Origin of the sequence: Prosthecobacter debontii (genome assembly GCF_900167535.1) — a bacterium.
Lineage (GTDB): Bacteria > Verrucomicrobiota > Verrucomicrobiia > Verrucomicrobiales > Verrucomicrobiaceae > Prosthecobacter > Prosthecobacter debontii.
This window is the reverse complement of the sequence record NZ_FUYE01000018.1, coordinates 56,498-114,168: the sequence shown is the minus strand read 5'-3', so window position 1 is coordinate 114,168 and position 57,671 is coordinate 56,498. Positions and strand designations below refer to the sequence as shown.

Annotated in this window: 46 protein-coding genes, 1 tRNA gene and 1 pseudogene (2 of these 48 running past the window's edge); 18 read left to right on the top strand and 30 right to left on the bottom strand. The window is 57.4% G+C overall.

Annotated elements, in window-relative coordinates; genetic code table 11:
• Window positions 1-961 carry the 3' portion of a threonine synthase gene (gene thrC / locus B5D61_RS21125; protein WP_078815430.1) on the top strand. It extends 401 nt beyond the left edge of the window, so only the last 961 of its 1,362 coding nucleotides appear in the window; its start codon lies off the left edge, out of view; the stop codon is at window positions 959-961.
• 305 nt (window positions 962-1,266) lie between these two features.
• On the opposite strand, the gene B5D61_RS21120 is transcribed toward thrC, so the two are convergent.
• From B5D61_RS21120 to B5D61_RS21110, 3 genes are all read right to left on the bottom strand, one after another.
• On the bottom strand, window positions 1,267-3,345 hold the full coding sequence (locus B5D61_RS21120; RefSeq protein ID WP_078815429.1) for a sulfatase family protein: 2,079 nt from the start codon (window positions 3,343-3,345) through the stop codon (window positions 1,267-1,269).
• A gap of 482 nt (window positions 3,346-3,827) precedes the next feature.
• Window positions 3,828-5,210: a Gfo/Idh/MocA family protein gene (locus B5D61_RS21115; RefSeq protein ID WP_078815428.1), complete on the bottom strand. Its 1,383-nt coding sequence runs from the start codon at window positions 5,208-5,210 to the stop codon at window positions 3,828-3,830.
• A 54-nt stretch (window positions 5,211-5,264) separates the two neighbouring features.
• A complete protein-coding gene (locus B5D61_RS21110; RefSeq protein ID WP_078815427.1) occupies window positions 5,265-6,119 on the bottom strand; it encodes a sugar phosphate isomerase/epimerase family protein in 855 nt (284 codons plus the stop codon).
• A gap of 180 nt (window positions 6,120-6,299) precedes the next feature.
• On the opposite strand from B5D61_RS21110, the gene B5D61_RS21105 reads away from it, so the two are divergent.
• The 5 genes from B5D61_RS21105 (at window position 6,300) to B5D61_RS21085 (ending at window position 12,035) form a co-directional block, all read left to right on the top strand.
• The gene (locus tag B5D61_RS21105) at window positions 6,300-6,797 is read left to right on the top strand and encodes a LysM peptidoglycan-binding domain-containing protein (RefSeq protein ID WP_078815426.1); all 498 of its coding nucleotides are present in this window, start codon (window positions 6,300-6,302) and stop codon (window positions 6,795-6,797) included.
• 87 nt (window positions 6,798-6,884) lie between these two features.
• Complete coding sequence (locus B5D61_RS21100) at window positions 6,885-7,559, top strand: hypothetical protein (RefSeq protein ID WP_078815425.1); 675 nt, start codon at window positions 6,885-6,887, stop codon at window positions 7,557-7,559.
• Window positions 7,560-7,728: 169 nt separating this feature from the next.
• The gene (locus tag B5D61_RS21095; RefSeq protein ID WP_078815424.1) at window positions 7,729-8,601 is read left to right on the top strand and encodes a hypothetical protein; all 873 of its coding nucleotides are present in this window, start codon (window positions 7,729-7,731) and stop codon (window positions 8,599-8,601) included.
• A gap of 173 nt (window positions 8,602-8,774) precedes the next feature.
• Complete coding sequence (gene ilvD, locus B5D61_RS21090; RefSeq protein ID WP_078815445.1) at window positions 8,775-10,451, top strand: dihydroxy-acid dehydratase; 1,677 nt, start codon at window positions 8,775-8,777, stop codon at window positions 10,449-10,451.
• A gap of 567 nt (window positions 10,452-11,018) precedes the next feature.
• A complete protein-coding gene (locus B5D61_RS21085) occupies window positions 11,019-12,035 on the top strand; it encodes a PIN/TRAM domain-containing protein (RefSeq protein WP_176159585.1) in 1,017 nt (338 codons plus the stop codon).
• Window positions 12,036-12,057: 22 nt separating this feature from the next.
• Here B5D61_RS21085 and B5D61_RS21080 read toward each other — a convergent pair whose 3' ends face one another.
• The 7 genes from B5D61_RS21080 to B5D61_RS21050 all read right to left on the bottom strand — a co-directional run bounded on the left by B5D61_RS21080 (window position 12,058) and on the right by B5D61_RS21050 (window position 21,878).
• Window positions 12,058-13,023, bottom strand: coding sequence for a hypothetical protein (locus B5D61_RS21080; RefSeq protein ID WP_078815422.1), 966 nt, complete (start codon window positions 13,021-13,023; stop codon window positions 12,058-12,060).
• Window positions 13,024-13,108: 85 nt separating this feature from the next.
• Window positions 13,109-15,541, bottom strand: coding sequence for an exopolysaccharide transport family protein (locus tag B5D61_RS21075; RefSeq protein WP_176159584.1), 2,433 nt, complete (start codon window positions 15,539-15,541; stop codon window positions 13,109-13,111).
• Between the two features lie 26 nt (window positions 15,542-15,567).
• Window positions 15,568-16,773 (bottom strand): glycosyltransferase family 4 protein, encoded by a 1,206-nt coding sequence (locus B5D61_RS21070; RefSeq protein ID WP_176159583.1) that lies wholly within the window; start codon window positions 16,771-16,773, stop codon window positions 15,568-15,570.
• Window positions 16,770-17,885: a GNAT family N-acetyltransferase gene (locus B5D61_RS21065; RefSeq protein ID WP_078815419.1), complete on the bottom strand. Its 1,116-nt coding sequence runs from the start codon at window positions 17,883-17,885 to the stop codon at window positions 16,770-16,772. The genes B5D61_RS21070 and B5D61_RS21065 overlap by 4 nt, the downstream gene beginning before the upstream one ends.
• Complete coding sequence (locus B5D61_RS21060; RefSeq protein WP_078815418.1) at window positions 17,882-19,603, bottom strand: glycoside hydrolase domain-containing protein; 1,722 nt, start codon at window positions 19,601-19,603, stop codon at window positions 17,882-17,884. Before B5D61_RS21060 ends, B5D61_RS21065 begins: the two co-directional genes overlap by 4 nt.
• Complete coding sequence (locus B5D61_RS21055; protein ID WP_078815417.1) at window positions 19,600-20,889, bottom strand: glycosyltransferase; 1,290 nt, start codon at window positions 20,887-20,889, stop codon at window positions 19,600-19,602. Before B5D61_RS21055 ends, B5D61_RS21060 begins: the two co-directional genes overlap by 4 nt.
• Complete coding sequence (locus B5D61_RS21050; protein ID WP_078815416.1) at window positions 20,886-21,878, bottom strand: polysaccharide deacetylase family protein; 993 nt, start codon at window positions 21,876-21,878, stop codon at window positions 20,886-20,888. The genes B5D61_RS21055 and B5D61_RS21050 overlap by 4 nt, the downstream gene beginning before the upstream one ends.
• A gap of 234 nt (window positions 21,879-22,112) precedes the next feature.
• Here B5D61_RS21050 and B5D61_RS21045 point away from each other — a divergent pair, with 234 nt between their 5' ends.
• The gene (locus B5D61_RS21045; RefSeq protein WP_176159581.1) at window positions 22,113-24,230 is read left to right on the top strand and encodes a DUF1549 domain-containing protein; all 2,118 of its coding nucleotides are present in this window, start codon (window positions 22,113-22,115) and stop codon (window positions 24,228-24,230) included.
• Between the two features lie 21 nt (window positions 24,231-24,251).
• Window positions 24,252-25,532: a DUF1501 domain-containing protein gene (locus B5D61_RS21040; protein ID WP_078815414.1), complete on the top strand. Its 1,281-nt coding sequence runs from the start codon at window positions 24,252-24,254 to the stop codon at window positions 25,530-25,532.
• Here B5D61_RS21040 and B5D61_RS26860 read toward each other — a convergent pair.
• The 5 genes and pseudogenes from B5D61_RS26860 to B5D61_RS21015 form a co-directional block, all read right to left on the bottom strand.
• Window positions 25,513-26,009 (bottom strand): annotated as a pseudogene (locus B5D61_RS26860) (Rrf2 family transcriptional regulator). The gene B5D61_RS21040 and the pseudogene B5D61_RS26860 sit on opposite strands and share 20 nt — an antisense overlap.
• Window positions 26,010-26,388: 379 nt before the next feature.
• On the bottom strand, window positions 26,389-27,591 hold the full coding sequence (gene tatC, locus B5D61_RS21030) for a twin-arginine translocase subunit TatC (RefSeq protein ID WP_078815413.1): 1,203 nt from the start codon (window positions 27,589-27,591) through the stop codon (window positions 26,389-26,391).
• Window positions 27,592-27,628: 37 nt separating this feature from the next.
• On the bottom strand, window positions 27,629-28,246 hold the full coding sequence (locus B5D61_RS21025; protein WP_078815412.1) for an NUDIX hydrolase: 618 nt from the start codon (window positions 28,244-28,246) through the stop codon (window positions 27,629-27,631).
• A complete protein-coding gene (argH, locus tag B5D61_RS21020; protein WP_078815411.1) occupies window positions 28,246-29,619 on the bottom strand; it encodes an argininosuccinate lyase in 1,374 nt (457 codons plus the stop codon). The genes B5D61_RS21025 and argH overlap by 1 nt, the downstream gene beginning before the upstream one ends.
• A gap of 130 nt (window positions 29,620-29,749) precedes the next feature.
• Window positions 29,750-30,232 carry a Fur family transcriptional regulator gene (locus B5D61_RS21015; RefSeq protein WP_078815410.1) on the bottom strand — a complete coding sequence of 161 codons (483 nt, stop codon included), beginning with the start codon at window positions 30,230-30,232 and terminating at the stop codon, window positions 29,750-29,752.
• Between the two features lie 97 nt (window positions 30,233-30,329).
• On the opposite strand from B5D61_RS21015, the gene B5D61_RS21010 reads away from it, so the two are divergent.
• Window positions 30,330-31,052: a M23 family metallopeptidase gene (locus tag B5D61_RS21010; protein ID WP_078815409.1), complete on the top strand. Its 723-nt coding sequence runs from the start codon at window positions 30,330-30,332 to the stop codon at window positions 31,050-31,052.
• Here B5D61_RS21010 and B5D61_RS21005 read toward each other — a convergent pair.
• Window positions 31,033-32,937, bottom strand: a complete 1,905-nt coding sequence (locus tag B5D61_RS21005; RefSeq protein WP_078815408.1) for a DUF1592 domain-containing protein — start codon at window positions 32,935-32,937, stop codon at window positions 31,033-31,035. The genes B5D61_RS21010 and B5D61_RS21005 overlap by 20 nt on opposite strands.
• Before the next feature lie 173 nt (window positions 32,938-33,110).
• On the opposite strand from B5D61_RS21005, the gene tkt reads away from it, so the two are divergent.
• A complete protein-coding gene (gene tkt / locus B5D61_RS21000; protein WP_078815407.1) occupies window positions 33,111-35,087 on the top strand; it encodes a transketolase in 1,977 nt (658 codons plus the stop codon).
• A 159-nt stretch (window positions 35,088-35,246) separates the two neighbouring features.
• On the opposite strand, the gene B5D61_RS20995 is transcribed toward tkt, so the two are convergent.
• A complete protein-coding gene (locus B5D61_RS20995; RefSeq protein ID WP_217699034.1) occupies window positions 35,247-37,850 on the bottom strand; it encodes a DUF4132 domain-containing protein in 2,604 nt (867 codons plus the stop codon).
• Between the two features lie 25 nt (window positions 37,851-37,875).
• A complete protein-coding gene (locus tag B5D61_RS20990; RefSeq protein ID WP_078815405.1) occupies window positions 37,876-38,262 on the bottom strand; it encodes a hypothetical protein in 387 nt (128 codons plus the stop codon).
• Window positions 38,263-38,426: 164 nt separating this feature from the next.
• On the opposite strand from B5D61_RS20990, the gene kefF reads away from it, so the two are divergent.
• On the top strand, window positions 38,427-38,963 hold the full coding sequence (gene kefF / locus B5D61_RS20985; RefSeq protein WP_078815404.1) for a glutathione-regulated potassium-efflux system oxidoreductase KefF: 537 nt from the start codon (window positions 38,427-38,429) through the stop codon (window positions 38,961-38,963).
• Between the two features lie 67 nt (window positions 38,964-39,030).
• On the opposite strand, the gene B5D61_RS20980 is transcribed toward kefF, so the two are convergent.
• The 3 genes from B5D61_RS20980 to B5D61_RS20970 all read right to left on the bottom strand — a co-directional run bounded on the left by B5D61_RS20980 (window position 39,031) and on the right by B5D61_RS20970 (window position 43,302).
• On the bottom strand, window positions 39,031-41,439 hold the full coding sequence (locus B5D61_RS20980; RefSeq protein ID WP_078815403.1) for a M56 family metallopeptidase: 2,409 nt from the start codon (window positions 41,437-41,439) through the stop codon (window positions 39,031-39,033).
• Window positions 41,439-41,840, bottom strand: a complete 402-nt coding sequence (locus B5D61_RS20975) for a BlaI/MecI/CopY family transcriptional regulator (protein ID WP_176159580.1) — start codon at window positions 41,838-41,840, stop codon at window positions 41,439-41,441. Before B5D61_RS20975 ends, B5D61_RS20980 begins: the two co-directional genes overlap by 1 nt.
• Before the next feature lie 229 nt (window positions 41,841-42,069).
• Entirely contained in the window at window positions 42,070-43,302 is a 1,233-nt protein-coding gene (locus B5D61_RS20970; protein WP_078815401.1) for a PQQ-binding-like beta-propeller repeat protein, read from the bottom strand.
• A 138-nt stretch (window positions 43,303-43,440) separates the two neighbouring features.
• Here B5D61_RS20970 and B5D61_RS20965 point away from each other — a divergent pair, with 138 nt between their 5' ends.
• Both B5D61_RS20965 and B5D61_RS20960 read left to right on the top strand, forming a co-directional pair.
• On the top strand, window positions 43,441-43,905 hold the full coding sequence (locus tag B5D61_RS20965; RefSeq protein ID WP_176159579.1) for a flavodoxin domain-containing protein: 465 nt from the start codon (window positions 43,441-43,443) through the stop codon (window positions 43,903-43,905).
• A gap of 41 nt (window positions 43,906-43,946) precedes the next feature.
• The gene (locus B5D61_RS20960; RefSeq protein ID WP_078815399.1) at window positions 43,947-44,954 is read left to right on the top strand and encodes a ChuX/HutX family heme-like substrate-binding protein; all 1,008 of its coding nucleotides are present in this window, start codon (window positions 43,947-43,949) and stop codon (window positions 44,952-44,954) included.
• A gap of 40 nt (window positions 44,955-44,994) precedes the next feature.
• Here B5D61_RS20960 and rlmN read toward each other — a convergent pair whose 3' ends face one another.
• Window positions 44,995-46,116 (bottom strand): dual-specificity RNA methyltransferase RlmN, encoded by a 1,122-nt coding sequence (gene rlmN, locus B5D61_RS20955; protein ID WP_078815398.1) that lies wholly within the window; start codon window positions 46,114-46,116, stop codon window positions 44,995-44,997.
• Window positions 46,117-46,242: 126 nt separating this feature from the next.
• Between rlmN and B5D61_RS20950 the strand changes: the two genes are divergently transcribed.
• Window positions 46,243-46,314: transfer RNA gene (locus tag B5D61_RS20950), tRNA-Arg, on the top strand.
• Between the two features lie 64 nt (window positions 46,315-46,378).
• On the opposite strand, the gene B5D61_RS25880 is transcribed toward B5D61_RS20950, so the two are convergent.
• The 4 genes from B5D61_RS25880 to B5D61_RS20925 form a co-directional block, all read right to left on the bottom strand.
• Window positions 46,379-47,065 (bottom strand): hypothetical protein, encoded by a 687-nt coding sequence (locus B5D61_RS25880; RefSeq protein ID WP_139373403.1) that lies wholly within the window; start codon window positions 47,063-47,065, stop codon window positions 46,379-46,381.
• 77 nt (window positions 47,066-47,142) lie between these two features.
• A complete protein-coding gene (locus tag B5D61_RS20935) occupies window positions 47,143-47,688 on the bottom strand; it encodes a hypothetical protein (protein ID WP_078815395.1) in 546 nt (181 codons plus the stop codon).
• 47 nt (window positions 47,689-47,735) lie between these two features.
• Window positions 47,736-48,140, bottom strand: coding sequence for a hypothetical protein (locus B5D61_RS20930; RefSeq protein ID WP_078815394.1), 405 nt, complete (start codon window positions 48,138-48,140; stop codon window positions 47,736-47,738).
• A gap of 85 nt (window positions 48,141-48,225) precedes the next feature.
• A complete protein-coding gene (locus tag B5D61_RS20925) occupies window positions 48,226-48,630 on the bottom strand; it encodes an ester cyclase (RefSeq protein ID WP_078815393.1) in 405 nt (134 codons plus the stop codon).
• Window positions 48,631-48,935: 305 nt separating this feature from the next.
• Between B5D61_RS20925 and B5D61_RS20920 the strand changes: the two genes are divergently transcribed.
• From B5D61_RS20920 to B5D61_RS20905, 4 genes are all read left to right on the top strand, one after another.
• Window positions 48,936-49,865, top strand: a complete 930-nt coding sequence (locus B5D61_RS20920; protein WP_078815392.1) for a UDP-glucuronic acid decarboxylase family protein — start codon at window positions 48,936-48,938, stop codon at window positions 49,863-49,865.
• A 65-nt stretch (window positions 49,866-49,930) separates the two neighbouring features.
• Window positions 49,931-51,304, top strand: a complete 1,374-nt coding sequence (locus B5D61_RS20915) for a UDP-glucose 6-dehydrogenase (protein ID WP_078815444.1) — start codon at window positions 49,931-49,933, stop codon at window positions 51,302-51,304.
• 84 nt (window positions 51,305-51,388) lie between these two features.
• Window positions 51,389-52,435 carry a GDP-mannose 4,6-dehydratase gene (gene gmd / locus B5D61_RS20910; protein WP_078815391.1) on the top strand — a complete coding sequence of 349 codons (1,047 nt, stop codon included), beginning with the start codon at window positions 51,389-51,391 and terminating at the stop codon, window positions 52,433-52,435.
• A 68-nt stretch (window positions 52,436-52,503) separates the two neighbouring features.
• On the top strand, window positions 52,504-53,424 hold the full coding sequence (locus tag B5D61_RS20905) for a GDP-L-fucose synthase family protein (RefSeq protein ID WP_078815390.1): 921 nt from the start codon (window positions 52,504-52,506) through the stop codon (window positions 53,422-53,424).
• A gap of 10 nt (window positions 53,425-53,434) precedes the next feature.
• Here B5D61_RS20905 and B5D61_RS20900 read toward each other — a convergent pair whose 3' ends face one another.
• The 4 genes from B5D61_RS20900 to B5D61_RS20885 form a co-directional block, all read right to left on the bottom strand.
• Complete coding sequence (locus B5D61_RS20900; protein ID WP_139373402.1) at window positions 53,435-54,511, bottom strand: coiled-coil domain-containing protein; 1,077 nt, start codon at window positions 54,509-54,511, stop codon at window positions 53,435-53,437.
• 209 nt (window positions 54,512-54,720) lie between these two features.
• Complete coding sequence (locus B5D61_RS20895) at window positions 54,721-55,152, bottom strand: DUF6799 domain-containing protein (protein WP_078815388.1); 432 nt, start codon at window positions 55,150-55,152, stop codon at window positions 54,721-54,723.
• 295 nt (window positions 55,153-55,447) lie between these two features.
• Window positions 55,448-56,500, bottom strand: a complete 1,053-nt coding sequence (locus tag B5D61_RS20890) for an NHL domain-containing protein (protein WP_078815387.1) — start codon at window positions 56,498-56,500, stop codon at window positions 55,448-55,450.
• Window positions 56,501-56,822: 322 nt separating this feature from the next.
• A protein-coding gene (locus tag B5D61_RS20885; RefSeq protein ID WP_078815443.1) for an NHL repeat-containing protein crosses the window boundary here: on the bottom strand, window positions 56,823-57,671 show its 3' portion. The gene runs 231 nt beyond the window's last position; only the last 849 of its 1,080 coding nucleotides appear in the window; its start codon lies off the right edge, out of view; the stop codon is at window positions 56,823-56,825.

Below are 57,671 nucleotides of genomic sequence, written 5' to 3'. Positions count from 1 at the left end.
GCTGGGTGCCACCTCCGGCGATACCGGCAGTGCCGCCATCCACGGCTGCATGGGGCAGGACGGCATCGATATCTTCATCCTGTATCCGAATGGCCGCGTGGCCCCGCTGCAGGAGCGCCAGATGGCCTGCACGGGCGCCAGCAATGTCTATGCGATCCCGATGCCCGGCACCTTTGACGATGCCCAAGGCGTGGTGAAGGAGTGCTTTGGCGATCCTGCGTTTGTTTCCGCCGTGAATCTCTCGGCGGTGAACAGCATCAACATCGCCCGGGTGCTGGCCCAGTGCGTGTATTACATCTGGGCTTGGCTGAAGCTGCCTGCTGAAGCCCGCGCGACGGTGGAGTTCGTGGTGCCGACGGGGAACTTTGGCAACGTGCTGGCCGGTTGGCTGGCTCAGCAGATGGGCCTGCCCTGCGGCGGCTTCCGGGTGGCGACGAACCAAAACGACATCCTGTATCGCTTCTTCGAATCGGGTGAATACAAGCAAGGCGAAGTGCGCCCGAGCTATGCGCCGAGCATGGACATCCAGGCGGCCTCAAATTTCGAGCGTTATCTCTACTTCCTGTTAGGCAAGGATCAGGAGCAGGTGCGGCAGGTAATGCTGCGCATGAAACAAGGCGAACGTGTGACGCTGCCGAAACCGAAGTCCAGCTTCCGTGCCACCCGCATGGATGACGCGATGATCGCCGACACCATCGCCCAAGTCTGGCGTGACTACAGTTACGTGGTGGACCCCCACACCGCCTGCGCCTTCACCGGTCTGGCGGAAGATCGTGTGAGTGTCGTGCTCAGCACTGCGAGTCCCGCGAAGTTTCCCGAAGTGGTGCAGGAAGCCACCGGCACGGAGCCCCTCCACCCGACGCTGGAAGCCCTGAAAGACAAGGCCCTGCAAACCTACCCTCTGGAGTCCTCTCCTGAGCCGTTGAAGGCTTTTATCCGGGAGAAAGTGAGTGGCAAGTAAGCGTGACCTTACCTTTGAGTTGGCCGCAAGAAAACGCAAAAAGCGCCAAGGAGGAGACGAGAGATGGCTGACTAACGTAGGCGGGATGTGTTTGGAGCAGAACGCTTGTGGTTCGATAAGAGCCTCATCGCCAAACTATCCGGCGCTTGGGGGAGATGGTGAACACCCTGGAGAGTATGCACATCTTCGGGGAGAGCCGGATAGATCGGCGGTTGGCTTAAAGATGAGGGCGAAGTTCACCCCGCCGAACACATCCGGCCTACGGTTGCTTGCAATAAGGCGCACGAAAAGAGGCTGGGGCCCATTCACTTCACCAGCTTCACATTCTTGAAGCCAAGACCGTCGCCAAAGACGAGGAAGTTGAGGGCCTTTTTCTCTTCACCTAACAAGGCGTGTGTTCCGCTGATGACGGTGTCATTCACCTGCACGGTGACGGTGTCTCCCTTGAAGGTAATGCGCACCGGATACCAGAGATCGGGCTGGAGCTCGATGGCTTTGCGGGCGAGTGGTTCAGTCTGCGTTTTATCCTGACCGGGCTCGGGGTTCTTCGTCAGGCCGACATGGGTGGGGCTGATCTCGACACGGAAAGAGCGTTTGTCGGCCCCGGCTTCGATGCGCATGGAATGGCGGTCGGCACCCTGGAATTGGATCTGATAGTCGAGCGTGCCTTCCTTCACAGAAATCGGCACACGCAGGGTAGCTCCGGCATCCTTGGCACCTTTTTGAGTGCCCCATACGGCCCCGTCTTTCGACTTCCAGACTCCACGTCCGGTCGTCCAGGGTTTCCCGGGCACTTCAGCCAGGGATTCCGTCAGCACAGCCTCGCCGGAGACGGCAGGGAGTTCCGCGATTTTGGGCTGAGGTTTCTCCAGAATGGGAGGCATCTCGCGGCTGTAACCGCCATCGCGATAGCGCACGAGCAGGGCACTGAGTTCCTTCACCACTTCAGGATGCTCGGCACTGACCTCTTTGGTTTCGGAGGGGTCTTCTTGCACATTGTAAAGTTGGGGTTTGAACTCCTCGGACTGCTTGCGTCGGATCCCCTGTGCAGGCACGCCTTCGATCCATTTCCACGGGCCTTTGCGGATGGCATAAATGCCGTCTGAACTGTGAACGATCATGTCGCTGCGCGCAGGTTTGGCTTCTTGCCCCAAGAGAGCAGGCAGGATGTTGTAGCTATCCTCAGCGGCCGTTCCTGCGGCAGGCAGTTTTTCACCCACGAGGGCGGCCGTAGTGGCCAGGATATCGGCAAGACTGACCATCTCTTTGCACACGGTGCCTGCGGGTACATGACCGGGCCAGCGGGCGATGAAGGGCACGGTGAAACCACCCTGCCAGACGGTGTGCTTACCCCCACGCAGGATGCCATTGACCTTCAGTCCTGCCTTGTAGGCGTCCGTCTGTGGCATGTCGCGTTCAGGCCGGAAGACCCCGCCGTTGTCAGCGGTGAAAATCACGAGAGTATTGTCGGTGAGGCCCTTCTCATCCAGAGCCGCAAGGATGCCGCCGACACTGCGATCGAGTTCATGAATCCAGTCGCCATAGGGGCCGGCCTTGCTGGTGCCCGCAATGTCCTTGTCCGGTGTCACGGGGTTGTGGACGGCCACGGGAGTGTAGTAGAGAAAGAACGGGGTGTCCTTCGACTGCTGGCGGATCCAGTCGGCGGATTTTTCCGTGAGGTAGGGCATGACCTTCTCATTGATGCGGCGAGGGGCATCCAGATCCAGCGTCTGCACGCGACCACTCTCGGTGTCTTCAGCGGTGTAAGTGGCTTTGAAGTTGGGGTTGTCACGGTCAGGGCCGCTGATCTTCATGCCAGCGGGGATTTTGCCGTCACGCAGGCCATAGACGAAGCGGTTCTCCACATAGATACCGGTGAGGTCGCCATGATTGGCGGGCACGCCAAAGTGGTAGTCGAAGCCGATATCGAGCGGGCCTGGGGAAAGCTCGGCGGCGTAGTCGGTCTTCCAGACGGGTGAATCATCCGCCTTGCCATAACCCAGGTGCCATTTACCGATCGCAGCGGTGTTGTAGCCATGCTTCTTCAGCAGGGAGGCCATGTTCAGCCGAGTGGTCTCGATGTGCAGTGGCGAGAAAGTGCCGAGCACGCCATGCTTCTCCGAGGTGCGCCAGCAGTAGCGCCCGGTGATGAGGGAATAACGCGTGGGCGAACAGACGGAGGAGGTGGTATTCGCATCGGTGAAGCGGCGACCTTCCTTGGCCAGGCGATCCAGGTTCGGGGTCTGGATCAGTTTTCCATCCGCCCCATAGCAGCCCACGCTGCCGTAGCCGTAGTCATCCGAGAGAATGACGACGATGTTGGGACGATCTGCGGCAAACGCCGTTAGGCAGAAAAGGCTGAGGAGCGTGAGCAGGGATTTCATGCGGCCCCTGAAAACGAAGCGAGTGAGCGTTCCTAGCCGCAAAAACACGCAATAGGCGCAAAGAGTTAGGGTAGGTGGATATGCGGAGGGTGGGTTTGTTCTGCTGGCGACGCGACTCAAATCTCAGATCGGGTTGCTGAATAACCCGCCCTTCAAAAGATGCGGCCGCGCGCCAATACCCACTCTCGGATAGACGTTTGTATTCGCAGTTTTCTGGTCATGCGACCTGCCCTAAACAGACGGGTAATCCGGCCACAAGGTCGCGAGAGCCCAGCAAATGGAATGCCAGACAAACCCGGCCTTGTATGTTGAGGGCAGAATGAATTTGGCCACGAGAACTCGCCAAGAAGCATCAAAATTCAGGCTCCCATTTTTTGCGCCTTCTGCGTTTTTTTTTGCGGCCCTTCAGAGCAAAATAAAACCCCGACCTGCTTTCACAGATCGGGGTTCTGAGAGAGTTCTAAAAACTCGTTGTGAGGAGATTACAGGATCTCCACGCCGGGCACCTGGACGCCGGGGATGGCAACGGGGTAGCCGCCTTCCGCGTCAGGCTTGACTGGAGGTTCGGTCTCAGCGGTGACGATGTTTGGCATGTGCTGCACCTTGGAGTTGAAGGCATCTTCCCACTTGATCTCCTTACCCGAGTAAGTGGCCATACGGCCCAGGATGGAGGTCATCGTGGAGTGAGCACCGTAGGAGGCGTTGTTGATCGGCGTGTTGTCACGCACAGCGGCCTGGAGGATGTCGTGCTCAGTCTGATACGGATCAGGGTCACCGGTGCGGCGGCCTTTTTTGCCTTTGGCTTCACCGTCTTCAGCAGCGGCAGCGCCAGAGCCGGGGCGGTATTTCCAGATGACGTTGCCCTTATGGTCCACAGCGTAGCAGTTGGGCTTGTTGTCCAGATAGATCTTGCCCTTCGTGCCGGTGAATTCTTCACGCACGGCATTGTAAACGCCTGCTTGGTGACGGCACTGGCTGTTGATGCGCACGCCGTTCTCATAGGTGAACTCGACGTAGTGGTGGTCAAAGATCTGCCCGTATTTCTTATCCACACGCTGCTCGCGACCACCCATGCCCTGAGCGCTGATGGGGTGCCCACCGATGAACCAGTTAGCCACGTCGATGTTGTGGATGTGCTGCTCGTTGATGTGGTCACCGCACAGCCAGGTGAAGAAATACCAGTTGTTGATCTGATACATCAGCTCGGACTGATTCGGCTGCTTGTCACGGAACCAGATGCCGCCGCCATTCCAGTAAACCTGGCCGGAGACGATATCACCGATGATGTTCTGCTCCTTGACCTGCTTGAGAGCTTCCAGGTAGCAGTTCTGGTAACGACGCTGAAGGCCGACGACGACCTTGAGGTTTTTCTCTTCAGCGACCTTGGCCATTTCCAGCACCTTGCGCACGCCGGGGGCGTCCACTGCCACGGGCTTTTCCATGAAGATGTTTTTACCCGCGTTCACAGCCGCTTCGAAGTGATACGGACGGAAGCCAGGAGGTGTGGTGAGGATGACGAGATCGCACTCATCAATGACTTTCTTGTAGCCATCCAGACCGGCAAAGATGCGGGAGTCATCCACCTGGACTTTCTCCGCATGCTTGGTGCGCAGGTTGGAGAGGGAGGCTTCAGCCTTCTCTTTGAAAGCATCTGCCACGGCGTGAAGGACGACGCCTTCCTGCTTGGTGCTCAGAGCCTGGTTGGCTGCGCCTGAGCCACGGCCGCCACAGCCGATGAGGCCGACTTTGATCTGATCGCTACCTGCAGCCCAGGCGGACTGTGCAACGGTGAGGGCACCCGCGGTGACGGCGGTTTTGCCGATGAAGTCACGGCGCGTGGTGGTAGGGGTTGGTGTGGTATTCATGGGATAAATCGCGGTTGGATAAAGACGATGGGGTTTGAGAACGCTGGCAGAGGCTCAGGAATTCCAAGCCTTTTTGATCACCTCAATGCCTTCCAGGTAAACCTGATCAGGAGATGGGAAGAAATCACGCCAGACACGAGTCGCGGCTGCGAGGTCGGGGAGAGAACCGCCGAAGGCCTCGATGGTCATCCAGCCATCATAACCCAGGGACTTCAGCTTCTGGATCTGCTCGGGGATGTTGATGTGGCCGCGGCCTGGAGTGCCACGATCATTTTCGGAAATGTGGACGTGGTAGAGCTTGCCCGAGTTATAGACGGTCTCGATGGCGGTCATCGGGCACTTCTCCTCGATGTTCGCATGGAAGGTGTCATACATAGTGCCGAAGTTGGCGTGGCCCACGCGCTTGGCGTAGCTGGCGGCCTGCTCCATGGTGTTGAGCAGGTGAGATTCGAAACGGTTCAGGGCCTCGATGGCGCACTTCACGCCAGCAGCTTCGGCCACCGGAGAGATGGCGCGGTGCACTTCAGCGGCATTGTTGAGCTCTTCTTCGGTCGGGTATTTACCGGTGAACTGACCGAGCACCTGATAATAAGGGCCGCAGAGGACCTGCACGCCCGCATTGTGAGCGCATTCAAACACGCGCTTGAGGTGATCGATGGCACCCTGACGGTTCGCCGCCACAGGGCTGATGGCGTTGTGAGCTTCATCGGGCAAAACAGTCACGGCAGTGGCTTCGAGGCCGTTGTCTTTCAGCACACGACCAATCGTGGAGAAATGAGCGGGGTTGCTCACGTCAAAGATCGGGATCTCGACGCCATCGTAACCGGCGGCCTTGAGTTTCTCGACGATAGGGAAGTTCTCTTCGGTCACGTGACCGGTCCAAAGGAGGAGGTTGAAGCCAATTTTCATGTATGGGGAAGGCAGACTAGAAAAGCGCTGGAGAAACCGCAAGACTTGCTTTTTGGCGATTTCTAAGCGCGGACAGTGGTGAACGCAGGCAGAGCGGTGAAGGTTTCAAGTTGAACATACCAAAGCGAAAACCATACTCAGCACGTAGCCCCAAGGAATTCCCACACACTCAACTGCCCCATGATGCCCACCGCTGCACGTCTTCTGTCTCTTGCCGCCGTTTGTTCCCTGCTGGCCTCGTGCCAAAATGGTCAAAGCTCCCTCGGTGGGAATGACCCCTATGTCTCCAACTACGGTAACGACGGCGGCTACAACCCCTACCCTGGCCAGACTGGTTATGCTCAGAGCGGGGTTGGTGGAGGCTACAGCGCCCCGTCTTACACCCCGCCTCCGGCCCCTGTCGAAGCGGACCCCTATGCTTTCCATGCGCCCAGCTCGGCGCCTAAAACGACCAGCAGCAGCTCAAGCGCCAAGAAGACCACCACCTCTTCTTCCTCCAAACCTAAATCCACCCCCAAGAGCACCGCTAAAAAATCCAGCGGCAGCTACAAAGTGGCCAAGGGCGACACCCTCTACGGCATCGCCCGCAAGCGCGGCACCACGGTCGCCAAGATCAAATCCGCCAATGGCCTGAGCTCCGACCTAATCCGCCCCGGTCAGACCCTGAAAATCCCCTGAGATCACGTTCCATAGAAAGTGGCAACGTGGAATGGCGGGGGGGATCGAATGAACGAACCCTCCGCTCCGTCAACTGCACTTACGTCTATGGAAACACCTCCCACTCCTCCTCTCAGTAGCCCCGTGGTACGCCAGGGCCCCACCTGGAAAAGCATCATTCTCTTCACCCTTGCGGTTTTCGTCGTCGGTTGCGGTGTTACCGCCGCAGCTACGGCTTGGTGGGTGAAACGAAACATTTACGCCAGCCCCATCACGCCCGTCAGCCTCACAGCGAGCGAGCAGCAGACGCTGGAGGCTAAGCTCCAGGTGCTCAATACCAGCACCGCCCCAGCAGCCCAGCCAGAAGTCTCCCCCGGCGAGCAAGAGCGCACGCTCATCATCACCGCCCGCGAGATCAATGCCTACCTCGCCAATCAAAACCTGGGCGATACGGTCAAAGTGGATCTCGGCCAGGACAACATCTCCGCCACCGTCCTGGTTCCTATTCCTCCCGATGCGGGCGTCCCCTTGCTCTCAGGCACCACGCTCAGACTGGGTTTGGCGATCAACGCCATGATGGACGAAAATAAAAAAGTCGCCTTGGTGGTGCGAGATGTCCGCGTCGGCGGCATGCCCCTTCCCAATGCCTGGCTCGGCGACATCAAAGGGGTGAACCTCGCTGGTAACGAACTGGAGAAAGACCCTGCTTTGCAACGCTTTTTAGCAGGGATTCAGAGCCTGGAAATCACCCCCACAGGACTGCGTATTGTATTGGCAGAATAGGGGTTACAGCAGGCTTGGCCAGTGCCTTTGACAACGGCAGAATGTGAACAACTCAATAATTTTCAGAAAAAGATGCTTGGCAACTGTTTAGGGGTGCTTTAATTATCGGCCACGGTGGAAGGTCTCCCGGACCAACCTCCATCTCATCAACAAACCAAAATCGACCATCATGAAATTGAAGAGCATGACCTCCGTCATCACGAAGTCGGCACTCGTTCTGGCAGCAGCTGCTAGCCTGAACGCTTTCGCTGGCACCCCCGCCCCAGCTAAGGGCGTCACCCCAGTCGTCGAAGAAGACGCTGGTGCCCTGTTCGACACACTTGGCGCTACCGTCGAAGTGGGTTATGACACCCGCCTCTACTACCGCGGCCTGTGGTTCGCAGACAACGTCACCTGGGCTGGCCTCAGCCTGAGCGTGCCTCTGACCGAGCAGCTTTCCCTGGGCTTCGGCGCTCTCTATGTGAGCACCGTTGACACCCTGGTGAATGACGAAGGTGCTGACACCCTCGACTATTCCGAGCTGGACCTCTCCACCTCCCTGACCTACGACGCTGGCTTCGCCAAGTTCGGTCTGGTTTACACTCACTATGAGTTCTTCGACGGTTTCGGTGGCACTACCGCCAACGGTCCTTTCGGTGCCGGTGAAGGTAACGTCTCCAGCGCTGACGAAGTGGGTATCACTGTGTCCACCACAGCTGGCCCTCTGAACATCTACACTGGCTTCTACTATGACTTCCGTATCGGTGGTTCCTATGCAGAAGTTGGCTTTGATCTTCCTATCGAAATCACTTCCTGGCTGAGCATCGTCCCAGCTGTTAAGGGTGGTTACGGCTTCGACTACTACACCAGCGGTGTGGTCCCAGGCGTCCAGAGCAGCGGTTTCACCCACGTGATCCCTTCCATCTCGGCTCCTATCAAGCTGACCAAGATCGCTACCCTTACCCCTTACATCGCCTACAACCTGTCCCTGGACGCTCGTCATGAGCTGAACACCACCGACAGCGAAATCTTCGGCGGCGTCAAGCTGAGCGTGAGCTTCTAATTTTGTCGGAGTCTTAAAGATTCCTTCAAGCCAACTCCCAACCAGTGCTCCTGGTTGGGAGTTTTTGTTTTTGGGTAATTGATCACCCCGAGTTCAACTAGGCTCAGTCACGGAAGTTTTTTTGTTTGTTGGGAAAAACCGCCCCCGCTATGAATGGAGCACCACCCTCCTTTATGGCCCCCAAATCCCTCAACTGGAATTCCTCCTCCCTCACCCACGGCTGGCAGCGCGGCGTTAAATCGTTCTACTGGGGCCTCGGATTCCAGCCGGAGGATTTTAACAAACCGCAGATCGGCATCGCCACGCCCCTGCTGGATGGTAACATCTGCAACATGAAGGCCTATGAGGTGGCCAGCCTCATCCGGGAAGGCTGTGCAGAATCAGGCCTCATCGCCTTTCCCTTCGGAGTTTCGGGCGTCAGCGACAACATCACTCAGGGCCATGAAGGCGGGGCCTCATCCCTCGTTTCACGCAATCTCATGGCCAATGGCGCCGAGATGGTCACCAGCGCCCACTGCTATGATGGCCTCATCGGCGTGCATCATTGCGACAAAAACGGCCCCGCCTTTGCCATGGCCTTGGCCCGCCTTAATTTCCCAGGGCTGATCGTCAACGGAGGCAGCATCCTGCCGGGTTGTCATTCGGGTAAACCCATTACCATTCTGGATTCCTACGATTCCCAAGCCCAAGCCAACAACGGCAGCATGAGCTTCGACGAATCCGAGGCCATCATCCGGGCCGCCTGTCCAGGAGCCGGCGGTTGTGGCATCGCCGCTTCCTTCAATACCTGGGGCATCGCGCTGGAAGCGATGGGACTTAGCCTCCCAGACACCTCCTCCATCCCAGCGGTGGATGCTGGTAAGAAGGGTGATTGCCTGCGTGCAGGACAGGCCATGCGTCGGCTTTTAGAATTGGATCTGCGCCCGCGCACGATTCTGACCCAGGCGGCGCTCACCAATGCCATGACCGCCATCGCCGCGATGGGCGGCTCTACCAATGGCGTGCTACACATCCTGGCCGTCGCGCATGAGGCCGGGGTGGATTTCACACTCAAAGACGTGCAAGCCATCTGCCGCCGCACCCCCGTTTACTGCAACTTCGCCCCACGCGGTCGCGGCACCATGGCAGATCTGCACCGCATCGGCGGCACTGCCATGCTGCTGAAGCACTTCCTGCGCGCCGGACTGCTGGATGGCTCTTGCATCACCGTCACTGGGCAGACTTTGGCGGAAAACGTCGCACATTGCCCCGATGTCCCTGCCGATCAGGACCTCATCGCGCCGCTGGGCCAGCCCTTCAAAGACTACGCCGACCTGCAAATCTGCTTCGGCAATCTGGCCCCTCACGGCATGGTCTTTAAAGTCTCCTCACGTCAGAGTCCGCAGTTCAAAGGCCGTGCGATCTGTTTTGAAAGCGTCAAGGCCGTCTCGGATGCAGCCGCCGAGAAAAGGATTCAGCCAGGGCATTTCGTGGTCCTCCGTGGTGTTGGCCCTATCGCCGCAGGCATGCCGGAGCTGCTCGTCGCCAGTGCCGCCCTGGCCGTGCCGGAGCTGGATGGCAAGGTGGCCTTCCTTTCCGATGGCCGTGTCTCAGGCGTTTCCCATGGCGTCATGGGCATCCACTGCTCCCCCGAAGCCGCTGTCGGAGGTCCAATTTCGGCCGTTCAGGACGGTGATGAAATCGAGTTCGATCTCCTCGCCGGAACCATCCATCTGCATGCGGATCTGTCTGAACGACATGCCGAATGGCCGCAGCCGAAGCATCAGCGCGGCTACCTGGCTGACTTTGCAGCGACAGCTTGCCAGGCTCATCAAGGCTGTGTTTCCTCCTGGGTGCTGCGGGATCGTTGAATGCCGATGTGCCGATGAGTTCAAGGCGGATCGGTGGGTCAAAAATCAGCCGCCTTTTCCTTCCCGGCTCTTGGCCTGGTCAGAGCGTGGGGGTATTCCATCCACGAGCTAAAAACCCTCACCCTCAGCCATGCGGCCCAAAGGGTCGCCGAAGTCAGCCCAGGGCGCAGCGCAGCCAGCCCTGGGTCAAAAGGAGAGAACGCGATGTTACCAAGTGTTGCGGCCTGAAGGGTCACGGGAGAGCGTGGGAGGTATCTTCAAACATGAACATCCCATAGGCCTCCGAGAAAGAGGCGAGTCGGATGCTTTTGCTTGGGTCCTGGGGCGTTCCAGCCGTTCCTGCGCTCTTTCAGAGCGCAACGCGGGCGCACTATCACGTGTCCGTCGTTCCCAGGGCTTGCGCCCGGGGCTGAATCCCGCGACCTTTCAGGCCGCGAGGCCTCGGAACTCCATCTTGCATGCGGCAATGTAGGTCGCCTAACGCTAGCGGGAATGTGTTTGTCCAGTCCATTAGTCCTCGTCAGCCAGCGCGTCAGGCGCTAAAGTCGGTATCATAGCATGCATTCCATGTGGTCCATTCGGCTCATCCGGGCCTTATTCTTCGCCTTCTTTGTCTTCACCGGCATCACGGTCGCGCTCGGCTTTCAGCAGCCGGCTTGGCTGGGGGCGGTGTCTGGTGCCACCGCCATGGGCCTGATCCTCGCCCTTGACACGCTTTTCGTTAGGCTCACTCTGCGCGATTTTTCTCAGGGCACCTTCGGTCTGGCCATCGGCCTGTTCTGCGCTTGGCTGATCACGCGCATCGGCGTTTTCCAGCTCGGTTATTTTCAAGCGATGGCGGAGGGGGATGCCCTGCGCAATGGCGTGGAGATCCTCATCTATACCACCTTCGCGTATTTCGGCATCACCTTTGCCCTGCGCAGTGATCGGGACCAGTTTGCCCTCCTCATCCCTTACGTGCGATTCCGCCGGGACGGCTCCGAGGGCGAGCCGCTACTGCTCGACACCAACATCATCATCGACGGCCGGGTGCCTGCGGTGGTGAAGACCGGCTTCCTCAGTGGGGCCCTGGTGGTGCCACGTTTCGTGCTGGATGAACTTCAACGGCTGGCGGATTCCACAGAGCCGCAGAAAGCCCTGCGCGGTAAACGAGGCCTGGAAATCATGGAGCAGATGCGCACGATGGAGGAGCTGTCCATCTCCATCCATGAAGAGGCTCCCGGCCCCCATCGCGATCAATCGGTCGATAACCGCCTTGTCTCCACAGCCCGTGAGCTCAATGCCCGCCTGCTCACCAATGATGAAAACCTCGCCAAGATCGCCCGCCTGCGTGGCATTCTGGTCTTGAGTTTCAATGACCTCGCCGTCGCCCTGCTGCCGCAGTTGAACCCCGGGGATGAACTCACGCTTACCCTCACCAAACAAGGCAAAGACAAACATCAAGCGGTGGGTTACCTCGCAGATGGCACGATGATCGTGGTGAATCAGGCCGTCCAATGCATCGGCCAAACCGTCGAAGTTTCCATCTCTGGAGCCCTGCCCACCTCAGCGGGTCGATTGATCTTCGCCGAGCTCAAGAAGTGAAGGATGCCGGAGGCCGCTCGGCTCATGAGCGCCGCCTACGCAGCGGGACCAAGGCACTCAACATGAGAAGCACGAGACCTGCTGGCTCTGGCACACTCACGATGCTCTGAATCTCCAGCGCACTCTCCGAGATGCGCGAGGCGTAGAAGTTGGCCGGGCTGTCTGGGGGCAGCGGAACAGCCGACCAGCCCGAGCTGTCGCTGCCTTGATAAAAACCACCACGGTCAAACAGGGCAGCCGAGAACTCATTGTCATCCACCACATTGTTCGTATCAAAAAAGCCGTCCACACCATAGTTGATCCCGGCCAGTTTCCACACGCCGCCATCATTGACAAAAACAGCACCGCCGGAGTCTCCCACGGATAGCGTGGCTTCATTTTGTCCCCCCATCGGATCGAAGCTCATGCGCAAGAGATCCCCTCCGAAGGGCCCTGCGGTGATGCCAGACACATCATTCTCCCCCCAGCGCACCACGCCATCTGAGCCGGTGTGAAGCCAGCCTTTGAGATCGCCTTCCAGCGTCACTTCAGCCCCCCTAGGGCCGCCTCGGCCAAAGACCACCACTTCCATCCCCACCTCACTGCTGCCCGTGTAGAGCGGGGCGTAGGTGGAAAAGCTTTCATTGATCTTGTAGATGCGTAGGTCCGTCCCGGCGATATCCCAATAACCGATGTTGCCATTGGCCGCTGCATCGATGCTGTAAACCGTGCTGTCCGCCACACTGGTGAAAGTGGGGCTACCTGAGACCCCGATATGCTGCGCCGTGATGAAATACTGCGAGCCAATCATCGTGCCCATATAGCTGCCATACAGCCCCTGATAAGCCCAGCCACTGTCGGCCAAAATCCCTGAGGGCGCGGTGGTGTTCGTCAAGGCGTTGTCCGTGTCATAGAGCACGACCGCTCTGCCTTCTAGGGGAAGGATCAACACCAACCCTACGACCAAGCAGCACAGGTTGAGGTGATGGGAAAGGCGGCCGAAAGGCATGCGTCTAACATAAAGAAATTCGCAATAATTTCCATAATTATTTCTTCAGCCACCTGCTGCTTCAGGACTGCCCAGATCACCAGACTCAAGCAGCACCGTGGACGATCATCCCCCGAAAGGCACTGCTGCTCATCATCGGTTGGAGGAGGTTCATCGCTGCCCGCAGCTTGGCCGTATTCGAAATGGCAGGGTTATTGACCAAAATCACATCCGTGGCCAAGGGAGCCAGCGGGGCCACATCAGCAAAGTTTTTCAGAATCGGACCCCCATCCAGAATCACCCAATCCACCTGCTGCTTCGCACGTTCGATCCAGGAGCGATAACCATCCAACAATTCGTTGGTGGCATAAGCAGGGAGGTCATGGGCTGGCAGAATGAAAAGATTGGTCCGTCCATAACGCAGCGATTCCAGATCATGAGCCCAAGAGCTGTGGCGTGCCGAATGGGGGAACCATTGGTGCAGGGAAGGTGCCACTGCATTGCACTCCATCATGAAAACCCGCCGCCCTTGGTGGCAGAAGGCGGCCGCCAGGGCCGCCGCAGCCAGGGTCTTCCCCTCACCGGCATCGGCACTGGTCAGGAGGATGACTCCGCCGAGCCCGCTGCGCTTCAGAGCCTGCACTTCCAGAGTCGTCGTCAACTGGGACAGGGCACCCGCAGCGCCATAGGGCTCCGGTTGGAGGAGTTGACCGATCATAGCCTCCGGTGTCCCCTGCCCCACCAAAGGGAGCTTGGCCAAGACCGGTGCTTGATTAGCCGCCTGCATCATCAGGGGTGACGGTGCGGGTGCAGGGGCCGGGGCGGCCATGAAAGGGGAGGCGGCCGGGACTGCCGCAGGGCCTGCGATGGGAGTGGGGACTGGAGCCTGAGCCTGTGGCAGCGGAACCTGAGGAAACGAGGCTGGCGCTTTCCCCAGCGGACGTGTCGGAGCGTGTTTGATCGAGGGAATCACTCCCGATGGGGAACCTCCCTGACGAACAAACTTGAGCAGATGCTCATCGACCAACCCCCAAGTGACTGGCAAGCCCAAGAACAGCATGCCGAAGACCAGTAAGCTGGCCACGGCTGCCACGGGTTTGTTAGGCTTCACAGGCTTATCCGGCGCAGTGGCAATGTCAGACAAACTCAGTGCGCCGATGTCCTTAAAGTTACCCGTCACTTCGGCCTGATTCAGCCGTTTGACGATGGTTTGATACATCTCCCGATCTGCCGCCACCTGATCGCTGAGGATTTTTTGCTCCACATTTTTGCCGCTCTGATCCAGCACCTGCCCACGTGATTCATCGAGCTGCTTTTTGAAATCGGCAATCTGGCGCTCCAGGCCGGTCACTTCGTTTTCCGCCATGGTCACCACCGCCATCGTGGCATGATCCAAGGCGGACTTCGCCGATTCGATTTTCCCCGCCAGAGCAATCATCTGGGGATGTCTACGCCCACACAGAGGTTCCAAGGCTTTCCGTTCGGCAATGGCCGCTTCCAGTTCTTTGCGATTGAAGGCGACATCGGGATTATCCGCCACCACACGCACCTCCAGTAGATCTCGTCCGGCCTGCTGAGTGTTGCGGATGCTTTGCAGATCGCTCTTCGCCTTCGCCAGCCGGATTTCCGCATCCGTGGTCGCGGTGACGAACTGGCGGACCTTATCGCCACCGATGTCCTGGGTCGCGTTCTCCTGCATGAGGTTCTCGCTCTTGCGGTATTCGGCCAACTTGCGCTCACTGACTTCCAAACGCTGTTTCAACTCCACCGCTTTGCTTTGCAGGTAGCCACGTTCACTTTCCGTCTGCCCACTCTCCTGTTCACCGAAGAAGCTGATGTAGTCGGTGGCAAAGCTGTTGGCAATGGCCGCCGCCAGCTTCGGGTTCCGGTTACGGACGAGCACTCGCAGGATGTGTGATTCCTTCTGTGGCTCCACCCTCACCCACTCCTCCAGGCTTCCGGCAAACACGTCTTTCGGCGGTGCTGGCTTGGAGGGTTTGTAAAGCCCGATCAACTTGAACAACTGATCCTTACGACCCAGCGTGCTGAGTTCATCCTGAATGAAGGCGTCCCGCTCTTGGGGGTCGAAGCGATCATAGAAGTAATCCATGAACTTCCGAGATTTCAACTCCGTGAGATGGTTGTTGATCAATTGCGGAGCACTCAGTTCCGTCACGCTCTGACGGCCCATTTCACTGAAGTTGAAAACGTTCGTGTCCTGAAGTCGCAGACGTAGTTTCGCCTCGGCTTCATAGATGTTGGGGCCCATGCCCAACAAATAAAAGATCAAGGCCGCCATGGGCAGCCCCACCAGAAAACCGAGCAGCCAAAAGCGTTTTAAATATCCGACCAGATCCGCGATGCTAATGACCGATTCATTGAACTGAGGCGGCGGCGTGGAGAGATAGGGACTCGGGTCCACCGAAGGCGGCATACCGAGAGGTGCCCCAAGCGCCGCAGGTGCCACCGGCACAAGACTACGCGCATCGGCAGGCATGCCGGTGGGAGCTTTAGGGTCGATGGTGAGCTGGTAAGACATGGAAGGCGCAGCGCAGAACAGTACAATCATGCACCCACCCCGGCGGGGCAAGCAGCAGACACAGAAGTTTCTTTAAGTTTGGCCGTTTCTGTCGTCAGGCCCATGGCATTCAGAATGATTCCATTCACAATCTTCACATCAAAGACCTCCTCGGCCAGCTTTCGGCTCGCACGCCCCATGCGGGCAATTTGATCCGGATTTTGGATGAAAAACTCCATGGCTTTCACCACAGCCTCGATGTCCTTTGGAGGCACCAGGAACCCGTTGCCGCCATCTTGAGCGATGCACTCACGAGCTCCCACCGAGTCCGTCGTGATGACGGCCCGGCCCATAGACAGAGCTTCCAGAGTCGCATGAGGCACCCCTTCCCGATACCAGGTTGGCAGGCAGAAAACATGCATGTCCTTGAGCACCCCCGGCACATCCCGCACCATGCCGTGATGCGTTAAAAGGCCGTCCTTCACCCAACCCGCCACCTCCTCCTCAGAGACTCGGTTAGGGTTCGGATCAAACGGACCCACGAGATGGAATTCCACCTTGGGATACCGGGCTTTGATTTGCCTTGCTGCTTCAGCATAGACACACACACCCTTGCTGATGAGCAAGCGGCTGACTAAGACGAACCGGATGCGGCCTTCAGCGATCTCGGCACTGTTTTCCAGAGGCACGTGCGGATACTCATTCAGGTTCACACCAGAGCCTGCGGTCACATGCACAGGCACCCCGGGAGGCAGCATCTTGAGATCGGTAAAAAGCCGCACATCATCCCGATTCTGCATGAAGATCACATCAGCACGCTTCAGTGCATAGCGATGCAGAAGTTTCGAGATCCACTGCACGGCCGCTTGTTTCCAGGTCTCGGGTTTCACAAAGGTAAAACCCAGTCCAGGAAGCAAGGCATAAATCTTGGGCACCCCTGCCCAACGCGCCACCACACAGCCGTAAACGACGGACTTGATGGTGTAGGCAAAGAGGGCATCGGGCTTTTCTTCTTTGAAGAGCCGGAACATATCCAGCCAAGTGATCCAGTCATACAGGGGATTGACCCGACTCCGCACCATGCGGATGGGCGAGTGCCTCACGCCAAACTGAGCCAGGTATTGCCTCACATGCGGGTAATCCTCGGCGGCTGAGGTGACGACCTCACAACCATGGGCGGCGAGATCGCGGATCAAATCTCCGCGATGGTAAACCAACGTATTGGCATCAGCAGTGAGGACGACGACTTTCATTCGGACTTGGCGGAGCATTCAGACGGAGCCCTGAACTGGCGTTTCATATAACGGAAGCCGCGGAAGAGAGCCGCGCGCAAACTCTCCGGCTGATAGGCTTCCAGATCGATCACAAAGCGGGAATCTCCCGTCCATTCACTTTTGTAGCGGTAGTTTCCGGGCAGCATATCGAACAGCTTCATCTGCCGTGCGACACAGCTTTGGACAGCCCAACGCAGTGTGAGGTGCCCCAAAGAATAACGCGCCAGAGAAGCATCCCAGCCGATTTGGAAAAAGAAAAACTCACCGCGCTCGACAAAGCCATAAAGGCCTCCGGCCATGGCGGAGTCGATGCCAATGAAAGGTAACAGCGCTCTCCCCTCAGGAATCCATTTGAGTCCGAGGCGGCGATGAAACCGCCATGAACGAGGCGTGATGAAAGAACTCACCCCCTCTGGATAATGCTGGGTGTGAAGGGCCGCCAACTCATCCAGGCGTTTCTCAGCCTCTTCAGCCGTGGTTTGCTGTTCATCCGCGTGCTGCTCGCTGACTAACAGCTCCCAGCGCCTGCGCAGCTCTCGCTTCCGTTTGGTGGCCAATCGAGACTCAACATCTTGCCACGAGGCGGCGAGCCGAATGCACATGCACTCCGTGCGGATCACGACATTGACGCCGATGGAGCATTCATTCAGAGCCTCGATGATGAAGGGATGGTTAGGCGACTCTTCCGGCAGTTTGTTCAACCGCACCGTCTCCCACTCCGGCTGCAAGAGCGCGAAGGCGCGGCACAGCAGCGGCGTCAGCTCCATCTCCCGCCCCATCGGCACGAGGAAGTCCATGCGCTCCCCTTTGACCTCTCCCAACCCGGCTAAAAAGCCCAGGTGAATCAGGTGCTTGCGCATCCCAGAGGTCTCCTGCCCCAGCATCAACGGTGCAATGGCCAGCGGCTTTTGCTCGGCATCCACGATGACGGCCACGGCCAAGGTAAAATCGGTGCGAAACTCCTCCCACCAGAGCCACATCCAGTCCCACCTGAGAAAGGGAGAACAGACAGCGCTGCGCTCCAGCAGAGCATCCCAGTAAGGTTTCAGTGCCAAAAAAGCCGCCTCATCACGAATGATCTGAAGTCTCATCGTCCACCTCCTTGACTAACAATGAGTTCCGCCAATTTTTGGCGCACGGCATAGAGCTTGGCCACATCATCCTCCCAATCTCCGAAGCCCCGAGCGAAGGTCGCCGCCAAAGCCAGCGCCTCCTTTTCTTGGCCTAGATCCTTGGCCAGCATCATGTAATCATAGTCCTCGGCCATCTCCCTCAGCCATTTGAGGCGGATGCTGGCCACCGGCATGTCCGCACCGTGGCGTTTGCGCGTGGCGGGATAAATGAAACTGCCGTCTCCATTGTAAACCTCGCCATTCTCATGCTGGAAAGAACCCGCATCCTTCCACACATCGATGCCGGGACTGGCAAAGAGTGTGTCCCAATACGTCAACCCGGTGATGCCGTGACGAGGCATTACCCAGGCGAGCACCCGATAATTCATGGCCGGGTAATCCAGGCACCACACCGGCGGGTTGGATTGCTTCATCGCCTTCGGTTGGCCATGCGCAGCTTCCCAGGCATCGGGGATCTGGGTGAGCGCGGTGTAGCACCACACCTCATCTCCCTCCGCGAGACGACGCGCGATGTCACGCTGGCCATCTGGGGATTCCATATCCGCCCAGACACGGCTCACGTGCGGCACCCAGATATCCACATCTCCATCCAGGCGGCCCCACCAGCCGTTGTCCGGCGTAGGCTGCTCAGTGATCAACAAGGGCACTCGGACCTTATGGACCGCTTCCGTTTCATTGAAGAAATCTCCCCAGCGACGGACACGCGCATAAGCCTCACTGTCATTCGGCTCATCCAGCGAGCCCATGATCACATAGCCCCGGGAGTCACAGCGCAGCTTTTTCATCAGCCCCATCCACTCCGCCACATACTTCATGGCTTTGCTACGGTCCTGCCCCAGGGGATCTTTGAACGGCCACTCCGGCCAGATCGGCAGGCCCAGAGTGCTCACATGCCGATGCAGCAGATGCTTGCGCATCCCCGCCTCCACACGTGCTGGATTGATCTTACCGCTGCTGGGTTCGGGGTAGGTGGGATAGGTCTGATCGATGCTCAGCCGATGTTGGGCGAGCAAGTCATAGTATTCATCCAGCAGGGTGAGCAGCTTCGGATCGGGCGGCTCCTGACGGCGATCAAACCCATGCACCTCGGCGATGCGGCGCCAGAGGGTCATGATGGAGGTGCGCAGCCGTGGCACCACAGGAAGATCAAAGGGCTGCACGGTCAGGCTGTATTGGCGAGTGGCCAAAAACACCCGGTCAGGACCGACCACGCGGATCTCCCCTTTATAAACCCCCGGCTTAGCCGTGTAGGGCACGAACACATCCACCCAATAAGGTTGGTTGAAATGCTTTTGGTCAGGCAGCGTCTGCCAGGGAAAGGTCAGCGGCACCAGCGCATCTGGATAATCTCCCGGGGGCAAAGGTGCCATGGGGGTTGATTTCGAAACCCGCACGTAATGCTCTCGGAGCAAGGTCGGCGCAGGCAGAGTTTCCTGGTCCGGTCCGGTCAAGGACGTGGCTTCCACCTTGGCTTCCTTGATCTCGCTTTCCGAGCCATTTAGCACGATCTGGAATGACTCCCACTCCCCGCGTGCCGCGTGCAGATTCACAGCCGCTTTCGGTAAGGATTCGTCGGCCCGCATCACCCGCGTCATGGCATCCGCGAGAGACACTTTCAGCTCCGCCTGAGCGATTCCACTCAGCAAGAAGATGAATGCGATGAGGCGGCTTTTCATGATGCCACCACCTCCTCGTAAACTTTCTCGTAGGCCTGAGCTGCCACCGTGATATCGAAACGTTGCTGCGCCTCCTTGCGCAGGGTCTTGGCACTGGTGGGATGACTCAACGTCTCCTCCCAAGCTTTCGCTAAAGCCTCCGCATCACGCGCTGGCACCACTTGCCCCAGCCCTTCCAGTAGCCTTGCGCAATCCCCCACATCCGTCGTCACGCAAGGCACCCCGCTGGATAACGCCTCCATCACCGTCATGGGACAGGCTTCCGTGCGAGAGGATAAAGAAAACAGGTCCAGAGCCGGATAGACGTGCTCAGGGTCAGAGCGAAATGGGGTGAAATGCATCTGCTGACGGTGAGGCACAACCGACAAGGCGGCGCGAGCGCAATCCCCGAGTTCCCACTCATCTCCGCCGCATAACCAAAAGTGCACATCGGGTTTCCGAGCCTGAAGAAGCGCCGCCGCTCTCAGCCAGGTGGACAGGTCCTTCATCTCATGAAACCGACCGATGAACCCGATCAGTGGAGCTTTCTCGGGCACTCGCAGTTCTTTACGAACAGCGGCTCGAGCCTGCCCATCAGGCTTAAACCGTGAGGTGTCGATGCCATTCGGCACCCAGGTCATGGCGGTACGTGGGTAGCCCAAGGAGACATGATCCTCCACTGCTGTGGCGGAGCAAGAAATGATCTGCGTCGGCACCACGCGCGAGCTGCCTCCGATCAAACGCCGAAAGAGTGACATCTTCAGATCCGAATCCCCGGGGTTGCGATGGATCTCACGGCAGTGAATGCCCCACACCACATGTTTGACACCCGCCAAACGAGCACACCAGCCGCCGACGAAATCGGCATGATGCATCCACGTCTGCACGACATCTGGGTGAATCTGACGGAGCAGGCGAATCAAGCGCCACAGAGTGCTGGGGCGTAGAAACGCGTGGGCCTCCAGGTCATGGACCTCCGCCCCGGCATCCCTGAGCTTGGCCACCGCTTCAGGCCAGTCTCGACCATCCACCAGCACCACCACCGAGCGCCATCGGGCCGGGTTCATCGCCATCACGAGATTGCCCAGCATCGCCTCCGCGCCTCCGCCGCCAGGAGCCGCGATGAAGTGCAGCACGGTCCTGCGCTCCACCGCAGGTGCGGGTTGAGCGGTCCGAAAGCGCTTGGCCAAGGCCGTCAACGCCTTCTCGGTTTTTTGCAAACCTTGACCCGCCCAGGCAAACCACTGGTTAGGCCAAGAAGGTGTCTTCCAACTGCGACGGAGCGCTGAGATGTTTAACGAGATCATCGCCCCATCCCTCCTCTCCACTTTCTGGCCATCTCAAAGGCCCCTGAGACCGTGGCCTCAATCTCCCAGAGAGAACCCGGCGTGCCATAACGCGGCAGGGTCATCAGGTCCACCCCGGGCTTGATCCGGCCACTGATCATCGTCAAAGCGGCCTCAAAGCCAGCCTCTCGGGCCAGTTTCTGCGTCTCCTCCGTCCAGTCCTCCGGCCCGCCGTTCGGGTAAGCGAAGATCTTCGGTGCGAAACCCACCTCTTCGCGAATGCGATCCCGACACGTCTCGATTTCCCACCGTTGCTTTTCCAGACTGCAGCGGGTGAGGATGGGATGCGTATGGGTATGCCCACCAAAATCAATGATTCCACTGCGCTGCATCTCACGCACTTGATCCCAGCTTAAGGGGCGAGCGCAGTCCGGCACCGAGGCATGGCCCGAGTGGGCGGCCATTTGGGCCACCTCCCGCCGCATGGCGTCATCTGGCCATTGCTTGAGTTGATTCAGCGTCTCTTCCAGTTCAGCCCCTCCCTTCGTCCCTGTGGCAGCTAGGGCTAAGTCCACCTGCTGGAACCACAGCGGCGCGGTGCCATCAAGAAAACCCGTCGCGAGGAAAACCGTCGCGGGTAGTCTCAGTTCATTCAGAATCGGAAACGCCAAGTCGTAATTGGAAGCATATCCGTCATCGAAGCTCAAAGCCACAGCTCGGTCGGGAAGCTCGTCTCCCGCCCGCAAGATGGCCACCATCTCACGTAAAGGCATGACGTGATAATAAACCGCCAGATGCCTGCATAACGCGCGGAACACCGAAACCTTCAAATGCAGGCTGGTATCACTCACACCCACCGGGCCGCGATCAGAACAGACCCCATGGAAAACCAACACGACCCCCTGCCCGGAAAACTGCGCACGTGAGAGCGCCGCCATACCACACGCCACCAGGGCCGCAGATTTAGCGGTCTGGCCAGCACGTCGGATGCTGGATAGGAGGCTGTTCATTATGGTATTTCTATAAAATTATCAAATTTCAGCTAATAATCAAAGCTTTCTCACCTTTTTCTCCTCTCAAGCAATGTCGCCTCACTATGCCTCAGGTTGCTACCTTTGGCTTGAGCAAAAGCACCCTCCACCTGGCGATGCGGCATTTTCGGGGAAACTGAGCTCTGGATTTTTTCTAACGCAACTTCCGCACAAACGTTGCGTTTCATGGTCCAATCCACTGGGAGGCACTCTATGAACGCTCGCTCCATCACCCTCTGTGCGCTATTTCCGGCACTCTTAGCCACCGCACAAACCGCACCCGACGGTAACAGCAATTTCCGTGTTTGGCATGACAACCAAGGGAGGCAGGTCGAAGCCACGTTTCGCGGGGTGGAAGGGGGGAAGGTTTACTTGCAGACCCGAGATGGGCGCATGTTTGACTTCCCACTGACCAATCTGACCCCGGAAGATCAGCAACTGGCTACCACCTTGAAGCCTGAGGGCCTAGGGATTCAGAAAAACACCGGCCTCGCACAATCAGCCGCCGTCATTGATAAAGGCGTGCTGATGGGGCTACAAAAAGCCGGGCAAGAACCCAACGCCCTGGCCAGCGATGAGCAATTCATCCGCCGCGTTTATCTGGACCTCGCAGGCCGCATCCCGACGCGTGAAGAAACACTGGCTTTCCTGGCAGACACCAGCGCCGCCAAACGCGCCAATGTCATCGACACCCTGGTCAGTGACGATGGCTTCGCCTCTCATCTGTATAACTACTTTTCAGACATGCTCCGCATCGCCGACGATGCCCAGAAGGCCAAGTTCTTCACCTATGAGGAATGGCTGAAGGAGCAAATCGCTGCCAACCGCCCGTGGAATGAGATCGTCTATGACATGATGGTGGCCGATGGTAAGCTGCTGGATAATGGAGCCACCGGCTACCTGCTGCGAGACCGTGGCATGCGCTTGGATAACCTCAGCCTGACACTCTCCACCTTCCTCGGGGCCAATGTCTCCTGCGCTCAGTGTCACGACCACCCCTTTGCTGAGTGGACTCAAAAGCAGTTCTATCAGATGGCTTCGTTTTTCGGTGCGGCCGACACCTACGACCGCAACCTGCCACGAGGAATGATGCGCAATCTGCGCGATGAACTCACTCAGCAGCAGTATCAACAGGCCCGCCGTTTGTTCGACGTCAATTCCCTCTCCGTGACCGACCATGAGAAGAGCGATCTCACCCTGCCTGACGACTACAAATACAAGGATGGCAAGCCTGGTGACGCGGTGGATCCAATCCTTGTGACTTGGAGCAAGGATGACCACCGCTTGCGCTGCTATCAGGATGCTGAGTTGGCGCTGAAAAAAGCCGACAATGACGCGCAACGCCGCGAGATCTTTGCCCGCTGGATGACCAGCCCCGACAATCCCCGTTTTGCCATCACCATCGCCAATCGCCTGTGGAAAATGGTGTTTGGCGTCGGCATCCAGGATCCGGTGACAGATCTCGATGATCTCAGTGCCTCCAGCAATCCCATGCTGCTCAAGCATCTGGGCAATGAGATGGTGCGCCTGAAATTCGACTTGCGGGCCTTCATGCGCCTCCTGTGCAACACCCAGACGTATCAACGGGAAGCCGTGACACGTGAACTGGCCCTGGGTGAGCCCTACTATTTCCCTGGCCCGATCCTGCGCCGCATGACAGCTGAGCAAGCCTGGGACTCCTGCGTCACCCTCGCCATCGGTGACAAGGTGGATAACTTTAAGCTAAAACGGGCAGAGCCTTACAAGCAAGTGATGGCGCTGAACGTGTCTGAAATCACGCCGGCCCAAATCGTGGAAAAGCTCGGGGAAATGCAAGGCATGCGCCGCATGGCCGATGGCGTGCTGGGGGATGGCGGTGCCAAGGGCAAGGGGGCTGCTAAAAAGAAAAAACGCCAGCGCATGATGGAAGAGACGACCGCCAGCGAAGAGGACGGATTCACCCGTCCAGCGATGATGGAAGGCCTGGCCCTCGCCCGCGCTTCCGAGCTGCGTCAGCCAGAGCGTGACGGCCACTTCCTGCGCATGTTTGGCCAGAGTGACCGCCAGATTGCCGACAGTAACTCCGCCGAAGGCAGCATCCCTCAGGTGCTCATGCTGATGAATGGGGAAGCCCAAAACGTCCTGCGCAATCCCAAATCCCTCGTCCTAGCCACCGCCATGGGTGAGGCGGAGACCCCGAAAAAAGTCGAGGCCCTCTACTACAGCTTTTTCTCTCGTAAACCCACCGCAGAAGAAATGGCCTCCGCCACAGAGGCCTTCGATGCCGGTTTGACCTCGGCCGACCTGTGCTGGGTCCTCTTTAACTCCCGCGAGTTCGTCTTCGTGCAATAACCCCTCAGCGCTTCTCCTGCCATGAGCCTTTCCTTTCATTCCCTGGATTGCCTTTCGCGCCGTCAATTTGCCGAGCAAGTCGCCAAGACCGCTCTGGGCGTCACCTTGATCCCTCATCTCGTCAAAAGCGAAGGTGTCACGGACCCCAAGTCCCTACCCGGTTTCGGCAAAGCTAAAAATGTAATCTGGCTGCAGATGCTGGGTGGCATGTCACACATCGACACGCTGGACCCCAAGACTGGGGATACCAAAGGCCCGGGTGACCCGATCACCACCAAGGCCGGTTATCAGCTCGGAGCTTATCTGCCCAATCTGGCCAAAGATCACTCCGAGAAACTGGCCATCATCCGCAGCATGACCTCCAAGACCGGGGTGCATGCCTCCGGCCAATACCTCATGCGCACCGGCTATGAGCAGCGCGGCACCATCAAGCACCCCGTGCTCGGCGCCTGGGCGCAGGAACTGCTGGGCAAGAGCAGCCAGACCCTGCCTTCCTCCGTTTGTGTGGGCCGTGGTCCAGAGAGCGGCAATGGCTTCTTCTCCGCCGGCTTCAGCCCGCTGCCGATCCATGATCCCGAAGCAGGGCTGCAATACGCTCAGTTCGACGCCTCTGCAGAGATCATGAGCAAGCGCCTGGCTCTGCTCAACAAGGTGGACTCCGGTTTCCGAGCCAAGTTTCACGACAGCAATCTGAAAGCCTACACCGACTTTTACGATGATACTTTGAAACTGCTCAGCGCCAAGGATCTCGACGCCTTCAAGCTCACGGAGGAAAGCAGCGAAGCCCGAGAAAAATATGGCATGAACAAATTTGGTCAGGGCTGCATGCTGGCCCGCCGTTTGGTCGAGCGCGGCGTGAGATTCATCGAGGTCGCTCACGGCGGCTGGGACATGCACAATGACATTGGCGATGGCATGGAAGATAACGGTGGCATCCTGGATACCGCCCTCGCCGCGCTGCTGTCCGATCTCCAGGAGCGTGGCCTGCTGCAATCCACCCTCGTCGTGCTCTGTTCCGAATTCGGCCGCAGTCCGAAGATCAACAGCCGCAGCGGGCGTGACCATCACCCCAAGGTGTTCAGCACCCTCCTGGCGGGCGGTCCAGTCAAAGGCGGCACCATCTATGGCGCCAGCGATAAGGAAGGCAATGCCCCCGCCGATAAGCAGGTGACCATTCAGGACTTCCACAGCACCGTCGGTCATGCCATGGGCATGGACGTCAATCACATCGTCATGTCGCCCAGCAATCGCCCCTTCACGGTCGGAGATAAGGGCAGCGTGATCACGGAACTCCTTGCATAAGATCAGGCACTTCATCCTGATCTCCCGCCGCAGGCTGGAGCTTCGAGCGGAGGAGAATATGCTGGAGCATGGCGCGATTTTCGGAGGTGATCACATCCTCCAGTGTGTAGCGGTCGAGAGCACCATAAAAAGCTCCGACCGCCTGCGAAAGTGCCCCCTTCAGCCCGCAGCACATGTAGATCGGGCAGGTATTCGTCTTCATATCGAAGCACTCCACCAAAGGAGACGAAGTCTCGGTTTTCCGAACCAGCTTTCCGATCTGAATATCTTCCGGCTTCATCGCCAGCTCGATCCCCCCCCACGGCCGCGCTTAGTGGCCAGATAGCCCAGCTTGGTCAAATTATTGACTACCTTCACCAAGTGATGGCGTGACACTCCAAAAGCATCCGCCACCTCATGTAGGGGAAAAGGCGCCCCTTTGACGGCTCCAAATAGGAGAACTCGGAGAGAAAAATCCGAAAATAAGCTCAGGCGCATCAAGTTTGGTATCCTTTTTCCCAAGAATAGGAAAGTTTATGAAGGTAAGGAATTTGTAAGCCCTGGATGTTAATGTCTAATAAATAAAACAGCTATAACCATTAAAATAAAAGAGCTGCTCCAACAATGTCTCCACTAGTTTATGAGATTATTTCTCAGTTACTCAATGCAGCTTCATAATCACTTTTTCATAAGCAAATATGGCTGTCAGCTAACCCACCTTATTCCCTAGTGCTGAGAGGATCGCAATCGCCGCCAATTTCCTGAAGGTCCATGACACATCCGATGCCATCCTTGGATTTCACCTGCGAACAAAAAACCCGCGTAGATGGTTCTACGCGGGTCTTGAACTTGGATGAAAAGCAAGTTTTAGCGGCGATTAGACGGGCGGATTGCCGCTACGAGACTCATCTTCCCGTGCTAGCTCCTCAGTGGATTTTTCCGTTTGGGGTTTTTCAGGAGTCGGTTCAGGTGAGGCGGGTGAAGCTTCAGTCGCCTCGACCTCAGGCTGATTTTCCTCTTCCTCAGGCATCACGGAACCTTGGTCTTCACCCTCATCCACAGGATCTTCCATGGACACAGTTTTGGGCGCTTTTTCGACCTGCGGAGGCGGAGCAGAAGGCACGGCACGAGGCTTTTGATATTCATCATCCTCGTCGTCTTTTTCATCGGAGAACCACGGATTGTAGTTCTCGTTGTCCCATTCATCCCCGGACTCTTGCTCCAGTTCCTTCTGATCCTTCTCCAACTCCGCGTAGTATTCGGGATAGGCTGCTCGATCCTTCTTCTCCATGAAGTAGGCCAAGATGACACAGACCGCGTACAGCACATAGAGAGGGCCAGACATCAGCATGAGGGTCAGCACATCGGGTGTCGGAGTCACCACCGCCGCAAACAAGGTAATCGCGATGATCGCGTGCCGCCATGTGGACTTCATGATGCGGAAGTTGAGGAAATCCAACTTCACCAGGGCCATCACGATGATCGGCAGCTCAAAGGCGATCCCGAACACCAAGATGAAGCGCGTGGTGAAGGTGACGTAGTTATCGATCGTCCATGTCTGGGTCGCGCCGACGGAGGCAGCGAACTCTGAAAAGAACACGAGCGCGCGCGGCAGCACCACCCAGTAAGAAAAGGCGGCTCCGCTCAGGAAGAGGCCTGTGCCAATCGCGATAGCCGGAAACAGCAGCTTCTTCTCGTTCGACTTCAAGCCTGGCAAAATGAACTGCAGGAGGAAAACCAGCAGCAGTGGAAAAGAGGCAATCACGGCCGCGATCAAAGACACGTTCACGGCCATCATGAAAGGTCCCGCGACATCAATGTTGATCAGCAGCTTGCGTGCTTCCTCAATGTTCGGCGCAAACCCTGCCAGCACCATCGGGTAGAGGATCGCGTTGAACAGTTCCTTATAAAAGTAGAAGGAGATGATGGTGGCCGAAATCAGGGTGATGCCCATCCGCACCAGCATCGTGCGCAGATCATCCAGGTGATCCAAAAAGGGCTTTTCCTCATCCTCTTTGCTGAGGTTGAGAGCGACCTTGTCGCGCACTTTGAAAACTTTACTCAGGATGCCTTGCCACATAACGGATGTAAAAAGAAGAGTTCTGGGGTTAAACGCCTCAAATCGCTCCCTTGGCCGCCATCCGCGCAAACAGGGACAGTGTCAGAGCGTTGGTGATCTCATTGGCAGCGATCATCCTCCGCAACTCTTCTGAACTGACCCAGCGCGCGTCGCTGATGTGCTCGCCATCGTCCAATTCCGGACGGCTGACGACGCACACGGGCTTCGCTTGAAATAAATAAACGTGTTCGTCGGTGAAACCTTGCGAGGGAAGAAACCAGCCCAGCGGCTCCAGGGTGCCCCCCGGTGCTAAACCGTAGCCTGTCTCCTCGCGCAACTCACGTAAGGTGGTCTCCACGATCAACTCCGCAGTGATCTCCTCGATGGGCGCATCAATCTGACCGGCAGGAAATTCCCACACCGTCTGCTGCACCGGCACACGCTCCTGAGCGATGAGGAGAAACTCGCCCTTTTCATTCACTGGCGCCACAGCCACGGCAGCCTTCCGCTGAACGACCATCCACGACACCCCGACCTCCTGACGATGCGGCGTGAGGCACTGCACCTGATCCACGCTCACATGATCGCTACTGAATACACGCTGCGTGGAGACACGTCGCCAGCCATCGCGATCTTCGACGCGGAAGAGAGGAAAATCTGGAGTGCTTCCGTTCATCAGCCTTCGTCCGAGAGAGCTTGTTTCCAGAAATCGAGCTGCGCGGACACATTCTTCGGAGACGGAGCGCCGATGCCTTTGCGGGCCGCCAGAGCAGTCTCCAGATTCAGGCAGTCAAACAAATCCGCCTCAAAAGCAGGGGAGAACTCCTGGTATTGAGCCAGCGGGATATCCGCAAAAGCGGTCTTTTCGGCGATGGAATACGCCACCAGTTTCCCGATGACTTCATGGGCCTGACGGAAAGGCACGCCGTGATTGACGAGGTAATCCGCCAGATCGGTCGCCAGTAGCATGGGGTCGCTGGTGGCTGCACGGGTGCGGGTTTCATTCACCTCCATCCCAGAGATCATCTCGGCAAACACCGCCAGTGCGGCCTGGATGGTATCGAGCGAGTCAAACAGAGGCTCTTTATCCTCCTGCATGTCGCGGTTGTAAGTCATCGGCAGACCCTTAAGCAGGGTCAGCAAGGCCATCAGGTTGCCCACGAGGCGGCCCGACTTGCCACGAGTCAGCTCGGCCACATCGGGATTCTTCTTCTGAGGCATCAGGCTGGAGCCCGTGGTGTGGGCATCACTCAGGGTGACAAAACCAAACTCGGCACTGCACCAGAGGATGATGTCCTCACTCAAACGCGAGAGATGGATGCCGCAAAGAGCGATGGCAAACATGACCTCCGCCGCGAAGTCACGATCACTGACCGCATCCATGCTGTTTTGCGTGACGGAGTCGAACTCCAAGAGCTCAGCCACATACTCACGATCCAAAATGATGGTGGAACCCGCCAAGGCACCTGAACCCAGAGGCATGACATTCAGACGGTCGTTGGCATCCAACAGGCGCTGGGCATCACGCTCCAGCATTTCCACATACGCCAGCAAATGATGGGCAAACAACACGGGCTGCCCGCGCTGAAGGTGGGTGTAGCCCGGCACCACCGCCTGACCAGCCCGTTCCGAGGCCTCAATGAGTGAGCGCTGGAGATCGGCAATCAGATCCACGATCTCCACCACCGCATCCCGGGTATAGAGGCGCACATCCGTGGCCACCTGGTCGTTGCGACTGCGCGCTGTGTGCAGCTTCGCCCCCGCGGGACCGATGCGGCGAGTCAACTCGGACTCGATGTTCATGTGCACGTCTTCCAGCGCTTGTTTGAACTCGAACCTCCCGGCATCAATTTCTGCGCGGATTTCCAGCAGCCCGGATTCAATCGCCGACTGTTCCTCGGCAGTGAGGATGCCGGCTTTCAGCAGGCCTTTGGAATGGGCGATGGAGCCGCGGATGTCGTGCGCATATAGCCTCCAGTCAAAGGACACAGACTCGCCATAGCTCTGCACGAGCTGGCTGGTTTCTTGAGCAAAACGGCCTTTCCACATAAATAAACGGGGCGCGGAGAGTAGCGGCAAAGTGAGCCGGTGCAACCCTGGAGCCACCTCTGAGGCACAAAGGCCCTCTGCCCAACCGCTCTAACGAGTCTCTCGGAAAGCAAGCCGAACCGTCTCAGGGCTATTGAGACAAGGCCATTTCCCGCTCCGTCTTGAACTTGCAGTGACCGGTCTTGGAATACTCGTCGCAGTGGGCCTGGATGCGCATGGCCTTCATCTGCGGCTGGAAGCCAAGACGGCGGGTGATGCAGTCGTGCAACACCGCGCTGTGCTCATCTTCGAACTCCACCACACGGTCACAATCCAGGCAGATCAGGTGATTGTGCTGAGGTTTATCGAGGAAATTCGGATCGTAATAGGTCTGGTCACGACCCAGATCCACCTCCCGCAGCAGATCACACTCCACCAGGAGCTGAAGGGTGCGGTAAACGGTGGCACGAGATACGGTGCGATCCAGCTTGCGCGCCTTATCCAGCAGCTCTTCCGCGTTGAAATGATCGTCCGTGGCAAAGGCTGCCTCGACAATCGTCTCGCGCTGCTTGGTTCGGCGCAGGCCTGTCGCGACCAAATGGGCTTCCAGCCTTTCTTTCACTCGTGGGTCCATATTGAGAAACGTAGTAGCCTAATTGAGACTGAACGCAAGTTTGGATCAGCTTTTGCCCATTTTGATTGTGTTAATATAGAGTCAGTCCCGTCCGCCCATGCGTCTACCCACCCTCATCAGCTTGCTCCTGCTCGCCTTCATCGGCTGGCTGGTCTGGGGGCCCATCGGGGGCAGTGAATGGTGGGCTCGGAGGAACGCCCCGCCTCGGCCCTTCGATCCGGCGTTTCTGCGCCTCAGCCCCTTGGAAATCGTCAGCCTGCCGCTCGCCGTGCGTTTTGACCCGCCGATGGGGTCTGAGCACGGGGCCTTCACTTACAATGCCCAGCCCTTCCGTATCTCCCGTCACCTGGGAGATGATCTCAACGGCATCGGCGGCGGCAACTCCGATCTGGGGGACCCCGTTTATGCCGCAGGCGCAGGGCGCGTGGTCTATCGGGGCGAACCGGGGCCAGGGTGGGGTAAAATGCTCATTGTGGCCCATCGCGTGCCAGATCTCGAAGATCCTCATCAAACGCGAATCTATCAGACCGTGTATGCCCATTTGGACACCTTTCTAGTGCCTGCCGAGGCTCTCGTGCAGCGCGGACAAAAGATCGGCACCGTAGGCACCGCGAACGGCCAATACCTCGCGCACCTCCATTTCGAGGTCCGCGCCGGCCCCTACATCAATCCGGCCCAAGGCTATGCCGATACGCCCCTCAACCGAGTCTCCCCCGAACGATTCATCGCCGAGAGACGCGGAGCACCTGCCGACCAGCTCAACCCTGCCCCGCCTCTGGAAGATCCCAAACTTAAGCGGTCTAATTCCGACGATGAGTGAAAGGATAACTCTGGGCAACGGCGACGATAACCGGGAGGGCGTGATAGTCTCCCTGCACCAAGGTTTGCTCCAATCTCAGGAGCGTGGGTTGGTCATAAGGTTCCAGGCCGCGACCTAGCGCATACCCCAGCAACCGGGCGCTGAAGTTCCGCACGAACTTGTGTTTCTCACTCATCAACAGACGGCGCATCTCCGCCGGTCCATTGAAGCGGCGCCCATCCACAAAGTTCCCGGTCACATCCAGAGGTTTGCCGTTCTCATTGTCCCGCCATTTGCCAATCGGATCGAAGTTTTCCAGACCAAACCCAGGCGGGTCCAAACGATTGTGGCAGCCCATGCAGGCCTCTTTGCTGCGATGTTTTTCCAACTGCTGACGAAAGGTGAGCTGCTCCACCTTGCGATCATCTTCCGGCAGGGTGCCCACATTCGGCGGCGGCGGTGGCGCGGGGGTGCCTAACAAAGTTTCCAGCACCCATTTACCACGCAGCACCGGGCTGGTGCGCTGAGGATAGGCGGTGGCGGCCAGCATCCCGCCCATGCCTAACACGCCCCCCCGGCGATCATTGGTAAATGCCACCTTGCGCATCTGGGTCCCCTTCACATCAGGGATCTCATAGAGACGCGCCAACTCCTCATTCACATAGGTGTAATTGCTGTCGAGGAAATCCAGGACCCGACCGTTTTCCCGCAGGATCGCCCCCGAGAAATAAACCCCTTCATCATACAGCGCCTGCCGCAGACTGCCGGTGAACTCTTTGTATTTGCCACGGTCTGGGTCTACGGTGTTGAACAACGCATCCAGGCCTAACCACTGAGCGGCAAAGTGGCGCACGAACGAATCCGCCTTCCAATCCTTCAGCATGCGTTTCACCTGAGCCTCGATCACCGCCGGGTCGGTCAGCTTGTTCTCGTCAGCCAAGCGATTGAGTTCATCATCCGGCATGGTGGACCACAGAAAGTAGGAGAGACGCTGCGCCATCTCATGACCACTCACCTGCCAGGGTTGATTCGTCCCCTCACGATTGACCTCCTGGAGAATGAGGAACTTGGGCGAGAGCAGCACCGCTTTGAAAGCCAGCTTCAGTGCCCCCTCATAGTCCGGTTTCCTCTGCATGCTCTGATCATAAATGGCCAGCAGAGGGGTTAAATCCGCCTCGGTGACCGGACGGCGGTAAGCCCGACGCGCAAACAGGCTCAGCGTGTCCCGAGCTGCCTCTCGATGCTCTTTCTGCGGTCCCGGCCAGGTGGAGATGATCTGTTTTTTCGTCTCCCACTGGCTGTAAACCGCTTTGAGCCCCTTATCCGTCGCCTCGATGTATTTCTCGATCAGCAGCGGCGGGATGAAGAGCGTGTCCGCATTGTTATCAAAGCCCTCCCCACCCGCTCCATCCGTAGGAAAGGGATCTCCCAGCTTATCAGCGGCGCCGTAGAGCAGGTCCCGCATAGTGAGGCTGTATTCCCGGCGGGTGAGACGCCGTGCTTTGCGATACCCCGGGTCCACGGCGGGTTGGCTGGCAACGGCTTTTTGAGCTTCGGTGATCCACGCCGTCAGTACCTGTCGCTCAGCTTCGGTGGGTTGCTCCTTCTTCTTGGCGGGTGGCATCTGCTTGGTGGCCACCTGGTCATTCACCTTATCCCACAGGCGCACATCCAGCCGGGCCGTCTTGGCATCCCAGAGGGTGTGGAGATTCACATCTGCCTTCGTGACGTCCGCATCGTGACACTCCACACAGTATTTCTCCAGCAGGGGTAGAACCTCCTTTTCCAGGCGCGAGAAAACGGCAGCCTCATCCGCCCAGGCCCCTCCGGTGCCGAGGATTAAAAAAACTGCAATCACTGCCTGGATAATGCTGCGCCCTGTCATGTGAGACACCATACGTGACATGGTTGGGGGTTTGTTTCCAGCACCTGTCGTCAGGCCCCTTCTTCCTTCTTTCACCCCCCCTTCCCCGGTTTTCCTTCTTGAAAGTGCCCCCTGCGCCAGTAAATAGCGGCCCTCCCGCGCCTGGCCGCATTCTGGCGCTTCTTTGCCAAACTTGACCCTCTTACCCCATTCTCATGAATAAAGCCATCCTCGCTCAAGCAGCCAATGAAGCCCGTGGTCTCGCCATGGACGCTGTCCACAAGTGCTCCTCTGGCCACCTCGGCCTGCCGCTCGGTGCAGCGGACGTCGGAGCCGTCCTTTTCGGCGAAACCCTTCAGTGCAATCCAGACGATCCAAAATGGCTGAACCGCGACCGTTTCATCCTGTCCGCCGGCCATGGTTCCATGTTCATCTACAGCTGGCTTCACCTCAGCGGTTATGAAGTGCCTCTGGAGGCGGTGAAAAACTTCCGCGTCCTGCACTCCATCACCCCCGGCCACCCTGAGTTCCATGAAACTCCAGGCGTCGAGTGCACCACCGGCCCTCTCGGCCAGGGCATCGGCAACGCCGTCGGATATGCCCTGAGCGGCAAGATGGCTGCGGCCAAATACAACACGGCTGAGCACACGATCATTGATAACCACATCATCGCTCTTGCAGGTGATGGCTGCCTTCAGGAAGGTGTGGCCCGTGAAGCCGTGGCCTTTGCCGCCCACAACGCGCTGGACAACCTGATCGTCATCTTCGACTCCAACGACGTCACTCTCGACGCCATGGCCAAGGTGACTCAGAGCGAGGACACCCAAGCTCTCTTCATCGCCCTCGGCTGGGACGCCGTCACCATCGACGGTCATGACCTCGACGCCATCAAGGCCGCCATCGAAAAAGCCAAGGCCGATAACAACGGCAAGCCGAAGATCATCATCGCCAAGACCATCATCGCCAAGGGTATCCCTGAGGTGGCTGGCACCGCCAAAGGTCACGGTGAAGGTGGCGCGAAGTTCGTGGACGCCGCTAAACAAGGCCTCGGCATCCCTGAAGGCACCCACTTCTACGTCAGCGACGCGGTGAAGACCTACTTCGCCGAGCTGAAGACCCAGCGCATCGCCAGCTACACCGAGTGGAATAAAACGTTCTCCGCCTGGAGCGCCGCGAACCCCGGCTTGGCTGCTGAACTGGACGCCGCTCGCAACAGCACCCTCACCGCTGAAGACCTGCTCAAAGCTATCCCGGAATATCCCGCCGAAGGTAAAGCCGCTACCCGTAACAGCGGCGGTGAAATCCTCAACCAACTGGCCAAGGCCGTTCCTCACCTCATCACCGGCAGCGCCGACCTCTTCGGCTCCACCAAGAACTACATCAAGGACGGTGGTGACTTCAGCGCCACCAACCCCACCGGCCGCAACATCTGGTTCGGCATCCGCGAGCACGCCATGGGCGCCATCTGCAATGGCATCGCCTACGACGGTCTCTTCCTCGGCAGCGGTGCGACCTTCCTGGTCTTCGCCGACTACTGCCGCCCAAGCATCCGCTTGGCTGCCCTGGCTAAACTTCCCGTCACCTACATCTTCACCCACGACTCCGTCGGTGTCGGTGAAGACGGCCCGACCCACCAGCCAGTGGAAACCGTCAGCGGTCTGCGCGTGATCCCGAATCTCGACGTCATCCGCCCTGCCGATGCCGAAGAAGCCGCCGCTGCTTTCTCCGCTGCTTTCAGCCGTCAGGATGGCCCGACCCTCCTCGCCCTCAGCCGTCAGGATCTGCCTCACCTCGGTTTCCTCAGCGCTGCTGAGCGCCGCGAAGGCACCCTGAAAGGTGGCTACGTCCTCGTGAAGGAAACCGCTCCTCTGGAAGCCATCGTCCTCGCTACCGGTTCTGAAGTTCAATGGGCTGTCGAAGGTGCTAAAGGTAAGCCCGGCGTCCGCGTCGTCAGCCTGCCATGCTTCGAGCGCTTTGACCGTCAGAGCGCCGAATATCGTGAGTCCGTCCTCCCTGCCGCCTGCACCAAGCGCATCTCCATCGAAGCCGGTGTCACCGGTCTGTGGTGGAAATACGTCGGCACCCAGGGTCAGGTCATCGGCATTGATCGCTTCGGCATCAGCGCCCCTGGCAACATCGTCTTCAAGGAACTCGGCATCACCGCCGAAGCCGTGGCCCAGGCTCTGGCCTGAGCCCCGTGAGGCGGGCACCCTTGCCCGCCTTTCTTCAACATCACTTCACTCCAAGGGAGGCTGACAACAGCCTCCCTTTTTTGTGCGCTTCTTGATCCATACAAAGTGGAGTCACAAACAACAACTCCAAAGGCTGAAGCAGTGATGCATCAACCGTCCTCACATCTGGCTTAAAATCGTTGGGTCGGTGATCTTGTCATCCGCAGCGAGTAAAAACGCTTTGCTCAAAATAATGCTCAGGACCCTGTCTCCTTCGAAAGGCAGATACAGTTTTCCCTCGGCTTTATCCACCTGCCCTTGGCCGGGCACGATGCAGAGATACTTGTCCCAAGGTGCGATGAGAATGTTTCCGCTGCCAAGGTGGATTTTGTAACGATGCCGTTTCCCCTGCACCACGAGGAAGCGGTCCACAAACGAGCATTGAGAGGCGATCTTCAAACGGGGAACCAGTTTCTCCAAAAGCACACGCCTTGTTTGAGCGGAGGCGCTGAGTTCGCCAAAACCATAGTCATGCCAGTAGCCACGCTGCTGCTCATCGCGCCCTCCATCCAACCACGCCGGATCATTACCGACACTGGCGACACCGACGAAGAGATCCACGTCCCTCATGATTTCCGAGAAGACCAATGGCTCGACTTCAGCCAGTCGCAGGGGCTCAGGAGCAGTTCCATCAAAACTCGTGCTACTGTAGCCACCACCACTTGCATGAGCGTTAACAGTGATAGCATCCTCGCGATAAAACCGCACCTGATCCGTCGCGACATAACGATAAGCCCCGCTTTCCAACGTATCCGTTCCGTAGTTGGAGCCTGCCCCTTCGATCCAGTATTCCGCACGCAAGCCCCACGACGATAGCCTGCGGGTAGCCGGAGGATAAAAATCATCCACCATAAGACGGATTTTATTTTTCCAATCCCGCGCAGCACAAAGGGCATTGAATTGATGCTGGCGAAGCAGGTGGGCAGCAAAGCGATTGGAATACACCTGGGTCTGCTCTTCCGCCGGAGTCAGCAGATACACCTCCCGATGGGCTTGTTTGAACGGCTGCACGATCTCCCACTCCTCCAGGAATCCACGCCAGCCCAAAACAATGTCCACCGACTGGTTCAGCGGATGCCATAAGGTCACGAGGATACCGTCATCATTGAGGTCTAACGGCTGCCCTTGACGGTTGACCACGGTATCTTTGAGCCAGATGCCCGGTGTGGTGATCTCTCCAGAAGTAAAATTCCAAATCAGACGCCTAGCCAGGACTCCGACCAGCGGATGATCGAGATAACGCTCCCGCCAATCACCCACCGACCAACTTTTCCGCTGTAGATAAAGCTTATCTAGACGCTCGGACTGTGCAGGAAGCATCTTTTCGATGTCCTTTTTCGCCGCCATCAGTTCCTTCACTTCTTCATCACACGCACTCTTCACTGCCGCAGGAAGAGTCTTTTGACCTTTTCCATCATCCCGTCTCCACAGCATCTCGGTTTGGCGAGACGTCACCACCTTGAGTTCGGCCGTAAAATCTCCCACCCGCTGAGTCAACTCACCCACTCCCGTCATGCCATAGGCGGGCACGCTGATCTCCTCCACTTCTTCACGAGGTACTTCCAACCTTTCAGCCAATTGAGTGAGCGCCTTATCAATCGCCGCCTGAGCACCTCCAAATTTCACCCTGACTTTAATCAAGGCCAGTTGCCCTAACGCATCCGTCGTGCCCATCATCCCCAAGGCGCTAACGCAAGCATTGCCCACCCGCACCGAGCGAGACCCCACACCGGGGATCTTCTTGTAGCAAGTGAGCGCCAAGCCTGTCATCAAGCGGGCCATCTCTTTCGTGGCGATCAAGCCACAGATCCAAGTCAGGCCACGAAGAATATCCTGATGCAGATCCGTAATCTCGTAACTGCCTACCGCGGCATATCCGGAAGCTGCGCTGCGCGGTTTCTCCACCAGCGGTAACCACGCTGACATACGTCGGCTGAACTCTTCCCGCCCCTGAGCGTCTGCGAGAATAGCCTCCGCCTTTTTTAGCCATTTTTGAGTCACATTGGCCGAAGTCGCTGTGACACACAGACCTAACAATTCATTCCAAAAAAACTTCGTTTCATCGGAACAGTCGTTCAAGAAATGAATGACCGCATCGGCCCAAGGCTCACCGGATACTAAGGGTAACTCGGGAGCCTCACTCACGGCCGCGGCAAGACGCTGACATAGACGACGATCATCCGCACCTGCATGGCGAGCCAGGCGATTGCGAAACCGAACGAATCCCGCTTTCAAGTCGTCCGTCATTTTGCCCGCGGATGCCCACTCTTCGGCGAGGCGAACCATCGCAGTAACTGGGTATTCATAATGGGAAACATAGCTCGCTTTACCGATCCAATTTAACAGAGAAAGAACCACTCCCTCTTGGATCGGCAGCCTACGCCCTAACAATGAAATCAACAGATACAGTCCAACCTTTCTCCGGCGATCCTGTCGCTTACTCTGCAAGAGGCTGATGGTTCTGTCGAGAGCACGCAATTCCTCGACCAAGGGCATGGCCAACGCCGCTTGCGCTTCGGGTGTCCCACTGAGAATTTCTTCACCAATGGCAGACGTTTTGGGATTGAAACGCTCCCACTCATGTTTGAGCAACGGCTCCGCCTGATCCATGTAAGCGACGATCACCTTATGGTATTCACTCGCAGATTTGGGAGCCGAGTTTTCAGGAGGCGGGATCTGGGGCGATGCAGGGGAGGCTCCCCCCCCCACGACTTTTTGAATCATTCCTCGAAACCAGTTCATAAGCGACTCAGCCTCCGACCAACGGCACAAGTTTCACGAAACTGACTTCCGTATCCGGTTGGATCAAAAACTCTTCATCCAAATCTGCAGCTTGGCGGTCTCCGATGAGGATGAAAAAGCCATTGGTTTCAAAGGCGCGAAGGGCCGTGTTATATTGCCGCTCCCAATCGACCCGTTTCGGTTTGAGACGAACATCACCATTCAAACGCTTTTCATCATCCACCGGCTGTATCAAACCGACGAATTTGGAAAGCAGACCTTGGGAATTGTAATCCTGCACCTCCTGCCAAATTCTTGCCCGAATGATCTCTCGAACCGACATGCGTTCCTCCAGACATTCCAGGGTAAAAGAATGGAGGCGTTGACCGCTGAGACTTTCATCGATGACAATCATCCCAGTAAAATCGCTTATATGCAGATACTTTTGCAAGAGGTCTTTGGCTGAGCTCCTTAAAAATAGCTGAGACCATGGAGGAGCCTTTCTCGGGAAATTAAAATCCGCTTGCTGGAACAGGACTTTCTCTCACAGCTTGAAACGTCTTCCTAGCATTTCATCCCATGGCCCGCGTCCTCATCCTCTTTGCTCACCCTGCCCTGCATCGTTCGCGAGTGAATCTTGCGCTGATGAAGGCGGTGCAGGATCTGGAGGATGTGACCTTCGTGGACCTCTATGAGGACTACCCCAACCTTCATATCGATCATCAGGAAGAGCAGGAGCGCCTCCTCCAGCATGACACGGTGGTCTGGCAGCATCCCTTTTATTGGTATGCCGCTCCGGCGATTTTAAAGGAGTGGATGGATGTGGTGCTGGAGCATGGCTTTGCTTATGGCGAAGGCGGCACTCGTCTGGTGGGCAAGAAACTGATGAGCGCCATCACCACCGGCGGCCCTGAAGATGCCTATCGTCCAGAAGGCACCAATCGCTTCACCATGCGAGAACTGCTCGCTCCCATGGATCAAACCGCATACCTCTGCGGCATGCAGTATTTAGAGCCCTTCATCATTCATGGAGCCCGGCAACTCACGCCCGCGCAAATTCAGGAATGGGCTCAACGTTATCGGCAGCGGATCGAAGAACTCCGCAATGATCGTTAGGCCCAAAGGCATTCGATCCAATGCCGTAGCCCCTTCATTTGCACAAACGCCAAGCCACTCACTTGTATTACTTGGTCGCTTTACCGGTTTCTTCGATAAGAGTGGCCGTAACAAAGATTAAGCGACCTTGGTCCTTCACCTCTGTCAGGTAGCCGCCAAGGACGAGTGTCTGGCCTGACCAAATCGTCACGGCTGAGGAAACCGCTTTTTCCGAGGAAAGATCGAGACTCGGAGGCACGACATTCAGATCAATGGAGTAGCCATCAGCCCAGACACCGGGAGTGACGGCAAACGACTGGCCTCCCAGATTTTGAGGCAATTGGAAAACGGCCTCTTTGCCATTTTCCACACTCGCTGGCAAGGCCACTACGGCAACACCCTGCTGTTGCGCCAAGGCACGCATCACGAGGCTAAACTGAGCGTCAGTCAAGACTCCAGTGACCCAAAACTGTCCAATGCGATGGGGATCTAGAACGCCCAAAAGACGATCCAGTTCGGCCTTGTCTTTTCCTTCCAGACTCAAATTGGCGGCCAGTTGAGAGACCCCCGGCACGTCTGCCACAACGACGGATAAAAAGACTTTTTTGTTAGGTGCCTTCGGAGCCGTCTTTGGCTCTGTTGGAGCAGCTCCGGGCAGGTAGGGGATGTCTTTTCCCACTTGAACTGGCCAGAGGACGTTTGCGACTCTATCAAAATGACTGGCCTCAGTGCCGTCCGGCAGAAGGGCAATGGCCGAGATCAAGAGGGTCATTTGTTTCCCTCCGACCTGTAGGTGCTGCACCAAGGTCTCCCCGGAGGCCAATTCAACCTTGCCATGACTGGTGTACATATTGACCCGGGACCAGTCCTTGGGAGGGCTAAATTTGGAGGGAATCAACGCTTCCCCAGACTCCAGCCCCAAGGAGTATTTTGTCTCGATGAATACCTTTCCATCATCGGCTTTGGACGACATCAGTTCTTGGCGAATTCCCACCCGTTGCTCTGGATTGGCAGGATTAACGTGGCCAACTTCGACAACGGCCTGCTGCCCCATTTTCGTTGTGATGCGGGGCACACCGAGCAAGTCAACGCCAGCCTTTTGACTGACATTTGCGATCAGAGCGGCGGCTGACTGGCTATCCAAAACTGCGCCGTGAATCCCGAAAAACCGGTCTGCCTGGATGAACCGAGTAACGAAATAGACCTGAGGCTGGATCACCGAAGCGTCGGTGAGAACCTGGCGGGTCTTTTCCAGATTTGCGAGCGTGTTGGTCACCACAAGGCGAGAAGTGTCGGTCTGAAAAATGGCCATCGCATTTTCCGGAAAAGAGACGCCTTTGCTTTCCAGAAACTCGCTGGGAGTCACCCTGTTCGCAGGATTGGATGGAGCAGAAAGGATATTCGGGGAGACCGTATAAGTGCGGGTAAACAAGGAACTGTTTTCACCAGGAGTGCTGGCTGATTTGATAGGCTGAGCGGCTACTGACGCTGAAGGAACAACCAGCCCAACGGAGGCGATGAGCAGAGGTCCAACAACGGCCCCTGCTGTGCATGCGAGCACGAAATTCACACCCAGCCGATGACGCACCGGGCGGGCTTCGACAAGCGCCTTTAGCCGTCCCCGCAGCCGCTGTGCAGGCCGTGATTGAGCCATCGGCATGACGCCAGCCATTGGGTGGGAGGTCCGGACCCAACTGAGCAGAAATTCGGCATAATCTTTGTTTTCTCCGGCCTCACCCACCGCAGCCGCATCACAGATTTCTTCCCGGGACCGCGCATGACTCTCGATAAGCGCATGAACGAAGGGGTTCCACCACAGGACAGCACGCGCACATTCGTGGAGCCAGGAGACCAGCGTGTCCCTCCCTCGCAGATGCTCCTCCTCATGGCGGACCAGCCAGTGCCACTGCCTTGCCGTCAAGGTGCCGAAGGATGAGGCTGGCACTGCAATCAATGGCCGGAACCAGCCCACCACACAGGGAGTGCCTGCATGATGAAAAACGGCCAGCGGCTTTCCGCGCAGCGCCTTGGGGATGGATTCGAGCTCTTCCTGGACTGGTTTTCTCAAACCCCGGGTCCATACCACGATCCTGCTTGTCTGCCACAGGTGCCTCAAAAGCAGGGCGGCGACGCCGCTCCACAGAGTCCATTTCAGCTCCGGCATCCAACGGTCAGCCCGCCAAACAAACTTTGATACATGATGCATGGCCATGTCAGGGGAGACTGCTGGTGTTATCTCAGGCCGAATGACGATGCGCCAGTCCGTGTCCAGCGTCTGATGAAGCGTCGCTAAGGCAAGCGTACCACTGCCTTCATCCCAGGGGGTCAGCGACGAAACCAGCCATGGCCCGCCCACCGAAAAGAGGATGGCCATCATCGCGGTGACACTGCGCCTCAAGGCATCGCGAATCAGGCAACGCAAGATGAGCCAGCCAAGGAATCCAAAGGCCAGGCTGTGCAGGCCAAAGTTGAGGAAAAAGACGTTTTCTGGGCTCATCACTCGCCTCCTTTCCTGACCGTCCCACTGCGGACCAGTTTGCGCAGTTCCACCAGTTCTTCCTCGGTGATCTCTTCACTCTCGACGAGGCAGCGGACCAGCGCCAGATTACTGCCGCCGAAGAAGCGCTGTTTAAGTTCCCTCAACACGCTGCTGCGGCCTCGCTGCTCGGGGACGGCGGGGGCATAGACATGGCTGCGGCTAGAGTCATCACGGGAAATCCAGCCCTTCGCTTCCAGTCGGGTGAGCTGAGTTTGGAGCGTGTTGCGGGTGACAGGTTCGGCACGCCCCTCATTGACTGCTTCCAGCAAGTCGAGCACGCCAACAGGCGAGCGTTTCCAGAGAATGTCCATCAGCGCTTGCTCGGCTGCGGAAAGTGGAGGAAGAGATTTTTTGGCCATATTTCGCGACATTGACGACACTTGTCGTATTTGTCGAGATTAATCTACGACATGTGTAGGACTTCACCCTGCCGGAGCATTCTCCGCTTGGCTCCTGACCAAAATTCTGCCCTTCGGCTTTGCCTAGGCTGAAGGGAAAATCTGGCTGGCCGAAAAAGGTGATGCGGAGACTATTGCGTGCAATGGACCTTCAAGGAAGGGCAGGCATAAGCACCTGCTTCACTTGAGATCAATCCGGCCAAAGCCTCCAGGCGGCGAGCTTGGTGTCTGAGCGTGCGTAGATAGCATTCCCCACGAAGGCGGGATGAGCCCAGGTCTTGCCGATGATTTGATGCCGCGCCAGTTCCTCAAACCCCTCTGGCCCCAGCTTTACATAGACCAATTCACCCTGGGCATTGAGTAGCGCTGCCAGACCCTGACTTTCCTGCATCCAGACGAGACTCATCTGGGGATTTCGATCTTTCGGAGTCAGGGTGTTGGCATCACTCCAGAGAATGCGGCCCGTCTTCAGTTCAATGCCTTGAAGCCCTTTGTTCTTATCCAACAGATACACCACCCCGTCTTTGAAAAGTGGGGAGGACATCAAGCCACACATCTCTTTTTCATTCTCCCAGACCAGCTCCGGGTTCACTCCCGGCCGCAGGGCTTTCGTGCCATGCCAATACCCCGAGATGAGCAGGACTCCATCCCGATACAAGGGCTGGGCGATGCTCACGCCATACGTGATCTTATAGGGATAGGTCCACAGCGTGGCCCCCGTCTCAGGATTCAGGCTCTGAATGTTTTCGGGCCCCCAGGCAATGAGCTGACGCTGCCCCTCATGGATGATGATCTCAGGGGTACAGTAACCCGCAGGATCAGCCCCACCACGCCAGAGCAGCTTTCCATTCTGGGCATCCAGAGCCAAGACACTGCCCTCTGGTTGGGCCCCCACATGCAGGAGCACACGTCCAGCGTCGAGCACCGGAGAAGCCGCGAATCCCCAGGTAGGAACGCTCGCTCCATGCTCCGCCACCGTATCCACCTGCCAGAGGATCTGCCCTGTGTGAGCATTCAGGCACAGCGCCATACCAGCTGCCCCGAGCACATAAGCCCGACCTGAGTGAAGCGTCACGGAAGAGCGAGGGCCATTGCCATAGTCCATGCGACCATAAACCGCAGGCCAGGAGTGAGACCATAACAGTTCCCCCGAACTCTGCGCATAACAAAGGATGCGTTCGACATCACCTCCGTCTTTCGGACGATCCAAGACATACACACGCCCGGCACTAACGGTCACACCACCATAACCTCCACCGATGTCCTTTTCCCAAAGGAGTTCAGGCGTCTGGTCTGAATAATTCACTGGAATCGAAGCCGGATTCCAACCTCCGTCGCCATGAGTCCCACGCCAGCGCGGCCAATCCGTAGCTAGAGTGGGTAATACGGTGCTAAACAAGATCCAAAGAGGTGCAAATCTCATGCGCAGACGACCTGATTTTTACGACTCTCAGGGCCGATTCATTGCAAAAGAGGCGAGTCATTTCCTCTACAACTCATGACAATCCAGCGGCAGCAGCAGGATGGGAAAGGCGGAATCATGGTCACGTCTCAGCAAGCCATGTCTAAGCCTCTTCTCATCCTCTTCGGCACCTTCTCGGGAAACTCGGAATCCTGCGCGGAAAAAGCCGCCAGCGTCGCCCGCCAACGGGGTTACGATCCTGTGCTGGAGAACATGGCGGACTGTGCTGCGGATGTCTTGAAGCAATTCGATACCGCCCTGATCATCACCAGCACTTACGGCGATGGCGATCCTCCCGATGGCACGGAGAATTTTTATGCGCAGGTGGTGAATCGCCCCACCCAGCGCCTGGAGCATCTGCGCTACTCCGTGCTCGCGCTTGGTGACTCCTGCTATGACCGCTTCTGTCAGTGTGGCAAAGATTATGATGAAGCGTTGGAAACCCTCGGGGCCACTCGCTTCCACATCCGTGTGGACTGCGACATCGACTATGACGAGCCCTGTGATGCCTGGATCGAAGGAGTCTTCGCCACTCTCGCTCAAAAGAGACTCCTCGCCGCCTAACATTAGATTCGTTCTCGTCCTTTCCCCAACACCGTCTGTCTATGGACTCCGCCTCACGTCATAGCCCCCGTATCGCTTACAGCTTCCCCGCGCACACGTTTGACCTGCGACGGGTGAAGCCCGAGAGCTGCTTTGATGCGGATGATGGCGCGGCGATGGCGATTCACCTGGACGGCCGTTGGGACAAGTTTTTCAAGAACCTGCGCAACCTGGGCCTCGTGATGGTCACTGCGTCACGGGGGCCGATCAGCATGGCTTCCGCCTGGGAAAAACCGGTCTTCCAATCCTATCCGGGCACGGATGAATGGATCTGCTTGGAAACAGGATCTGAGATCCGCCCTGCCGCCTTCGGTGGAGCCATGGCGGTGGTGGAAAATGTCGGTGATCAACAGGTCGCCAGCTTTCAATTTTTTGACCGGCATGGCGAGGGATGCCTGAAGATCCTCGTCACCAATTGGTCCGACCATGAGGCCTATGAAGACCTCGTCTCCCGCCATGCCAGCGGGCGTCGGACCCTCGACTTTGGCCAGAAATCCGAAGCACGAACAGAGATGCCATCCCCTGCCCAGGGGAATGTGCGGAATCTCTGGAACGGCCTCTCGCGAAGCCTGCCCGACTCTGCGTTTCCCGGACTGGAGGGCGTCTCCCGCCTTTCTGCGCTGGAGATGGCGGGGCAGGATCTGGCCTGGCGTCTGCCGCGCAGGGTGGTGCGGCAGGCGCTACAAAATATGACGCTCGCTCAGGTGCCGCTGGGCGGTGCGGTGCGTAACGAAGCGGTCTTTCTTCCCACAGGCTTTTACCCCACGCACTGGGGGGACTGCCGCTGCGGCACCACTTTCTTTGGAGAGGCCTCCCAGCTCACCCTCCGCGGCTGCGTCCACCGTGGTCAAGCATGGGCCACGCGATTCCAGGTCGGATCTGAGGAGGCCCTCTGCATCGAGTTCTACAACGCTCACCGAGACTTCTGCGGAGGCATCGGTCTCCGCTCCGAAGCCGGGCCTTGGCAACGAGAACAGTGGAAGGATCTGTTAAAGGGCGGCCTTGACTAGGTTTCTGAGCCCGTGTGAATCGATAGCACTCTCGAGGAAGTCAGGCTTTCAAATGCAAACCTACGGGAGCTGTCACCGGCAGGGCTGCCTCGCGCCGTTTCTTCGTCTTTTCCGCCTTGAGCTGGCCACAACCTGCTGCGACATCAATGCCGCGGCGCTGGCGAATGGTGCAGGGGATGCCCGCACTCTGGATGATGGCGTGAAATTCATTGGCTGCTGTCTCCGCACTTTCACGACCGGCAAAGCCTGCGGTCTCATTCAGCGGGATCAGATTCACATGCGCCTTCAGCCCCTGGAGCAGAGCCGCCACGCGCTGCGCATGGGCCGGGGTATCATTCACTCCCGCGATGAGCGTCCAGGCAAAGAAGATCTTGCGCCCGGTCTTCTCCCCATAGGTGTGACAGGCGGCGATGAGATCGCTCAGCGGCCAGCGTTGGTTTGCCGGGATCAGCGCTGCACGTTCCTCCGCCGTGCTGCCATGCAGGCTGATGGCGAGATTGTAGGGGCGACCTTCCTCAGCCAGACGCAGGATGCCCGGCACCACCCCTACGGTGCTCACGCTGATCTTGCTCGGGCCGATGTTACAGCCTCGGGTGTCACTGATCATGCCCAGAGCTTTCATGACCTGCTCATAGTTATGCAGTGGCTCACCCATGCCCATGAGCACGATGTTGCGCAGTCGCTCCCCTTTCGCCCGCAGCACGCGCTGCGCATGCAGCACCTGACCGACGATCTCCCCGGGCCGTAGATGCCGCACGAAGCCCATTTGCCCGGTGGCACAAAACACACAGCCCATGGCACAGCCCGCCTGCGTGCTCACGCACACCGTGTAGCGCCCTGGGTAGCCCATGATGACGGTCTCGATCTCCTGCCCATCCTGGAGACGCAGCAGGTATTTCTGAGTCAGGCCATCCCCGCTCGGGATGTGGGATGAGATGGCCAGATGATCGATGAAGTATTCACCCCCCGGCCCGGTTTTCTCCGCCAGCCAGCGCCGCAGCGGCGGCACCCAGTCCTCCCGCTCCGCCCGTGCCAGCAGATCCGTTTCAGCACGGAAATACAGCGCATTCCAAAGCGTGCCCGCATGCACCGGACGCAGCCCATCGTCCGCCAGCAAGCGGCCCAGCTCGTCAAAGGTCAGGTCATGGAGGGAAAGGGGCATTCGGCTCACCTTACCGCAGCCCACAGCTTTCGCCAGCCCGGAAACCGCTTCTCACCCGGCCCTCCGCCACTTTGCACTTGCCCGCACGGCCTGCCCATGCGAGACATAGGGTTCTCAAACCCGAACGCGCTCGTAGTTCAACGGATAGAATGGTGGTCTCCGAAGCCGCATATCCAGGTTCGATTCCTGGCGAGCGCACTCTTTTAGGCTTTATTGGTTTAGTGGGTGGCACTTGAGTGCTTGGGTAAGGCTGATCACATGGTCAACTTTGGAGGTTGGACGGATCAAGCCTCCCATTCTCCCGTAGTCGCTGAAATAATTCGGGCTTGGACCCAAGGATGGCCATCAAAAACGGCAGCGACTCTTGGTGATTCTTTTGGAAGAGTTCGGAGAACCGGAGCATATCACAATCCCAATCAGCCAGGGTTGCACCATAGCCTTTGATGGCTTCTCGATCCGCGATGATGGGTGTATCCCCAACCACACACTCAGCCAAGGCGAGCAGCGCGTTTCTGGATCGTTCGAAGGTGGAAAGGTAATGTGGCAGTAAGAGCGCTTCAGCTTCAGTGGTGCATCTTGTGATGATGCGCTCGCTGCCTTTCCGAAATTGGTGCGAGTCACTTAAAATCATGTGACGCTCTAGATCTCTCTGGATTGCCCTGTTCACGGACTGGTTATGATCGAGTCTACCGCCGACTGTAAAAGGACTATGCAGATAAGGATTGGGCAGTTCCAGATGCAGCGTGATGCAAAAGCCATGATAATACCGCCCTTTCAGGCAGAGAACATTGTGAGACGCATATACTCCAAGAGCGACTTCGCGAACATACTCGGTTCGGATACCTCGAACGACTTTATTTCGCTTATAGTCAGGATGTAGGTTGCGAAGAGTAATCTCGAACATCGCCTGAAATTCCGCCGCCGCATCTTTAGGTTGAGACAGTCTCATATTCGTTGAGGGACTCTAGTTATGTTTTCTAAAGGCTAACTTTGTCTTTCCAGAAGCATACCTTATTAAGCCATCCATCACTCAGCCGGAGTAAAAAACACCTTCGCCCGATCCTTGGAATTGAAGTCGGCCACGATCTGGCTCAGCCACGGCTGATCGGCCTCACGACATTCCAGAGTGAGCGGTGTTTGCTGGAGCTTTTCAGGTAGGCACAGGCGCAGGCATTCCAGGCTGGCGCGCACGAGGTCTTCTCGTGGGTGACCTGCATTCGGCGGGACCTTGAAATGGGTCGCATCCAGAGTGACAGAATGAGCGGTGATGGAAGAACCACCGAGATCGCTGGTCCGAAATTTCAGGCCGGACAGGGATGCTAGATTGAGATCCTGCGTGGCTTCCTTGGGGTTGTTTGTCGGGGGCACATTCGGTGCCGAAATGAGGGGGATCTGAGTGGCCCCTCCTCCGAGGCGATACCAATCATGGCAGGTGACTTGAGCAATATGGATGGTCCCGGAGGCGAGGCCATCCAGTGGTTGATACGTCACCGTCAACCCAGACTCACCCGCGAAGGTAAAGGAACAAGCGCTGAGGGTTAGAAGGAAAGAGAGGAGGAGTGATTTCTTCATGAAAGAGGAAAGGCCTAACTTTAAAGTGGTTCGCCGACTGAGTTGGCTTAGCTTTGGGCAAGGGCGAGGAGTTCGGATAAATCCTTCTTCAGCGCAGGGTCTAACTGAGTGAAATCATGATCGGGAAAGTGGAAAACCTCGACCCGGTCTTCGATCTGCTCCGTGGTGAACTCACCTGCATCTCCTGCGTTCTTGCGAGTGACGATGAAATGGCGATAGGCGGCCGAAATGATCTGCCCATCCTGGAAATGACATTGCCACTGTCTACCCTCTGCAAAATGCTCCGCAAAGGCCTCAAGGGTGACCATGTGATCACCGACACGGGTGATCGTGATTTGGCTGCCACCGCACGCTTTTTCCCAATCTTTATGTTCTGTTTTGGGAGGTTCTCCCCACGCTGGCAGCGCACTCGTGAAGACTGGCAAGAGAGCGAGGATCAAGAGCTTCTTCATGGTTCGACGAGAAAGGTTCTTCACGCGTTGGATGTGAGATTTAAGAGGATGACTGACCAACGAAGGAGACGTTCCCACCCACGTCTCAATTCACAACCAACTCCATCTGCTTAAAAATACTGGCCGAGTCACGGGCTCCCCAGCGGCGGGTGATGCGGGAGTCGGGGATCTCAAACCACTCCATGGCCACCACTTCATAGGGTTTGCTGGTGGGTGCGATGCCACGAAAGGCGCCGATGAATTGACCGCGCTCCGTGTAGCGCACAGCGACGAGGGGACCTTCCTCAATGATGGACTCGAGCGTGAGGCTCAGGGCGAAGCTGGCCACCAGTTGTTCCCAGATGGGCCGGACTTTGGCGAGGTCTCCCCCGCCTAACACGCCGTGAATGAGCGCATCGGGAGCGAAGCAGCGGCACACGGCGTCAATGTCGCCGCGATTGAAGGCCTCGACATAGGCCCGGACGATGTCTTTGCGTAAAGAAGAGATCATGGCTTGGGGTCGATTTCCTTGACTCTACCACACCAGCCACAAATGCCTATCATGACTTCGGAAGAAGATCTTGACGAGTCAAAAATGACGCACTGGATATGCAACAAAGTATCCACAGTCGAATACCCTCCAGTGCCGAGTTGTCTATTTTAAAAGGCCTCCATCAAGATCAACTCGAACGCGCAGCCCTGTCCTCGACAGTAAAAAAGATCAACACTCAGGTCGGGCCTCCAACCAAGGCAAGGAAAATGGATATGCCATTCTGTCCACTGGACGCGACGGCGAATCATGCCTAGCAATAGTCCATGCGCATCCTGATCACCGGCGGTGCCGGATTTCTCGGCTCCCATCTCTGCGAAAGACTCCTGAACGAAGGCCATGATGTCCTTTGCATGGATAACTTTTTCACGGGTCGAAAAGCCAACATCGCGCATCTGCTTGGTAACCCGCAGTTTGAACTCTTCCGCCATGACGTAATCGATCCGTTCAAGGCCGAGGTGGACCGCATCTACAACCTGGCCTGCCCAGCCTCGCCGCCGCATTACCAATACAATGCCATCAAGACGATCAAAACGTCGGTCATGGGAGCGATCAATGTCCTCGGCTTGGCCAAACGCACCCGCGCACGAGTTTTCCAGGCCTCCACCTCCGAGGTCTATGGTGACCCCGAAGTGCATCCTCAACCCGAGAGCTACTGGGGCCATGTGAACCCCATTGGCATCCGCTCCTGCTACGATGAAGGCAAGCGCGTAGCGGAGACGCTGTTCTTTGACTATCACCGCCAGAATGGCGTGGATATCCGTGTGGTGCGTATCTTCAACACCTACGGCCCACGCATGCTGCCCGATGACGGACGTGTGGTTTCCAACTTCATCGTCCAGGCCCTGCGCGGTCAAAACATCACCATCTATGGCGATGGCAGCCAGACGCGTAGCTTCTGCTATGTGGATGACCTGATCGAGGGTTTCATTCGCCTGATGGAAACCACCGGCATCACCGGCCCCATCAACATCGGCAATCCCGGTGAATTCACCATGCTCCAACTGGCAGAGTTGGTCCTCAAGAAAGTCGGTGGCCCCTCCAAAATCACCTTCCATCCCCTTCCCTCAGACGATCCGAAACAACGCCAACCCGACATCACCCTGGCCAAAAGCCAACTCGGCTGGGAACCCAAAGTGACTCTAGAAGAGGGGTTGGAAAAGACGATTGCCTACTTCAGGACCATCGTGGGGTGATTTCTGGCAAAGCCGAAATGGGGAAAGTGGAAAGCGGAATTTTCGCCCAAACACTAACTAACTTTATGAAAATTTGTTGTATCGGTGCCGGTTATGTCGGCGGTCCTACCATGGCGATGATCGCCTCCAAGTGCCCGGACATCCGGGTGGAGGTGGTGGATCTGAATGCGGATCGCATCGCCGCCTGGAACTCGGATGAACTACCCGTGTATGAACCGGGCCTCGATGACGTCGTGCGCTCCGCACGTGGGCGAAATCTGTTTTTCTCCACAGCTGTCGAGGACACCATCCGCAGTGCGGATATCATTTTCGTCAGTGTCAATACACCGACCAAGACCTTTGGTATGGGGGCGGAAAAAGCCGCAGATTTACGATACATCGAAGCCGTCGCGCGCACCATTGCCGAAGTCGTCACCGAGCCGAAGATCATCGTCGAAAAGAGCACCATCCCGGTGCGCACTGCGGAGGCCATCAAGACCATCCTGGCCTCCAACGGCAAGGGACTGAAACATCAGGTACTGTCGAATCCCGAGTTCCTCGCCGAGGGCACCGCCGTGGCTGACCTCACGGCTCCGGATCGCATCCTCATCGGTGGAGAAACGACCCCCGAGGGACAGACTGCCGTCGAATCGTTGGTTAGCGTCTATGCCCACTGGGTGCCCCGTGAACGCATCCTCACCACCAATCTCTGGTCCTCCGAACTCTCCAAGCTGGTGGCCAATGCCTTCCTGGCCCAGCGCATCTCGTCCATCAACAGCATCTCCGCCCTGTGCGAAACCACCGGTGCCGATGTGGATGAAGTCGCCCGCGCCATCGGCACCGATAGCCGCATCGGACCGAAGTTCCTCAAAGCTTCGGTGGGCTTTGGCGGCTCCTGCTTCCAGAAAGACGTGCTCAATCTCGTCTATCTCTGTGGTCACTTCGGTCTGCCTGAGGTCGCCGCGTATTGGCAGCACGTCGTGCAGATGAATGACTGGCAAAAGCGCCGCTTCTCCGAGAAAGTCCTGCGCACTCTCTTCAACACCGTCACGGGCAAGCGCATCGCTGTGCTCGGATTCGCCTTCAAAAAGGACACCAACGATACCCGCGAGTCCGCCTCCATCTATGTGTGTAAGGATCTGCTGGAAGAACGCGCCAATCTGGCCATTCACGATCCCAAGGTGAAGCCCGAACAAATCCGCAAGGATCTCGAACTCGCCACCAATGACTCCCGTGTAAGCTTCCCCGCCACCGCTGAAGAAGCTGCGGCTGGAGCCCATGCCCTGCTCATCCTCACCGAATGGGACGCCTACAAGCAGCTCGACTTCGAAAAGATTTACCAGCACATGCTCAAGCCAGCCTGGATCTTCGACGGCCGCAACATCCTGGATCGGGCGAAGCTGGAAGCCATTGGCTTCAAGGTCTATGCCATCGGCAAACCGCTGCCGGAGAAGAATTGAGCCGTAAACAGTTCCCAGTGAGTGCTGCATCTTGACCGCTCCATCCTGAATACTGTTTACTGAAGACTGATCACTATCCGCCCCATGCCCATCGCTCTCATTACCGGAATCACAGGCCAGGATGGCTCTTACCTTGCCGAGCAACTTCTCGCGAAAGGTTACACGGTGCATGGCATGATCCGTCGTGCATCGAACTTCAACACGCAGCGCATCGAGCATCTTTTTAACGATCCAGAGATCTACAATCAGCGCCTGTTCCTTCATCACGGCGATCTCACAGACTCCAGCAACCTGAACCGTCTCCTGGAAAAGATTGGGCCTAACGAAATATACAACCTCGCCGCACAGAGTCACGTCAAGGTTTCCTTTGAAGTGCCGGAATACACCGCCGAAGTGGATGGCCTAGGCACCCTGCGCTTTCTGGATTCCATCAAGGAAGTGGGTCTGGAAAAGCGTGCTCGTTTTTATCAAGCCTCCACCAGTGAGCTCTATGGCTTGGTCCAAGAAGTACCGCAGACGGAGAAGACTCCGTTTTACCCGCGCTCGCCCTACGGTGTGGCCAAGCTCTACGGCTACTGGATCGTGGTAAACTACCGCGAGTCCTACGGCCTGCATGCCAGCAACGGCATCTTGTTCAATCACGAATCCCCCCGCCGTGGCGAGACCTTCGTCACCCGCAAGATCACCCGCGCGGCAGGTCGCATCCGCGAGGGACTCCAAACACCCTTGGAGTTGGGCAATCTCAGTGCCCAGCGTGATTGGGGTTACGCCCCCGAATACACCGAGATGATGTGGCGCATGCTCCAGCAGGATCAACCCAGCGACTATGTCTGCGCCACACAGGAGACGCACACGGTGAGGGAGTTCTGCGAGCACGCTTTTGCGGCGGTGGGCATGCCACTGACCTTCGAAGGCGAAGGAGCCGATGAAGTGGGCCGGGATGAAAACGGGACGGTGCGCGTCAAGGTGGACCCGCGCTATTACCGCCCTGCAGAGGTTGAGCTGCTCATCGGCAACCCTGAAAAAGCTCGCCGTGTGTTAGGCTGGTCGCCTAAGGTCACTTTTGCCGAACTCGTGCAGATCATGGCCGCTGCCGACTGGGACCTCGCCAAAGCCGAGAAGCGAAAGTAGAAAGCTGAATTTCCCTTTCGTCTAAGCGCCTCCCCTTTCAACTTTCCCTCTTTCCGAGTTTCCTCCCTATGCCTCGCATCTACATCGCCGGACATCGTGGCATGGTGGGCAGCGCGATTGCGCGTGCATTACGCCAACGCGGCGAAACCGACATCGTCACCGCCACCCATGCGGAGCTAGATCTGCGCCGCCAGACCGATGTGGAACATTGGTTAGACCAAAACCGCCCTAACACCGTCATTCTGGCCGCAGCCAAAGTGGGCGGCATTCACGCCAACAGTACCTACCCCGCTGAGTTCATCTACGATAACCTCATAATGGCCGCGAATGTGATTCACGCCGCTTATAACAGTGGCGTAAAGCGCCTGCTCTTTCTCGGCAGCTCCTGCATTTATCCGCGTCTGGCTCCCCAGCCGATGCCAGAGGATTGCCTGCTCACCGGTCCGCTGGAGTGCACCAATGAAGCTTATGCTTTGGCTAAGATCGCTGGGCTCAAACTGTGCCAACACTACCGCCAGCAATACGGGGTGACGTTTCACTCCGCCATGCCGACGAATCTCTATGGCCCAGGGGATAACTATCATCCCGAAAACTCCCACGTGATCCCCGGTTTGATCCGGCGCTTTCATCAGGCCAAGGTGGACCAGGTCCCGAGCGTCACCGTCTGGGGCACGGGCAAACCGCTGCGCGAGTTTCTGAATGTTGAGGATCTGGCTGCGGCCTGCCTACACCTGCTGGATCTGGAAAACCCGCCCGACTGGGTCAATGTGGGCAGTGGCCAGGAATGCAGCATTGGCGAACTGGCCGAGACTGTGAAACGCGTCGTCGGTTATGAAGGTGAGTTGTGCTTTGACTCGACCAAACCCGATGGCACCCCACGCAAGCTGCTGGACTCCCACCTCATCCAGAGCCTGGGGTGGCTACCGCAGGTGTCGCTGGAGGAGGGTCTCCGTGCGGCCTATGCGGATTTCGTCGCGGGCTCAGTTTAGGCGTTCCCTATCAGACGGTGTTTCCACGAGGTCTGACAGTTGCTTGAGGTGGCTCGTTCTGCAAAGCAGATGGTGCAGCTCGCTTCCAGACATTGCTCCCTTGAGCAGCAAGGGAGTCCTTCGTTGAGGTGCTCTGCTTTACACGATCCACATCCACGTCAATCTTCTGTAGTTCGGTCTGTTTATTGTCGCGCAGATTTTCAAAAATCTGCTGACACTGCTGCTTGAGATCAGCGATTTGAGCATCAACCTTGGCCTGGCTGAGCTGATCACGCACCCACCCCGTCGGTTTTTCTAAAGCCTCAATTTGCTTCGTCAGTTCCTGACTGGCACCCAAGGCAGGCTGGAAGCTCGCTAGAGACTTCTTGAGTTCTGAATCCGAGAGCTTGATAGCGCCGTTGCGCAGGCTTCGACGCACATCATTTAGATCCACGGCGTTGCCATTTTGCAGCTCTTGGATCAACTGATTAGCGACGGCAATCTCCGTAGATCTCATCTTTTGTTGAGCCATGGCTCCGCCGTCCAATTCCTTCGCCAGACTGTCAAATCGGACTTCTTTACCTTCTTCGCGTATGTGAATTTCACCCGCAGCCTCAGGCTCTTCCGCCCAGCGCTGATTGGCTGCCTGGGCTTTGTTTCCTTGCTGTTCAGATAAGCTGCGGATGGATTGATCCAACGCGTCAAAGCGGGTCTGAATCAGACCCTTCGTCTGCTGGAGATCTTCGATCTCCGCTTTCAACTGAGCAATCTGCTCCTGACGCGCGGGATCATTGCGTTTTTCTAAAAGCCTCAGCTTTTCTTGTTTGAGTGAAAGTGAATTTTCCAGGGGATTGAGCACATACTCTTGAGTGAGCGCTTTCTCGATCAGACAGATGCTCGCTTTATCGAGCACTCCCACCTGCTTCGCACAGTCCTTGGCCAATTTGTCCATGACCAGCGCGTCCTCATTGGACTTACCGAAAAAACCTTGTCCTTGATAGACTTTATGAAGATCGTCACCTTCCACCTTAAGCGCATCAGATTGACGAATAAGGTCTGGAGCGATGTCCTCCACAATTTTTTCCATATCGGATTCGCTAACAGGCATAGTCAGAAGGAGAATAGAATATGAACGATGACACGGAGCAGCCTGGTAAGCCGCTGTCTGCATGAATTAGATCAGGCCGCTCCGGATGTGATAAAAATTTGCACCGAGCTTTCAGATTGCGTCACCTGGATAATCATCTCAACAAAAAAGCCAAGCGCCCGAAGACGCTTGGCTGATTGAAAACGAAGATAAGCCCAAACGCTGGCAGCTTAGTTTTTCTCGGCTTCTTTAGCCTCTTGCTTGGCTTCTTTTTCCGCATCTTTGGCGGCTTTCTCAGCCATCTTCTCCTTGTGCTTCTCGATGTCCTTCATGACTTTTTCATGATCGGTCACCTTGCCTTCCCAGGTGATGGCTTCACCCTGTTTGAGCATCTTAGTTTCCGTCTTGCCCTGCTCGATGTAGGAGCCGTCTTTCATCACCCGGGTGCCATCGTTGAGGGTGACCGTTTCCGTCAGTTCCGTGGTCTGACCGTCTTTCATGACCCACAGCTTGCCATCTTTCAGGGCAATGTGGTTCAGTTCTGCAGCCTTTTCAGCTTTCTTCTCGGCTTCTTTCTCAGCTGGGGTCTGATCGGCACCGTAGCTGGTGATTACACAGAGACTGAGACATGCGAAGGCGAGGGATTGAATGAGTTTTTTCATAGTAAGTTAGGCGGTTGGTTATTGCGACCGAAGATCAGATTCAAAGCCTGGCCGTTATCGCAATTCGTTGGTTATTCGGCCCCTCTGGAGAAGACGGCTGCATGCATTTCCCCCGATTTCATTTTCGCGAAATGCATGGCTTCCCTAACTCACTCCAAACCGCCTAACATCGAGCATGGCATCACCACTCGCCCCACAATAACGGACACAGTCGCTTGTTCACATCAAAAAGCCTGCCTTCTCTCTAAGGGAAGGCAGGCTTCGGAGTTCTCGTGGAAATCTCGTCGTTCAGGCTCTACTCCCGCTGGATCTTCAGCACGCGGTTGTTGTAGCTGTCGGTGATGTAGAGCACGCCCGTCTGCGGGTGGATGGTGACGCCGTGCGGGCGGGCCAGTTCGCATTTTTCAGGGGGGCCGCCGACTCCAGCGCTGCCTTTTTGACCCGTGCCAGCGATGCGCTCAATTTTACCCGTGGCAGGCACATAACGGCGGATGAGATGGCTCTCGGCATCGGCAATGATGACGCTGTCGTCCTTGTCCACGCAGAGGTGTTTAGGACCGTTCATGGTCGCCTCCAGGGCTGGACCGCCATCGCCTTCACCACCTTTTTTACCACTGGCATTCACCACGGTGCGGATCTTGCCTTCTTTATCCACCACACGGAGGGCATTGCCGTTGCGCTCAAGGATGTAAATGTTGCCTTGGTGATCGACCGCCACCGCACGGGGGTCCACCAGCGGTGCTTCGGTGGCCAGGGTGCCATCCCCGGGCACGCCCTTTTCGCCATTGCCTGCCACCACCACGGACTTCCCGGTGCTGAGGTCGAGGCGATGCACCTGCTTCAGATCCGCGATGTAGAGTTGCGTGCCGGTGAAATCCAGCGTGATACAGTAGGGACCATTGCCACGCTCACGGCCCTTGGGGGCTTTCCAGCCTTCCAGGGTTTTCACAATCCCCGCACGCACATCCACCTCGCGGATGCAGCCGTTCCAGGTATCGCCAATCAGCACGCGCCCATCCGGACGAATCGCGAGGTTATGCGGGCCATTGAACTGCGCCTTCAGAGCCGGCCCACCATCACCGCTGTATCCGGGTTTGAGCTGACCAGCCACATGACTGATCATGCCGCCGCCATCCACCTGCAGGAGGCGATTTCCCGAGACCATCTCCACGATCCACAGGTGACCACCGGAATCAAACTCGGTGCCAAAGGGCTCCTTCAAAACGGCATCCGTAGCCGCGATGTCCACGGCATCCTGGGTCCCTCCAGCGACCAGTTCAATGCGATCCGCCAGCGCCAGGGAGGGCAGGAGCAGGAGAGAAAAAAGGGAAGGTAGAGAAATCTTCATGAGGGAAGTCTGGGGTTATTTGAATAGGGGAGGAATGGGGTGGGGAGAGTGAGGTTGCTATAGTTAGATGTCCAGCCCCTCACTCTAGCTCTCTCCCCTGAGGGGCGAGGGAATGATCACTTGATCTGCCGGATTGAAGGCCAAAAGACCACTCCCTCGCCCTGCTTGCGGGAAGAGGGCTGGGGTGAGGGGTCGAGTGTGATTTCACAATTCAGACTCGGAGAAGCCAGCCGATGAAAGTAATCCCAACTAACCTGCTGGCCTCCATGAACCTGCTGGAAATCACAAATCATGATGCTGATGCGTAGGGGGCGCCCAGACCTCACTTCTTGCGCATCACGCGCACCTTGTGGGCCTCGCTATCGCCGATGTAAACGGCACCGTCTGCATCCACAAAGATACCGTGCAGGCGGGCCATCTCACATTTCAGGGGATCGCCATCCTTGCCATCGCCTTTCTGCCCGGTGCCTGCCATCAGCTCCAGGTTGCCGGTTTTGGCATCGATCATCCGCACGCTATGGCTCTCCGTATCGGCCAGCCAGGCATTGCCCTCGGCATCGATCGCCACGCCTTTGGGGCCGCTTAGGGTCGCTTCCTTGGCTGGGCCACCATGGCCGGTGAAACCTTTTTTGCCGGTGCCTGCCATCCAGTGGATCTTGCCCTCTTTGAGATCGAATTTGAAGACCTGATTGCCCTCGCGGGTGCACAGCCAGAGATTACCGGCCTGATCGAAGTCGATGGAGCGTGGCCCCTTCAGCGGCGTGCCTGCAATCGGCGCGCCATCCGGCGTCGCCCCAGGCTGGCCAGTGCCAGCAAAGGTGGAGATGATCCCCGTCTTCATCGCCACCTTACGGATGACGTTGTTACCGATGTCGCAGATGTAGAGATCCCCAGCGGAGTCGAACTGGATGCTGTGAGGCTGCTTAAACTGCGCCTTGGCTGCGGGGCCGCCATCACCGCTGTAGCCGGGCTGTCCATTGCCTGCAAAGGTGGAGATGAGGCCAGTCTTCATGTCCACCTTGCGCACCGCGTGGTTCTTCATGTCCACGATGTAAAGATCTCCAGACTGATCGAAGCGGATCTCATGGGGCAGATTGAAAGTGGCCTCCGTGGCCGGGCCGCCATCCCCGCTGTAGCCGGTGGCCCCAGTGCCTGCCACCGTGTGGATGAT

Coding starts and splice junctions, on each gene's coding strand:
- B5D61_RS21120 (WP_078815429.1), bottom strand. CDS start 3,345: ATGAAATCCCTGCTCACGCTCCTCAGCCTTTTCTGCCTAACGGCGTTT.
- B5D61_RS21115 (WP_078815428.1), bottom strand. CDS start 5,210: ATGAATACCACACCAACCCCTACCACCACGCGCCGTGACTTCATCGGC.
- B5D61_RS21110 (WP_078815427.1), bottom strand. CDS start 6,119: ATGAAAATTGGCTTCAACCTCCTCCTTTGGACCGGTCACGTGACCGAA.
- B5D61_RS21105 (WP_078815426.1), top strand. CDS start 6,300: ATGATGCCCACCGCTGCACGTCTTCTGTCTCTTGCCGCCGTTTGTTCC.
- B5D61_RS21100 (WP_078815425.1), top strand. CDS start 6,885: ATGGAAACACCTCCCACTCCTCCTCTCAGTAGCCCCGTGGTACGCCAG.
- B5D61_RS21095 (WP_078815424.1), top strand. CDS start 7,729: ATGAAATTGAAGAGCATGACCTCCGTCATCACGAAGTCGGCACTCGTT.
- ilvD (WP_078815445.1), top strand. CDS start 8,775: ATGGCCCCCAAATCCCTCAACTGGAATTCCTCCTCCCTCACCCACGGC.
- B5D61_RS21085 (WP_176159585.1), top strand. CDS start 11,019: ATGTGGTCCATTCGGCTCATCCGGGCCTTATTCTTCGCCTTCTTTGTC.
- B5D61_RS21080 (WP_078815422.1), bottom strand. CDS start 13,023: ATGCCTTTCGGCCGCCTTTCCCATCACCTCAACCTGTGCTGCTTGGTC.
- B5D61_RS21075 (WP_176159584.1), bottom strand. CDS start 15,541: ATGTCTTACCAGCTCACCATCGACCCTAAAGCTCCCACCGGCATGCCT.
- B5D61_RS21070 (WP_176159583.1), bottom strand. CDS start 16,773: ATGAAAGTCGTCGTCCTCACTGCTGATGCCAATACGTTGGTTTACCAT.
- B5D61_RS21065 (WP_078815419.1), bottom strand. CDS start 17,885: ATGAGACTTCAGATCATTCGTGATGAGGCGGCTTTTTTGGCACTGAAA.
- B5D61_RS21060 (WP_078815418.1), bottom strand. CDS start 19,603: ATGAAAAGCCGCCTCATCGCATTCATCTTCTTGCTGAGTGGAATCGCT.
- B5D61_RS21055 (WP_078815417.1), bottom strand. CDS start 20,889: ATGATCTCGTTAAACATCTCAGCGCTCCGTCGCAGTTGGAAGACACCT.
- B5D61_RS21050 (WP_078815416.1), bottom strand. CDS start 21,878: ATGAACAGCCTCCTATCCAGCATCCGACGTGCTGGCCAGACCGCTAAA.
- B5D61_RS21045 (WP_176159581.1), top strand. CDS start 22,113: ATGAACGCTCGCTCCATCACCCTCTGTGCGCTATTTCCGGCACTCTTA.
- B5D61_RS21040 (WP_078815414.1), top strand. CDS start 24,252: ATGAGCCTTTCCTTTCATTCCCTGGATTGCCTTTCGCGCCGTCAATTT.
- tatC (WP_078815413.1), bottom strand. CDS start 27,591: ATGTGGCAAGGCATCCTGAGTAAAGTTTTCAAAGTGCGCGACAAGGTC.
- B5D61_RS21025 (WP_078815412.1), bottom strand. CDS start 28,246: ATGAACGGAAGCACTCCAGATTTTCCTCTCTTCCGCGTCGAAGATCGC.
- argH (WP_078815411.1), bottom strand. CDS start 29,619: ATGTGGAAAGGCCGTTTTGCTCAAGAAACCAGCCAGCTCGTGCAGAGC.
- B5D61_RS21015 (WP_078815410.1), bottom strand. CDS start 30,232: ATGGACCCACGAGTGAAAGAAAGGCTGGAAGCCCATTTGGTCGCGACA.
- B5D61_RS21010 (WP_078815409.1), top strand. CDS start 30,330: ATGCGTCTACCCACCCTCATCAGCTTGCTCCTGCTCGCCTTCATCGGC.
- B5D61_RS21005 (WP_078815408.1), bottom strand. CDS start 32,937: ATGTCACGTATGGTGTCTCACATGACAGGGCGCAGCATTATCCAGGCA.
- tkt (WP_078815407.1), top strand. CDS start 33,111: ATGAATAAAGCCATCCTCGCTCAAGCAGCCAATGAAGCCCGTGGTCTC.
- B5D61_RS20995 (WP_217699034.1), bottom strand. CDS start 37,850: ATGATTCAAAAAGTCGTGGGGGGGGGAGCCTCCCCTGCATCGCCCCAG.
- B5D61_RS20990 (WP_078815405.1), bottom strand. CDS start 38,262: ATGATTGTCATCGATGAAAGTCTCAGCGGTCAACGCCTCCATTCTTTT.
- kefF (WP_078815404.1), top strand. CDS start 38,427: ATGGCCCGCGTCCTCATCCTCTTTGCTCACCCTGCCCTGCATCGTTCG.
- B5D61_RS20980 (WP_078815403.1), bottom strand. CDS start 41,439: ATGAGCCCAGAAAACGTCTTTTTCCTCAACTTTGGCCTGCACAGCCTG.
- B5D61_RS20975 (WP_176159580.1), bottom strand. CDS start 41,840: ATGGCCAAAAAATCTCTTCCTCCACTTTCCGCAGCCGAGCAAGCGCTG.
- B5D61_RS20970 (WP_078815401.1), bottom strand. CDS start 43,302: ATGAGATTTGCACCTCTTTGGATCTTGTTTAGCACCGTATTACCCACT.
- B5D61_RS20965 (WP_176159579.1), top strand. CDS start 43,441: ATGTCTAAGCCTCTTCTCATCCTCTTCGGCACCTTCTCGGGAAACTCG.
- B5D61_RS20960 (WP_078815399.1), top strand. CDS start 43,947: ATGGACTCCGCCTCACGTCATAGCCCCCGTATCGCTTACAGCTTCCCC.
- rlmN (WP_078815398.1), bottom strand. CDS start 46,116: ATGCCCCTTTCCCTCCATGACCTGACCTTTGACGAGCTGGGCCGCTTG.
- B5D61_RS25880 (WP_139373403.1), bottom strand. CDS start 47,065: ATGAGACTGTCTCAACCTAAAGATGCGGCGGCGGAATTTCAGGCGATG.
- B5D61_RS20935 (WP_078815395.1), bottom strand. CDS start 47,688: ATGAAGAAATCACTCCTCCTCTCTTTCCTTCTAACCCTCAGCGCTTGT.
- B5D61_RS20930 (WP_078815394.1), bottom strand. CDS start 48,140: ATGAAGAAGCTCTTGATCCTCGCTCTCTTGCCAGTCTTCACGAGTGCG.
- B5D61_RS20925 (WP_078815393.1), bottom strand. CDS start 48,630: ATGATCTCTTCTTTACGCAAAGACATCGTCCGGGCCTATGTCGAGGCC.
- B5D61_RS20920 (WP_078815392.1), top strand. CDS start 48,936: ATGCGCATCCTGATCACCGGCGGTGCCGGATTTCTCGGCTCCCATCTC.
- B5D61_RS20915 (WP_078815444.1), top strand. CDS start 49,931: ATGAAAATTTGTTGTATCGGTGCCGGTTATGTCGGCGGTCCTACCATG.
- gmd (WP_078815391.1), top strand. CDS start 51,389: ATGCCCATCGCTCTCATTACCGGAATCACAGGCCAGGATGGCTCTTAC.
- B5D61_RS20905 (WP_078815390.1), top strand. CDS start 52,504: ATGCCTCGCATCTACATCGCCGGACATCGTGGCATGGTGGGCAGCGCG.
- B5D61_RS20900 (WP_139373402.1), bottom strand. CDS start 54,511: ATGCCTGTTAGCGAATCCGATATGGAAAAAATTGTGGAGGACATCGCT.
- B5D61_RS20895 (WP_078815388.1), bottom strand. CDS start 55,152: ATGAAAAAACTCATTCAATCCCTCGCCTTCGCATGTCTCAGTCTCTGT.
- B5D61_RS20890 (WP_078815387.1), bottom strand. CDS start 56,500: ATGAAGATTTCTCTACCTTCCCTTTTTTCTCTCCTGCTCCTGCCCTCC.